The organism is Duffyella gerundensis, from assembly GCF_001517405.1.
Classification (GTDB): domain Bacteria; phylum Pseudomonadota; class Gammaproteobacteria; order Enterobacterales; family Enterobacteriaceae; genus Duffyella; species Duffyella gerundensis.
In genome coordinates this window covers 345,136-400,165 of record NZ_LN907828.1, presented here as the reverse complement: position 1 = coordinate 400,165, position 55,030 = coordinate 345,136, and the positions used below count along the sequence as shown (strand labels likewise).

At 55.0% G+C, this 55,030-nt stretch carries 57 protein-coding genes and 1 riboswitch (2 of these 58 running past the window's edge); of the genes, 25 read left to right on the top strand and 32 right to left on the bottom strand.

Features of this window, described 5'->3' with window-relative positions; translation table 11 throughout:
• Nucleotides 1-164, bottom strand: the 5' end (the start) of a protein-coding gene (locus tag EM595_RS19035) for an FAD-dependent oxidoreductase (RefSeq protein WP_067436581.1). The gene continues 769 nt to the left of window position 1, outside the view; only the first 164 of its 933 coding nucleotides appear in the window; its start codon is at nt 162-164; its stop codon lies beyond the left edge, outside the window.
• 137 nt (nt 165-301) lie between these two features.
• A riboswitch (TPP riboswitch) is annotated at nt 302-423 on the bottom strand.
• Nucleotides 424-534: 111 nt separating this feature from the next.
• Complete coding sequence (gene tsgA, locus EM595_RS19030) at nt 535-1,737, bottom strand: MFS transporter TsgA (RefSeq protein WP_067436578.1); 1,203 nt, start codon at nt 1,735-1,737, stop codon at nt 535-537.
• Between the two features lie 467 nt (nt 1,738-2,204).
• On the opposite strand from tsgA, the gene EM595_RS21210 reads away from it, so the two are divergent.
• From EM595_RS21210 to EM595_RS19020, 3 genes are all read left to right on the top strand, one after another.
• Nucleotides 2,205-2,396 (top strand): hypothetical protein, encoded by a 192-nt coding sequence (locus tag EM595_RS21210; protein WP_157883939.1) that lies wholly within the window; start codon nt 2,205-2,207, stop codon nt 2,394-2,396.
• Nucleotides 2,393-2,602 carry a YdgH/BhsA/McbA family protein gene (locus tag EM595_RS19025; protein ID WP_067436576.1) on the top strand — a complete coding sequence of 70 codons (210 nt, stop codon included), beginning with the start codon at nt 2,393-2,395 and terminating at the stop codon, nt 2,600-2,602. The genes EM595_RS21210 and EM595_RS19025 overlap by 4 nt, the downstream gene beginning before the upstream one ends.
• A 297-nt stretch (nt 2,603-2,899) precedes the next feature.
• The gene (locus tag EM595_RS19020; protein WP_067437029.1) at nt 2,900-3,514 is read left to right on the top strand and encodes a response regulator transcription factor; all 615 of its coding nucleotides are present in this window, start codon (nt 2,900-2,902) and stop codon (nt 3,512-3,514) included.
• A gap of 84 nt (nt 3,515-3,598) precedes the next feature.
• Here EM595_RS19020 and EM595_RS19015 read toward each other — a convergent pair whose 3' ends face one another.
• Nucleotides 3,599-4,324 carry a pirin family protein gene (locus EM595_RS19015; RefSeq protein WP_067436573.1) on the bottom strand — a complete coding sequence of 242 codons (726 nt, stop codon included), beginning with the start codon at nt 4,322-4,324 and terminating at the stop codon, nt 3,599-3,601.
• 122 nt (nt 4,325-4,446) lie between these two features.
• Here EM595_RS19015 and EM595_RS19010 point away from each other — a divergent pair, with 122 nt between their 5' ends.
• The 4 genes from EM595_RS19010 to EM595_RS18995 all read left to right on the top strand — a co-directional run bounded on the left by EM595_RS19010 (nt 4,447) and on the right by EM595_RS18995 (nt 6,658).
• Nucleotides 4,447-5,328 (top strand): LysR family transcriptional regulator, encoded by an 882-nt coding sequence (locus tag EM595_RS19010; RefSeq protein ID WP_067436570.1) that lies wholly within the window; start codon nt 4,447-4,449, stop codon nt 5,326-5,328.
• A 172-nt stretch (nt 5,329-5,500) separates the two neighbouring features.
• Nucleotides 5,501-5,722, top strand: coding sequence for a YgdI/YgdR family lipoprotein (locus EM595_RS19005; RefSeq protein WP_067436567.1), 222 nt, complete (start codon nt 5,501-5,503; stop codon nt 5,720-5,722).
• A gap of 20 nt (nt 5,723-5,742) precedes the next feature.
• Complete coding sequence (locus EM595_RS19000) at nt 5,743-5,967, top strand: YgdI/YgdR family lipoprotein (protein ID WP_067436565.1); 225 nt, start codon at nt 5,743-5,745, stop codon at nt 5,965-5,967.
• Nucleotides 5,968-6,262: 295 nt separating this feature from the next.
• Entirely contained in the window at nt 6,263-6,658 is a 396-nt protein-coding gene (locus EM595_RS18995) for a (R)-mandelonitrile lyase (protein ID WP_173645410.1), read from the top strand.
• A 155-nt stretch (nt 6,659-6,813) separates the two neighbouring features.
• On the opposite strand, the gene EM595_RS18990 is transcribed toward EM595_RS18995, so the two are convergent.
• The 5 genes from EM595_RS18990 to mqo all read right to left on the bottom strand — a co-directional run bounded on the left by EM595_RS18990 (nt 6,814) and on the right by mqo (nt 14,349).
• Complete coding sequence (locus EM595_RS18990) at nt 6,814-7,593, bottom strand: nucleotidyltransferase domain-containing protein (RefSeq protein ID WP_067436559.1); 780 nt, start codon at nt 7,591-7,593, stop codon at nt 6,814-6,816.
• Nucleotides 7,594-7,771: 178 nt separating this feature from the next.
• Nucleotides 7,772-8,740, bottom strand: a complete 969-nt coding sequence (locus EM595_RS18985; RefSeq protein WP_067436556.1) for a ParB family protein — start codon at nt 8,738-8,740, stop codon at nt 7,772-7,774.
• 7 nt (nt 8,741-8,747) lie between these two features.
• Entirely contained in the window at nt 8,748-9,947 is a 1,200-nt protein-coding gene (locus EM595_RS18980; protein WP_067436554.1) for an AAA family ATPase, read from the bottom strand.
• A 718-nt stretch (nt 9,948-10,665) separates the two neighbouring features.
• Complete coding sequence (locus tag EM595_RS18975) at nt 10,666-11,595, bottom strand: RepB family plasmid replication initiator protein (RefSeq protein ID WP_067436552.1); 930 nt, start codon at nt 11,593-11,595, stop codon at nt 10,666-10,668.
• A gap of 1,098 nt (nt 11,596-12,693) precedes the next feature.
• Nucleotides 12,694-14,349 carry a malate dehydrogenase (quinone) gene (gene mqo / locus EM595_RS18970; protein WP_067436549.1) on the bottom strand — a complete coding sequence of 552 codons (1,656 nt, stop codon included), beginning with the start codon at nt 14,347-14,349 and terminating at the stop codon, nt 12,694-12,696.
• A gap of 588 nt (nt 14,350-14,937) precedes the next feature.
• Here mqo and EM595_RS18965 point away from each other — a divergent pair.
• Together EM595_RS18965 and cspE are read left to right on the top strand one after the other, a co-directional pair.
• Nucleotides 14,938-15,159 carry a hypothetical protein gene (locus EM595_RS18965; RefSeq protein ID WP_067436546.1) on the top strand — a complete coding sequence of 74 codons (222 nt, stop codon included), beginning with the start codon at nt 14,938-14,940 and terminating at the stop codon, nt 15,157-15,159.
• A 376-nt stretch (nt 15,160-15,535) separates the two neighbouring features.
• Nucleotides 15,536-15,748, top strand: coding sequence for a transcription antiterminator/RNA stability regulator CspE (gene cspE, locus EM595_RS18960; RefSeq protein WP_067436543.1), 213 nt, complete (start codon nt 15,536-15,538; stop codon nt 15,746-15,748).
• 169 nt (nt 15,749-15,917) lie between these two features.
• Here the strand turns inward: cspE and EM595_RS18955 are convergent, their stop codons facing one another.
• Nucleotides 15,918-16,718: an arylamine N-acetyltransferase family protein gene (locus EM595_RS18955; RefSeq protein ID WP_067436540.1), complete on the bottom strand. Its 801-nt coding sequence runs from the start codon at nt 16,716-16,718 to the stop codon at nt 15,918-15,920.
• A gap of 101 nt (nt 16,719-16,819) precedes the next feature.
• Here EM595_RS18955 and EM595_RS18950 point away from each other — a divergent pair, with 101 nt between their 5' ends.
• A complete protein-coding gene (locus tag EM595_RS18950; protein ID WP_067436537.1) occupies nt 16,820-17,350 on the top strand; it encodes a GNAT family N-acetyltransferase in 531 nt (176 codons plus the stop codon).
• Here the strand turns inward: EM595_RS18950 and EM595_RS18945 are convergent.
• Entirely contained in the window at nt 17,347-17,805 is a 459-nt protein-coding gene (locus tag EM595_RS18945) for a GNAT family N-acetyltransferase (RefSeq protein ID WP_067436534.1), read from the bottom strand. The genes EM595_RS18950 and EM595_RS18945 overlap by 4 nt on opposite strands.
• Before the next feature lie 86 nt (nt 17,806-17,891).
• Between EM595_RS18945 and EM595_RS18940 the strand changes: the two genes are divergently transcribed.
• Entirely contained in the window at nt 17,892-18,245 is a 354-nt protein-coding gene (locus EM595_RS18940; protein WP_067436531.1) for a nuclear transport factor 2 family protein, read from the top strand.
• A gap of 11 nt (nt 18,246-18,256) precedes the next feature.
• The gene (locus EM595_RS21205; protein WP_157883938.1) at nt 18,257-18,415 is read left to right on the top strand and encodes a hypothetical protein; all 159 of its coding nucleotides are present in this window, start codon (nt 18,257-18,259) and stop codon (nt 18,413-18,415) included.
• A 281-nt stretch (nt 18,416-18,696) separates the two neighbouring features.
• Here EM595_RS21205 and EM595_RS18935 read toward each other — a convergent pair whose 3' ends face one another.
• Both EM595_RS18935 and EM595_RS18930 read right to left on the bottom strand, forming a co-directional pair.
• Nucleotides 18,697-19,062: a DUF4406 domain-containing protein gene (locus tag EM595_RS18935; protein ID WP_067436528.1), complete on the bottom strand. Its 366-nt coding sequence runs from the start codon at nt 19,060-19,062 to the stop codon at nt 18,697-18,699.
• On the bottom strand, nt 19,041-19,655 hold the full coding sequence (locus tag EM595_RS18930; protein ID WP_067436526.1) for an NUDIX domain-containing protein: 615 nt from the start codon (nt 19,653-19,655) through the stop codon (nt 19,041-19,043). Before EM595_RS18930 ends, EM595_RS18935 begins: the two co-directional genes overlap by 22 nt.
• Before the next feature lie 82 nt (nt 19,656-19,737).
• Between EM595_RS18930 and EM595_RS18925 the strand changes: the two genes are divergently transcribed.
• Nucleotides 19,738-20,493 (top strand): DeoR/GlpR family DNA-binding transcription regulator, encoded by a 756-nt coding sequence (locus EM595_RS18925; RefSeq protein WP_067436524.1) that lies wholly within the window; start codon nt 19,738-19,740, stop codon nt 20,491-20,493.
• Nucleotides 20,494-20,498: 5 nt separating this feature from the next.
• On the opposite strand, the gene EM595_RS18920 is transcribed toward EM595_RS18925, so the two are convergent.
• Nucleotides 20,499-21,362 (bottom strand): helix-turn-helix domain-containing protein, encoded by an 864-nt coding sequence (locus EM595_RS18920; RefSeq protein ID WP_067436521.1) that lies wholly within the window; start codon nt 21,360-21,362, stop codon nt 20,499-20,501.
• A gap of 353 nt (nt 21,363-21,715) precedes the next feature.
• On the opposite strand from EM595_RS18920, the gene EM595_RS18915 reads away from it, so the two are divergent.
• The 3 genes from EM595_RS18915 (at nt 21,716) to EM595_RS18905 (ending at nt 25,337) form a co-directional block, all read left to right on the top strand.
• Nucleotides 21,716-23,242 carry an FAD-binding domain-containing protein gene (locus tag EM595_RS18915; RefSeq protein WP_067436519.1) on the top strand — a complete coding sequence of 509 codons (1,527 nt, stop codon included), beginning with the start codon at nt 21,716-21,718 and terminating at the stop codon, nt 23,240-23,242.
• A 104-nt stretch (nt 23,243-23,346) separates the two neighbouring features.
• Nucleotides 23,347-24,894: a methyl-accepting chemotaxis protein gene (locus tag EM595_RS18910; protein ID WP_067436516.1), complete on the top strand. Its 1,548-nt coding sequence runs from the start codon at nt 23,347-23,349 to the stop codon at nt 24,892-24,894.
• Between the two features lie 134 nt (nt 24,895-25,028).
• Nucleotides 25,029-25,337, top strand: coding sequence for a hypothetical protein (locus tag EM595_RS18905; RefSeq protein ID WP_067436513.1), 309 nt, complete (start codon nt 25,029-25,031; stop codon nt 25,335-25,337).
• A gap of 5 nt (nt 25,338-25,342) precedes the next feature.
• Here EM595_RS18905 and EM595_RS18900 read toward each other — a convergent pair whose 3' ends face one another.
• The gene (locus tag EM595_RS18900; RefSeq protein WP_067436510.1) at nt 25,343-25,843 is read right to left on the bottom strand and encodes a MarR family winged helix-turn-helix transcriptional regulator; all 501 of its coding nucleotides are present in this window, start codon (nt 25,841-25,843) and stop codon (nt 25,343-25,345) included.
• 138 nt (nt 25,844-25,981) lie between these two features.
• On the opposite strand from EM595_RS18900, the gene EM595_RS18895 reads away from it, so the two are divergent.
• Nucleotides 25,982-27,139 carry an MFS transporter gene (locus EM595_RS18895; protein ID WP_067436507.1) on the top strand — a complete coding sequence of 386 codons (1,158 nt, stop codon included), beginning with the start codon at nt 25,982-25,984 and terminating at the stop codon, nt 27,137-27,139.
• A gap of 3 nt (nt 27,140-27,142) precedes the next feature.
• Here the strand turns inward: EM595_RS18895 and EM595_RS18890 are convergent, their stop codons facing one another.
• Genes EM595_RS18890 through EM595_RS18880 form a run of 3 tightly spaced genes read right to left on the bottom strand, consistent with a single transcriptional unit; the run spans nt 27,143 to nt 30,192 of the window.
• Nucleotides 27,143-27,958: a carbohydrate ABC transporter permease gene (locus EM595_RS18890; protein WP_067436504.1), complete on the bottom strand. Its 816-nt coding sequence runs from the start codon at nt 27,956-27,958 to the stop codon at nt 27,143-27,145.
• On the bottom strand, nt 27,958-28,830 hold the full coding sequence (locus EM595_RS18885) for a carbohydrate ABC transporter permease (protein WP_067436501.1): 873 nt from the start codon (nt 28,828-28,830) through the stop codon (nt 27,958-27,960). Before EM595_RS18885 ends, EM595_RS18890 begins: the two co-directional genes overlap by 1 nt.
• Nucleotides 28,831-28,878: 48 nt before the next feature.
• On the bottom strand, nt 28,879-30,192 hold the full coding sequence (locus tag EM595_RS18880) for an extracellular solute-binding protein (protein WP_157883950.1): 1,314 nt from the start codon (nt 30,190-30,192) through the stop codon (nt 28,879-28,881).
• Nucleotides 30,193-30,727: 535 nt separating this feature from the next.
• Between EM595_RS18880 and EM595_RS18875 the strand changes: the two genes are divergently transcribed.
• Both EM595_RS18875 and EM595_RS18870 read left to right on the top strand, forming a co-directional pair.
• Nucleotides 30,728-31,330: a GNAT family N-acetyltransferase gene (locus EM595_RS18875; protein ID WP_067436495.1), complete on the top strand. Its 603-nt coding sequence runs from the start codon at nt 30,728-30,730 to the stop codon at nt 31,328-31,330.
• Between the two features lie 11 nt (nt 31,331-31,341).
• Nucleotides 31,342-32,433 (top strand): ABC transporter ATP-binding protein, encoded by a 1,092-nt coding sequence (locus EM595_RS18870; RefSeq protein WP_067436492.1) that lies wholly within the window; start codon nt 31,342-31,344, stop codon nt 32,431-32,433.
• A gap of 35 nt (nt 32,434-32,468) precedes the next feature.
• Here the strand turns inward: EM595_RS18870 and EM595_RS18865 are convergent, their stop codons facing one another.
• Complete coding sequence (locus EM595_RS18865) at nt 32,469-33,587, bottom strand: ROK family transcriptional regulator (protein ID WP_067436489.1); 1,119 nt, start codon at nt 33,585-33,587, stop codon at nt 32,469-32,471.
• Between the two features lie 26 nt (nt 33,588-33,613).
• Nucleotides 33,614-34,495: a glucosamine kinase nucleotide-binding domain-containing protein gene (locus EM595_RS18860; protein ID WP_067436486.1), complete on the bottom strand. Its 882-nt coding sequence runs from the start codon at nt 34,493-34,495 to the stop codon at nt 33,614-33,616.
• A 267-nt stretch (nt 34,496-34,762) separates the two neighbouring features.
• On the opposite strand from EM595_RS18860, the gene EM595_RS18855 reads away from it, so the two are divergent.
• Entirely contained in the window at nt 34,763-35,911 is a 1,149-nt protein-coding gene (locus tag EM595_RS18855; protein WP_067436483.1) for a Gfo/Idh/MocA family protein, read from the top strand.
• A gap of 91 nt (nt 35,912-36,002) precedes the next feature.
• Here EM595_RS18855 and EM595_RS18850 read toward each other — a convergent pair whose 3' ends face one another.
• Complete coding sequence (locus EM595_RS18850; RefSeq protein ID WP_071852570.1) at nt 36,003-37,451, bottom strand: flagellin N-terminal helical domain-containing protein; 1,449 nt, start codon at nt 37,449-37,451, stop codon at nt 36,003-36,005.
• Nucleotides 37,452-37,661: 210 nt separating this feature from the next.
• Nucleotides 37,662-38,315 carry an SDR family oxidoreductase gene (locus EM595_RS18845; protein ID WP_067436475.1) on the bottom strand — a complete coding sequence of 218 codons (654 nt, stop codon included), beginning with the start codon at nt 38,313-38,315 and terminating at the stop codon, nt 37,662-37,664.
• 205 nt (nt 38,316-38,520) lie between these two features.
• Between EM595_RS18845 and EM595_RS18840 the strand changes: the two genes are divergently transcribed.
• The gene (locus tag EM595_RS18840) at nt 38,521-38,931 is read left to right on the top strand and encodes a GFA family protein (RefSeq protein WP_067437027.1); all 411 of its coding nucleotides are present in this window, start codon (nt 38,521-38,523) and stop codon (nt 38,929-38,931) included.
• Between the two features lie 62 nt (nt 38,932-38,993).
• Here EM595_RS18840 and nhaA read toward each other — a convergent pair whose 3' ends face one another.
• The 4 genes from nhaA to EM595_RS18820 form a co-directional block, all read right to left on the bottom strand.
• Entirely contained in the window at nt 38,994-40,181 is a 1,188-nt protein-coding gene (nhaA, locus tag EM595_RS18835) for a Na+/H+ antiporter NhaA (RefSeq protein WP_067436472.1), read from the bottom strand.
• Nucleotides 40,182-40,531: 350 nt separating this feature from the next.
• Nucleotides 40,532-41,107 carry a pyridoxamine 5'-phosphate oxidase family protein gene (locus tag EM595_RS18830; protein ID WP_067436469.1) on the bottom strand — a complete coding sequence of 192 codons (576 nt, stop codon included), beginning with the start codon at nt 41,105-41,107 and terminating at the stop codon, nt 40,532-40,534.
• Between the two features lie 122 nt (nt 41,108-41,229).
• Nucleotides 41,230-42,144 carry an ATP-grasp fold amidoligase family protein gene (locus tag EM595_RS18825; RefSeq protein ID WP_231938738.1) on the bottom strand — a complete coding sequence of 305 codons (915 nt, stop codon included), beginning with the start codon at nt 42,142-42,144 and terminating at the stop codon, nt 41,230-41,232.
• A 188-nt stretch (nt 42,145-42,332) separates the two neighbouring features.
• The gene (locus tag EM595_RS18820) at nt 42,333-43,118 is read right to left on the bottom strand and encodes a MipA/OmpV family protein (RefSeq protein ID WP_067436463.1); all 786 of its coding nucleotides are present in this window, start codon (nt 43,116-43,118) and stop codon (nt 42,333-42,335) included.
• 278 nt (nt 43,119-43,396) lie between these two features.
• Between EM595_RS18820 and EM595_RS18815 the strand changes: the two genes are divergently transcribed.
• The 3 genes from EM595_RS18815 to EM595_RS18805 are packed head-to-tail and all read left to right on the top strand — an operon-like array spanning nt 43,397 to nt 48,002.
• A complete protein-coding gene (locus EM595_RS18815; RefSeq protein WP_067436460.1) occupies nt 43,397-44,539 on the top strand; it encodes an efflux RND transporter periplasmic adaptor subunit in 1,143 nt (380 codons plus the stop codon).
• A complete protein-coding gene (locus EM595_RS18810) occupies nt 44,536-47,625 on the top strand; it encodes an efflux RND transporter permease subunit (RefSeq protein ID WP_067436457.1) in 3,090 nt (1,029 codons plus the stop codon). Before EM595_RS18815 ends, EM595_RS18810 begins: the two co-directional genes overlap by 4 nt.
• Before the next feature lie 2 nt (nt 47,626-47,627).
• Nucleotides 47,628-48,002 (top strand): helix-turn-helix domain-containing protein, encoded by a 375-nt coding sequence (locus tag EM595_RS18805; protein ID WP_067436455.1) that lies wholly within the window; start codon nt 47,628-47,630, stop codon nt 48,000-48,002.
• Between the two features lie 11 nt (nt 48,003-48,013).
• On the opposite strand, the gene EM595_RS18800 is transcribed toward EM595_RS18805, so the two are convergent.
• Nucleotides 48,014-48,907, bottom strand: a complete 894-nt coding sequence (locus EM595_RS18800) for an ABC transporter six-transmembrane domain-containing protein (protein ID WP_067436452.1) — start codon at nt 48,905-48,907, stop codon at nt 48,014-48,016.
• 96 nt (nt 48,908-49,003) lie between these two features.
• Between EM595_RS18800 and EM595_RS18795 the strand changes: the two genes are divergently transcribed.
• Nucleotides 49,004-49,576, top strand: a complete 573-nt coding sequence (locus tag EM595_RS18795; RefSeq protein ID WP_067436449.1) for a TetR/AcrR family transcriptional regulator — start codon at nt 49,004-49,006, stop codon at nt 49,574-49,576.
• Nucleotides 49,577-49,672: 96 nt separating this feature from the next.
• On the opposite strand, the gene fucP is transcribed toward EM595_RS18795, so the two are convergent.
• The 6 genes from fucP to EM595_RS18765 all read right to left on the bottom strand — a co-directional run.
• Nucleotides 49,673-50,911: an L-fucose:H+ symporter permease gene (gene fucP, locus EM595_RS18790; protein ID WP_067436446.1), complete on the bottom strand. Its 1,239-nt coding sequence runs from the start codon at nt 50,909-50,911 to the stop codon at nt 49,673-49,675.
• Between the two features lie 109 nt (nt 50,912-51,020).
• Complete coding sequence (locus EM595_RS18785) at nt 51,021-51,365, bottom strand: L-rhamnose mutarotase (RefSeq protein ID WP_067436443.1); 345 nt, start codon at nt 51,363-51,365, stop codon at nt 51,021-51,023.
• The gene (locus EM595_RS18780) at nt 51,362-52,138 is read right to left on the bottom strand and encodes an L-fucose dehydrogenase (RefSeq protein WP_067436440.1); all 777 of its coding nucleotides are present in this window, start codon (nt 52,136-52,138) and stop codon (nt 51,362-51,364) included. Before EM595_RS18780 ends, EM595_RS18785 begins: the two co-directional genes overlap by 4 nt.
• Nucleotides 52,116-52,976: an amidohydrolase family protein gene (locus EM595_RS18775; RefSeq protein ID WP_419190162.1), complete on the bottom strand. Its 861-nt coding sequence runs from the start codon at nt 52,974-52,976 to the stop codon at nt 52,116-52,118. Before EM595_RS18775 ends, EM595_RS18780 begins: the two co-directional genes overlap by 23 nt.
• Before the next feature lie 19 nt (nt 52,977-52,995).
• Nucleotides 52,996-54,273, bottom strand: coding sequence for an L-fuconate dehydratase (locus EM595_RS18770; protein ID WP_067436434.1), 1,278 nt, complete (start codon nt 54,271-54,273; stop codon nt 52,996-52,998).
• Nucleotides 54,274-54,300: 27 nt separating this feature from the next.
• Nucleotides 54,301-55,030: the 3' portion of a fumarylacetoacetate hydrolase family protein gene (locus EM595_RS18765; RefSeq protein WP_067436431.1), read on the bottom strand. The gene runs 113 nt beyond the window's last position; the window shows 730 of its 843 coding nt (coding positions 114-843); its start codon lies off the right edge, out of view — the gene reads right to left on this strand; the stop codon is at nt 54,301-54,303.

The following is a 55,030-nucleotide window of genomic DNA, read 5'->3' as shown; positions in this document are numbered from 1 at the left end:
GCGCTTTCGCCTTCACACCAGGGCGCCAGCATGCCGCCCGCCCAGTGCGATGCCGCAAGCCGTGTCTCATCGGTAATAATCTCAACCGATTCGCCCTGCTCTGCCAGCAATGTGGCCACGCACAGTCCGGCAACGCCGCTGCCCAGCACTGACCACCGGCTCATTGCGGCTTGTCCAACAAGAAAAATAGGGAAGTAAAAAACAGCGTCACTTTGGCCTCTCAGCGTAACTGAGACCCGTGATACAAGAAGGGGAAAATGCGCGGACGGATGAATACAGCCCTTGCGGCAAGCCGCTGAAAAGCATCAGCGGCCCGTCTTCCTACGCCAGTATCAACTGGGTCAGGTTCTAAGGGTCGCTACGCCGCGAATCGCTCGCTAGTAGCCTCTCAGTCTCTTTGGCGAGACTCCCCTGACGGCTCTATTTGTAGGTTACGCGGCGGGTTGACGTCAAGCCCTGTAGGAAAATTCTGCTGCAATAAAAAAAGCCCTCGCTCAGCGAGGGCTTCCAATGCGCAACGTGTTCAGGCAGAAATCAGTGCCCGATGCTGCTGCCCTGCACCGCAGGTGTTTTGCTTTTCAACAGCGTGGTCAGCGCGCTGATAACAAAAACATAGGCATACAGACCATTCAGGAACCACAACGTTTTTTCCACGCCGATGGAACCGACCATCGGACCGGTCACCACGAAGGTCAGCATGGTGCCTACCGTGCCGCAGGTCAGAATGAAGTTTACCAGGCTCGGTGAAGCGGAACGCACCTGCAAGGTACCTAGCGTGATCAGCGTGGTGTAGATACCACTGGAGATAAAGCCAGCGGCGATCAGCGCATAGTTGGCGACTTCAAAATTGTCCGAGGTGATGGAAAGATAGATCAGCAGGCTGCTCAGCGCAGTCTGCGGGATCAGCACCACAATCGGGCGCAGGTATTTCAGGATCACGCTAAAGCACCACATGCCGACCATATAGGCAGTCCAGAAATGTCCTACGGTGGCACCGGCATCGGCAATCGTCACATTAAAGCGCTCCATCACCGACTGCGGAATCCATGCCATCAGGCCAAGCTGGCCGAGAATATAGGCAAATGCCGCGGTGGAGATCAGGTAAACGCCCGGCCCCCATTTTTCGCCGCGGGTCACGCCGGTAGTCGCTGCTGCTGCCACCGCAGGTTTTTTCACCGCGGCTGCAAAATTAGCCACCAGCGACAGCAGAATAATGACCACGCCCATGGCGATAATGGCCGCATAAATCCACTGCCACGGCTGGTTGCGTACCAGAATATAGCCCGCCAGCATCGGAAACAACGTACCGGCCATGCTGAAGAACGAGTCGGTCAACAACAGTCGCGACGCACGCATACGCCCTTCGTACATATTGGCAATCAGCGAGGTGCCCACCGACATGGTGATGCCGCTGCTGACGCCCAGCAATAGCATGCCAAAAGAGAAACGCGTCAGATCGTGATCGGCAAACAGCAACCAGAGTGCCAGCAGCAGCAGCACGCCCATAAAAATGAACTGTTTCTTCGCGCCGGTCTTTTTGAGCAGGAAAATATTGGCCGTGGTGGCCAGCAGGATACCGCTGTTCAGCCAGGTGAATATCATTCCCATTTCAGCCGCAGGCAGGCCAAAGTATTTTGCCAGGTCACCGAGCACAACGCCCGTCACGATGACGGTTGCCCCGGTAAAGCCATAGCAGAGAAAGCATATAATCAGCACCGGGTTAATTCTTTTAAACATATGCCACCTGTAAGTATTGAGCATGTGATGAACCGCAAAGGTCGGCAATTGACCTGAGTTATTCGCCCTGGTAAGAGAATTTTGGGTTGATGAATATATATCAAAAACAACGTTGTCCCTAATAAGGATGCGTCAACAATGCAACTTCCTGAGCCAGATCGCTTTCTGCTTTTTGTTGCAGCGCGTTGCATTCATAACGTGATCAAAATCCCATTTCTACACGTACGCTGCTGTATAATCACGCGCCCTCAAAATCAAATTTCAGCCAAATACAACGCCGTTGCGCATGGCTAGTCGGGTTGAATATTCTTCCTCGTTTACCGCACTTTTCTCTGGCTACTGATTACTGGGCCAAACCTAACAGAGAGAAGAGATTCGCTATCCCGGCGCCAGGCTCCATTTGTTCACCGCTGCATGATTACTATCCCTCTGCTCAAAGCGAGACCACGTGAGACCCAGGATAGCCTTTGATTAACCCCCTTTCTGGCGGCAGTGCTACCGACAGCGCTTCATATTCTGCTACGGAAATAAACATCAATTTATTTGAAAGACTTGAGCAAGATAATGGCCTTTCAAGCGTCAGGCATCGCGCCTATGATAGTTTCCATCGAGGCACAACAGCCTCAAAATTAAAAAATAACCTTGGGAATTCATCATGAAAAACATCAAAAAAATTGCAGCAGTTATCGTACTTTCTTTCGCATCAGCCAGCACCTTTGCTGCTTCACTGAGTGTTACTGCCCCTACGCTTGACGATGCAGAAGCGAAAATTGCTGCGCAGGCACAGGAAATGGGCGCCAGCTACAAAGTGACCAGCGCCTATTTTCAGAATGGCGTTTACATGACTGCCACGCTGACTAAATAACATCCTCTTTAAAAAAACAGCGTAGCCTCAGGCACGCTGTTTTTTTATTACCTGCCTCCTCTGCTTCCCGTGTCTTCTGCTTTAGCGCTCCATGCTTCCTTTCTCCCGTCGCGGGCGATAATCTGAAATCCCGATCTCTCCTGCTTTGCAGTCGATACGACAGATGATAATGATTTGTATTGTGTTAATATCAAAACCCCGTTTTAAAATGATGTAAACAATGACGAACCTGCAGATCTTATGGTCGCCATTCCGCAGCGCAAACACGATCGCTGGCAGCAGTCACAGAGGCTGATTATGGAACGAATCGTATATGTTGTTGATGATGATAACGCGGTCAGAAAATCGATCGTCAGGTTGCTTCAGTCGGAAGGTTATAGCGCAATGGATTTTGCATCGGCCACGGCATTTATGTCGCATACGTTTTGCGACGCGCCAGGCTGCCTCATTCTCGATATGAATATGCCGGTTGCTGATGGTTTCGACGTCGTTGGCGCCCTCAAGCAAAGTGGCCGTGTACTGCCGATCATTTTTCTCACCGGTTACGGCACCATTCCCCTCTCCGTTCGGGCGATGAAAGCGGGCGCGCACGAATTTTTAACTAAGCCGGTCGCGTCTGATGTGCTTTTGCAAGCCGTTGAGGGTGCGCTTCAGCTTGCCACGCGCAATTCCAGTCATTGCCTGGAGAGCCACCAACTCCAGCAGCGTTTTCTTAGTTTGACCCGCCGCGAGCAGGAAGTGCTATGGCTGACTATTCGCGGATTACTGAACAAACAGATGGCGGCGGAATTGGGCGTCAGTGAGATTACCGTTAAAGTGCATCGTCGTCGGGTAATGGAAAAAATGCAGGTGCGTTCGCTGGCCGATCTGGTGCGCGCCGCAGAACGGTTACAGCCGACCGAAACCGCCTGAGACATAACACAAAAAAAAGAGGATGCCCTCGAGCATCCTCTTTTTGTTTAGCCAGCCACAATCGTTCACTGTAATCAGCCACGCTTAGCGGGTGGGATGATTAACTTCCACAGGCCGCAAATCGAAAAACAGCACTTCCGCATTATCGCCCTGACTAAATGTCAGCGCATGTTCTTCACGAACGCGCGCACCATCACCAGCGGCGAACGGCAAACCGTTAATCACCACGCTGCCACGGGCAACGTGAATATAACCATAGCGGCCTTCATCGATCTCAATCGTATCCTGCTCATCGCCATCAAACAGACCGGCATAAATTTTCACATCCTGACGGATATGCAGGGCGTGTTCAGCGCCGTCCGGCGAGATGATCAACCGCAGCTTGCCGCGTTTTTCAGCATCCGGGACTGAGATTTGCTGATATCCCGGTTCGCCATTTTTCTCAGCCGGCACCACCCAGATTTGCAGAAAATGCACGCCATCGGTGGTGGAATGATTATATTCACTGTGCGTCACGCCCGACCCGGCACTCATCAACTGAACGTCACCGGGGACAATCACTGAACCCGTGCCCATCGAATCCTTATGTGCCAGCTCGCCCTGCAACACGTAGGAGATAATTTCCATGTTGCTGTGTGGGTGCGCACCGAAACCGCGACCGGCGGCGACACGATCGTCATTGATCACCAGCAGATCGGAGAAGCCAACCTGAGCCGGATCGCGATAGCCAGCAAAAGAGAAAGTATGACGTGAATGCAACCAGCCGTGATCGCCGGTACCACGTTGTGCAGATAATCTTTGCTCGATCATGATGCTTTCCTTAATGGTGTGAGGAAGTGCGTTTACGCTTCCGATGCATAAAGATTACCCGTAAACTCATTCCCTCAACAATGCCCTGACGCGGCAATCAGTGTCACAATTTGGTGGACAATATGCAGATTGAAGATCTTCGCATTTTTCTCGCAGTAGTGAATGCTGGAAGCTTTACCGCTGCGGCGGAACAGCTGCTGTTATCCAAACAATATGTCAGTCGCCGTATGGCGGCGCTTGAGGCTTCACTCGGTGCGCGGTTGGTCAGCCGTAATACGCGCAAGCTGTCGATAACCGATTCAGGTCTGGTGTTTGCCCGCCATGCACAGCGTATTCTGGATGATATTCAGGAGGCTGAACAGGCGGTCACCGAACGCCGTCACGATTTGCATGGTGCGTTCAGGATCAGCATGCCGATGTCTTTTGGCATGAGCCACCTTTCGCCGTTGATTGCCCACTTTCTGCGTCAGCACCCCGCCGTGCAGTTTCAGGTTGAGCTGGCCGATCGTTATGTTGATGTCATTGGGGAAGGTTTTGACATGGCGATCCGCATCGGCACGCTGGCTGATTCCACCCTGATTTCACGCCGGCTTGGCGAACTCAAGCGTGTGATCTGTTGCAGTCCCGATTATCTGGTACGTGCAGGAGAACCAGAGACCGCGGATGCATTAATCCATCATGCGTGTCTGCGCTATGGCAGAGAAGGTCAGCAAGGCTGGGAACTGATTCAGGATGGCAAACGCAAACTCGTCGACGTGCGTGGACCGATGGTGAGTAATAACGGTGAGATGCTGCGCGATGCGGCTATCGCCGGTCTGGGAATGGTGTTGCTTCCGGAGTTTATCGTCGGACCCGCGCTCAAAAGTGGCGAACTGGTTGCCGTGCTTGAAAACAGTTATCCCGCCTCACTCAATCTGCATGCTGTCTATCCTCAGCATCGTCAGCGCAGCGAAATTAATCGGGTTTTCCTCGATTATCTGGTGGAGGCGTTACGCAGCGCATAAGCCTTTACAATGATGATAATCCAGCTGGCCGGTGCGAACTCACTGCCAGTACATTTTTTGGCAAAAGCAAAAACTGAAAAAGCGTCTATTATTAATAATAATCAGCATCATGATTAACGTACTGTCCCCCCTTACCGGATGGTAAAATTTTCAAATAAGGGATATCAAGGAAATGAAAAAAACAATTTTCGCCGTAGTGGTTGCCTCACTGTTTCTTGCTGGCTGCTCTTCTAACCAGTCTCTGCAAACGACCGACGGCAAAACCATTGTAACTGATGGCAAGCCTCAGGTTGATAGCGATACAGGTCTGGTTTCTTACAAGAATGCACAGACCGGCAAGATTGAACAAATTAACCGTGATCAGGTTAAGAACATGAGTGAACTGGATAACTAACAATCAATCAGGAGATGACCATGAAGAAGATTATTTTACTGCCAGCGGCAGCGTTAATTTGTGTGGCAGCTCTCTCTGGCTGTACGCGTACCAGCTATGCTATCCACACTAACGACGGCCGCACTATCATCAGTGATGGCAAGCCAAGCGAAGCTGAGACAGGCCTGCTGGGCTACGTTGATGCAAATGGCGTGAAGCAACAAATCAACAAAAGCGATGTAAAAGCGGTCTCAGAAGTTCCGTAATAACCGTGCATTGCCAGGCCCCTTCGGGGGCTTTTTTTTTGCCTGCTATTCATTCTCCCTTTTCGACAATTGTTTCCCCCGCGCGTATTTTCACAACAGAGAGTGCAATAGCTAAAGACTTATGAGCCAGGGTAATAACCTCTAGCGATGTTACCCCTCTAATCAAAGCCAGTTAATGCCGTTATGCTGTTTATCACTTACAGCGAATTAGCCAATGCCATTTGGCTATCCACCCTCATGTTAGCGGCTGACGAAACGCTGGCATTCAGGCGTTTTTTTTATAGCAGGAGTAATGATGAAAATTATTCGTAGTGGTTCCGTTCCATCAGCATCCGGCCCGGACAATTATTTCACTGGCCGCGTCCGTATCGATGCCCCCTTTCAAACTGACGCACCAGCCAGAACCGGCGGGGCGACCGTTACTTTCGAACCAGGCGCGCGTACCGCCTGGCATACGCATCCTCTCGGCCAAACGCTGATAATCATTCACGGACAGGGCTGGATTCAGTGCGAAGGGGAAGAGAAAAAGATTATGAACCAGGGCGATATTGTCTGGATACCGGAAGGTATTCGCCACTGGCATGGTGCCACTGATAAAAATGCTATGTCACACATTGCGATCGCGGAATCGCTGGATGGCTCACCGGTAACCTGGCTGGAACAGGTTAGTGATGAGGAGTATCGTGGTTAAGTAGTGAAAATCAGGCTGAAACAGTGGCGATTTCAGCCTGAAATACTTTATAAAAAAACATATAATTCATTATATTAGCGATGAAATTAGCGTGGCGAACCTGCGCAATTTCAGGTGCTCATTTCCCCTGTTATCATGGTCGACGAACTTGAAACTTAAGATGATGATTCACACTTTTTAGCTGTCTCATTCAGCCACGTGATAAACCACACCAGACGCGCAGTAAACACTTTCTTTTCATCACAAGGTAAATTGCTCTGCTTTAGAAAGTAATCCATCAACTCACGATGTTGCGGGTAAACAGCAACGAATTTATCCACATGATCCTGAAGCGAATAAGGCCAGTCACGATCGTCGCACTCTCGAAGAATGTTGGTGCTGCGAATCATTTTTTTAGCAGCAGATTTCTTAAGAGCGTATAACTCCACAGCGCATTTCGCAGCTTCTATACGTTTCAGGTAATCCACAAGCACGCTTTCGTAATCTCCGTTCACCGCTAACGCTATCTCCTTTGAAGGCGCAAAGTCGGCAAAACCAGCGCTGAGATCTGCCCCATAAAGCGGACGACAGTGATGCCTCAACCAGTATCCCCAGCTGAAAAAATTTTGTGGCGCCAGCACTTCATTGAGTGTTCCCATATCGACATCTATTTTGCGGACAACATCATGCTTTTGAGTGAGACGTGAAACCGTTGCTTTCAACTGCGCCTGTTCAACGGCACTCAGCGGCTGAAAGAGAATCACGCAGATATCCAGATCGGAATGTTCTGGGAGGGCACAGGTTTCTGCCACGCTGCCGTAAACGTAAACGCTGTGCAGATTACTGTTCAGGATTTGACGTAAGGTTTCTGGCACTGCGCTAAGCAGTGGAATAAATTCTGGTTGAAAAGGATCTGAGGAAGGCCGCCTTATAAAACAATCGGACGAGCAGGTCATAATGGCTCCTGGTTCACACGTGCTAAATGAAATGTTGGCGATTTCAGGCTGAAATTGTATCAGAATTGCCATTGCTTACATTAACTTAGCACTGAAATTGCACTGGCGAGCACAGAGAGGGCAAGAAGGGAGAAAATCTCCCCTCATAAGCGCTGACGGCATGAGGGGAGAGAGAAGACTAGTCGGCGAGATGCTTTTTCAGGGTGGCGGCAATAACGCGATCGAGCTCATCCTGCAGCTCTTTAGACTGACGATTGAACTCATAGCTAAAGCTGCGTCCGCGGCTCTTCTTACGTGCGTAACGATCTTTATCGGCAAATGACCACAGCGATGTTGTCACCGCTTTCTCTTTTACCGACCGCTTAAGCAGCGCAGCGCTCTCAGCACGCACATAACGTAAGATGGCATTTTTGATTTCATCATCGGCCAGGTTTTCGCTCGCCCGAACGTCATCGACTTTTCCTGCTAAACCATCAATCAGCGTATCCAGCGTCTGGCCAGACTCCTGTAGCTGTTCACAGGCAATCAGCAACGCCTTATAGTCAGGATGGGTCAATTCAGCATGGTTCGGAAACAGCGCTAACAATTCGCCGGGTACGCTGGCCGCCTGTAATGCGCGCGTCACTTTGGCGGGTGACAGTCCCTGGCTCTGTGCGATCTCTTTTTGGCTCAGACCACCCGCCTTGAGCGCCAGTAAACGCATGCCGATCTCACGCAGGCTGTGCTCACGGGCGGTTTGAATATCCTGCGCCAGCTTTCTCGCTTCTTCAGCCGAGATATCAGCATCTGTCACCAGGATATTCAGCCCGGTTTTGCAATGAAGTGCAGCGGCACGGCGACGTGAACCATCAAGAATTTCAACCTGCTCGCCGCGACGAATACCGATCGCCGGGAAGAACTGCTGCAAACGGATAGTGCGGATAATATCCTTCAGCGACTCTGGGGTTAATCCGGCCTGATCGCGGCCGTTAGTGTCAGTATCGACAAAGGTCTTTTCTTCAATCTCTTTAGCCGCCACGCGCTCGAAGCGAAAGTCTGCCCGCTTGCCGGTGTACAGCACGAAGGTCTGTACAGGATTACTGCTGTCTTCCGTTTCCACCGGCGTTTGACTAAACGTCCGGCCAATAGTAATTCTTTTCGCACTCATGATGACCTCAGTTCAGTCGGATAAATTCAATACGATCAAAAACCGCTTTAGCGAAATCTTCAGCAGCGGAGCGAGCATTTTTCAGTGCTTCACTGCTGCCAACATAGGTCGCGGGATTAGCGGATATAACCGTATCAAACGATTCTCCGCATCGCTCAAAACCATCCAGACGCGGCAGCGCAGCATCCAGCATATCTCCGCCAAAAATTTCTTTTGCCAGACTATGGCACAGCTTGTGGTCGGCCTTGTTAGAGAGCTTGGACATAAAGCCAATGTTGCCTTGCAGGCGACAGGCCGCGCCGGAGTCCTCGATGATCGAAATCAGTTCAGGCAGGCGCGTCAGGTATTTTAAGGTGGAATGAAAATCAACCTGAGCCGGGGGCACTGGCGTTAGCAGTAAATCAGACGCAGCGATGGCGTTTTTCAGAAAGGCATCCAGATGCGGGCCGCTATCAACAAAAATGAAATCGTAATCGTCTTTCAGTTTGGCAATGACGTTTTCATACAGAACGGTATGCACGTTTTGGCCCGGCAAATGTTCTGCACACAGCTCATCCCAGCGTGAAGCAATAAAGGCATCGTCAATTGAAGCTGGCAGGACATCGACACCAGGCACGATAGAAGGCGCAATAAACTCAGCTTTGAGTTCTTCACCGCTGACGTTTTGCAGCATCGCCTGTGCGGCAGTGGCTTCCACTAAACCTACCGAACGTTCGTGATTCAAAAACATGGTGGCTGAGGATTGCGGATCAAGATCGATAACCAGAATTCGCAAATCTTCGCAGAGCAGGTGAGGGTGGGCGCGCAGCGCATGGGCCAGAGAAACCGTAGAAACCGTTTTGGATACGCCGCCTTTCAGATTGCCGATGAACAGCGTATAGGCCCCGTCATGACGATCGCGATACTTCGGTACGCCACGATGATGATAGATATCGATAATATTTTGAATGGAGATAGCATATTTGGTTGAGCTGCCAGCGGCACGTTTATCAAATACGTAACCATTTTCTTCCATTTCATTAACGGCATAATCAACGCTGGCGCGCGTCAGCTTAGGCAGTTTAGCCAGCGCCGCTTTAGCGTAGACCTGGTAAAAGGTGTTTTCACGTAATTCTGCTTTTTGTGCCTGAATTTGATCCGTCAATGAATGCAACATTTTCTCAGAGCGCTGGGCAACTTTCAGCACCTGCTTTTCATCAATTCCCATACATGCCTCATATATGTAGCTTTTTCACCTTTATACATAATTCCTGCATGTATGACAACATTAGACTTAAAAGAAGCTACGTCAGAAATTATCCTGAATGCACATTACTGACCGACTACCAAAACATTCACTGTAATGAGCAGAGCAGTGAAAGAAGAGGGTACTCAAGGTGTCATACATTCACTGTAATGAGTAAATATCGCCGTAAGCATAACGTTCACTGTAAGGAGCGGATTTGCTTTCTCAGTAACGTTCACTGTGATCAGCAAAAGCCGGAAAAGCGTGGGCAGGGGAGGCGAGTAAAGTGTACGCCAGCGTAGTTAGCGCTGCCGAGCCGGTTAAAAACACTCATCACAGTGAATGTTACTCATTGCAGTGAACATGCGAACCATCAAAAAACCACCGTGCCTGAGGGTTTTGGAATGCTGCTCATTACAGTGAACGTTAGTGAAAGCGCACGTTTTACTGATTACAGTGAACGTTACTGATTACAGTGAATGATCAGCCGTCCAGAAGTGCTCATTACAGTGAATGTTTGGATTGAGGTCATGCTGCAAGCAGCGCTGCTCATTACAGTGAACGTTTAGCAGAAGAGATTAAGCACTCATTACAGTGAACGTTTGCTGATTACAGTGAATGTTACCGACATCAGCTCATGCTCATTATAGTGAATGCTTTAACTTAATGGTTTTGCAAATTATTGATAATAAAGGAAGGTTTACTCTTCAACTGGGAAGTCAGTAAACTCAGCGATATCTTCAATCGACTGAATGCCATCCAGCTTAGGCATGCGGTTATGGATAATGAAATAGACGGCACGGCCACGCTTCACTTCGGTGTAATCGAGGTAGCCAATCTCCTGCAACTGCTCCATTGCACGACGCACCACATGATTTTGCGTGGTGGTCTTGGAGGCCAGATTGAGGCGCATACGCAGACGAGCAAGGGAAACGGGTGCCGGATTGGCTGGAAGGCTCTCCAGATAGGTATAGAGCGCCTGTGCGGACTCTTTACGCTTCAGTCGGGAGATAGCCCGGAGCTGCAGCAAAACCTTGTGGTCGAAGTTGTAGAGCTCAAACAGTTTGGGATCGGCCTGAATACGCACGATGTCTTTTTCACGATCGTAATAGGCGGATTGCACAAGGTGCGTGTGATAGGCTTTGCCGTTGCCTTCAAAGGAGAGCGTATTGGTGGCGATGCGACGTAATGAAGCATCGAGCCTTTTACGCAGCGCCGCTGACGAACTGGAAGAGGGGATACCGCACATCTTCACGAAATCAACAAAAGGCAGCGTCACCGTATCGCCTTTGCAGGGATAGCGGGAGAACGACTGAATAATCCCGGCCCAGGTCTTAAAATCGTTATCCATATCCAGCCGGGCGCCGGTTATGGTGATCTTCTCATAACCTTCCGCTTTCACCAGCGTTAAGTTCTTGAGTTCTTTAGTGGCATCGGTAGAAGCCATCGCACCTGATTTGCCGCGGGCCGTGGACTTTAGCGTCGGCACAAACAGCCCAAGACGCATTAACGCGACAGGCTGAACGGTATTATTTTTATTGGGATGAAGCTGAATAACTTCACCATTATGTTTGGTCACTGACAGAAAAGGATCAATCAATCCTTTGTTTTCATTGATGTTATCTGCCATGGCTGCGGATCTTCTTTTTGTGGATGGAAAAAGCAATGTCCTGATTATAGTGAACATTAGCACTGTTTACAGTGAACATACCACTCTTTATAGTGAACACTGTGCTGATTACAGTGAACAGTTTACTCATTACAGTGAATGCGATCACCCTCTCAGCCCTTGGTATGTCTGGCCTGAGACGATCGGGGATCTCTTTGGATCTATTCAGGAACTATAAGGATCTTATATTAGGATCTATTCACTGTATAAGTGGATAAGTTTTACCCGTTTCCGCTCGACATTAACGTGAAAGCATCGCTATTAAGCAACCGCAAAATGGCGCTTCCTCACGCCTTCGTCATAAAACTGACTCAGGCGCTTGCGGCGAGCGCTACGGATACATACTGCGGCATAAGCTAATGTAGCAATCTGTTTAAAAAACCACCCAACATTGACAGTAATAAGCAGACCCTTCTACGAGCGATTGCAGAGATGCAACACAGGATCATAGTGGCGATCGCATTACGATCTTAGAAAAGGATCGAGCCAAATCCTACGACGCATTAATGAATGCCTCCGATCAAGATCGTCATGGGCCAGAAGAGGGTAAAGAGAGGCTCTGTAAGGAACACACTGAGCTGCAAAGCGCGTTTTGATGTTAGGAGTAACGTTTTGCTCAACATTGCTCAAAAGGCAGCAAGCGCGGGCTTTTAGCAATAAAACAGAATATGTGCAGATCATGGCTTTTCTGGAGGGTAAGGATGGATTTTTCAGCCATACACTTTGTTTCAGCGCAAACAGCAGCAGATTGTCATCAGTTTGCCACCAAAAGCGTAAAAAATAGTCAGCCAGCCAAAAACCAAGCGGTCAACGGCATGACTTTTAAACACTTAGCGTGCTCATTTTTCTCAGCCCTATTCGCTTAACCAGAGAAAATTCAGTTTTATACTTTTTCATACACAGCCTATCCCCATTTTCTGTGGATAACTTTCTGCTGTTTTCGCTGTGGATCCCTGCTGCAAGCAACTCAGCATAACAATGAGTAAATTCACTTATTTTTGCCGGGGGCCAAAAAAAAGCCCCCGCACAAGGCGAGGGCAGTTTGATACATCAGGCCTATTACAGCGCCATATCGTGCTGTGGGCTGTTAGTGGCTTCTTTTTTCTTAGGCTCAGCTGCCGGAACAGGCGCACCATCTTTCATATTAATGACCGGTGGTTTGGTGAGCTGCAGCGTAGCTGCCGTCTCGTCCCATACTTTCTGCGTCAGCGCAGTATTACCGTTCAGCGTTTCACCATAGCTCGGCACAATCGTACGGATTTTGCTCTGCCATTCAGGCGAGTTGAACTGTTCAGGGAACAGCTTCTTCATCACATTGATAGAGATGGGTGCCGCAGTAGATGCACCAGGCGATGCGCCTAACAGTGCAGCCAGCGTTTTCTGCTGATCGGTCACAATTTCAGTTCCCAGTTTCAGCACGCCACCTTTCTCAGCGTCTTTCTTGATGATCTGTACACGCTGCCCCGCCTGGATCAATTTCCAGTCTTCTTTACGTGCAGAAGGATAGTACTCTTTCAGCGCAGCAAAACGATCGTCATCACTTAACATCACCTGGCCGATCAGGTATTTCACCAGATCAAAGTTATCCAGACCCACATCGGTCATAGGAATGACGTTTTTAGTGGTGGTGGTGCCAAGCAGATCCATGAAAGAACCGTGCTTCAGGAACTTGGTAGAGAAAGTGGCGAAAGGTCCAAACAGCACCACGCGTTTTCCATCAAGGAAACGCGCATCAAGATGCGGTACAGACATCGGCGGTGCACCTACCGAAGCCTGACCATACACTTTCTCGCCGTGCATTTTGGCGATCTCTGGATTTTCGCTTACCAGGAAAGATCCGCCTACCGGAAAACCTGCATAGTTATCTGCTTCAGGAATGCCAGTTTTCTGCAGCAGTTTTAGTGCGCCGCCGCCAGCACCAATAAAGACGTATTTCGCATCAATATTGTGCTCTTTACCGCTTTTCACGTCGGTCACGGTGACATGCCATGAATTATCGGCATTGCGTTTAAATGCAGTGGCTTCCGTTGAGGTTTCCAGCGTGAAGTTATCTTTCTTCTTCAGGCTGCCAACCAGCTGGCGCGTGATTTCACCGTAGTTAACGTCAGTACCCACCGGCGTCCAGGTTGCTGCCACTTTCTGATTAGGATCGCGACCTTCAATGATCAGCGGCGCCCATTTTTTGATCTGATTCTGATCGGTAGAAAATTGCATACCCTGGAACAGGGTCGTGTGTTGCAGCGCTTCATAACGCTTGGTCAGGTAATCGACGTTGGTGTCGCCCCAGACAAAGCTCATGTGCGGTGTGGAGTTAATGAACGAGTGCGGATTATCCAGCACGCCGCGCTTAACCTGAGATGACCAGAACTGGCGAGAGATCATAAAGGCTTCGTTGATCTCCAGCGCTTTGCTGACGTCAATCGAACCATCGGCACGCTGTGGCGTGTAGTTCAGTTCCATGTTGGCTGAGTGACCTGTACCGGCGTTGTTCCAGCCGTTAGAAGATTCCAGTGCCACGCCGTCAAGTTTCTCAACCATTAACTGTTTCCAGTCGGGCTGAAGTTCCTGCAGTAAAGTACCTAAAGATGCACTCATAATACCGCCGCCGATCAGTAACACATCGGTTTTCTCCGTTGCGTTTTCAGCATGAGCGGTAGAACAGAGCATAGCCAGAAGGGAAATAACGGGAACAAATTTCTTAGGAGTTTGAGACATGTAAGCAGCTTTGATAAACAATTATTGAATAATGAAAATTTATTTTATCGCAATTGTTAACAATTTAAAATCATATTTACTCACATTTCAGTGACCTTGTGTTCACAGATGAAAAATAAGGGGTAAGTAACTGTTATTATTTTAGTTATTAAAAACCCTGTTATTTATAATGTTAACAAGGTTGATTCAATTTTAAGCTTGATAAGTCAAATTTATGACCACGATTTAGCATTGCTCTTGAAGGTAATTTATATCGTTTTGGCCGTAACAATCGCGGAGTGAATATACAAAGCAGCATCATCTGATTAAGAGTGAGACTATTTTGCGTTAAACAAGCCAATAGGGGTCAGAAGAGAAATGAAAATAAAATATTAAATTAATGTTAAATATTATGCGAATTATCGGCTTACCGCTTTTCAGGTCCAGCTGTCGCTGGGGTTAAAAAAACACCGTCATCTCACCGCTTGCTTATTCACCTGTTTCAACCAGGCTTCTTCTCTTACATCCACCACGTTTCATCTTCATTACAGCCCGATCGCCCAGCGTTACAGGCTGAACTGAGATCAAACACGTAAAGAAGGAGGCACTATGGTAGCGCAGAAGAAAGAGTCAGCATCGGGCAGCAATGTCCTGACGTTTCCCGCAAGACCCGCCATGAACGAGGTGGCAGAGCAGCCGACCAGGCAGCGAGAGCTGGAGATTGAAATCCTTGCACTGATGCAAACGCTGGAATCAGAAGCCGATCCCGTTGAGCAGAAGCGCATTCGCGCTCAGCTCTGGCAGGCGGTGAAAACCGGTAGAGCAGAGTAAGAGATGTTGGCCGAAAATTTTCAGGTTGTCTCTTTTCGGTCAACCCAATCCGCTCTGGTCTGAGCTGCCATCTGTTTCATGCAGTTCCCTCTATAGACCTGTCAGCATTGTCGTCGTGCACAGCAGAACAAAACCGTCCGTATTATTATTAAGTTGAAATAAACATTGCGTAGTAAGTCCGACCGTGGCTTAATAGCTCTATCGGTTTGGAACACAGACCTTATGAACGCAGTTTTAGTAAAGCAGTCCTCAGCTCAAGTGTTATCCTTTGATATCCTTCTTCGTGAGCCTCCTCCTAAGTGCCAAGTAAGTTTCTCTCTGCGATACAGGCCATCTTTCGCCGCTTTAAGTGGCTCATAAATAAAGGAAATATCACATGTCTGATACAATGACTGGTACAGTAAAATGGTTTGATGCTGGTAAAGGTTTTGGCTTTATCACTCCTCAGGACGGCAGCAAAGATGTATTCGTACATTTCTCTGCAATCCAGAGCGATGATTACAAAACTCTCGACGAAGGCCAGACCGTGACCTTCACCATCGAGAAGGGCGCTAAAGGCCCATCAGCTGCAAACGTTAAAGCTATCTAATATATCGACCGCTGTATCTGTGATAACGGCCTAGCCTGAGCAGATAAGCAACGATATAAGTGATAAAACCCGCCTCGTGCGGGTTTTTTGTTTTGTCGAACGGCTGTTTACCGCCGCATGTTGATCTTAACCTTCTGATTTTGCCCGCCGCTCGCTATCCGCCTGACCTTCACTGACCGACCCTGCGATAAATCACCTCCAGTTCAGCCTCAGAGATGGCCTGTTCATCGGTGAAAAGAGCTTTAACCTGTGAACAAAATTCGGCAAAGTTCTGCACGTGCATTTCTCTGCGCGTTTCGCCATGCGTGGTCTGGCGCCAATCAGACATATTTACCTGAACGCCATCTATGATTCTCGCCATCAGCAGATGATGACGAAAATGTGATTGTGGCCAGGTCGATACAAAATGGTTGGCAACCACAATATCCACTGCTTCGCACGCGCGCTGATGGAAGCGATACATCGGATGCGCCTTATCGTTCAGGTTAGCCGCCAGCAACCAGTCGCCACTATCGTCTTGTTTCAGCATAAAACCGTGCTGTTCTCCCGGTTCAAGCAACAGCGGCCGGGTAAGGCTGACGCCACCAAAACCGACATCAGTAAGATAGTGCCTGCCTTGCAGTTCCGCCAGCAACACCATATGCGTTTCAGGTGATGCCGCGTTCTCCGCTGCGCCCCACACCACTCTTGCCAGATGGGTGGAAACGTTAAAGCCCATCGCTTCGAGCAGCAGCCTGAACAGCGTATTGTGCTCAAAACAGTAGCCGCCACGCCGTTTAATCAGCAGCTTTTCAACAACATCCGCAGGCTCGATGCTGATCGGCTTGCCGAGTAAGACGTCGATATTCTCAAACGGCAGATGTTGAACATAGAACTGCTGCAACGCCTGCAATGCAGGAAGGTTGGCAGACATGTCTGGCGTAAAAGAAAAAGTGTCGCAAAAACGTTGAAGCGCGGATTGAGCATGCATGAGCGTTAACCTGTAGCCAAAACGCTATGATAAAACCCTTTTCAGTCAGCATTTTTCCATGCGTGCGCTAAGGTAATGAACGGAAAATTTCAGGGAATATCATGACACTCACGATTCGCAAGGCTGACCAGCAAGACAAAAGCGTATTACATCGGCTGGGTGCTGAGATTTATCGCGCTCACTTCGCCCATCTTTGGCAATCAGCCAGCGAGCTGGATGCCTTTTTGGCAGCGGATTATGGTCTTGCACAGCTGGAATCCAGCCTTTCTGACGATAATGTCAGCTGGTGGATAGCGGAAAATGCCCATCCGGTGGGCTTTGCAAAAGTCACCTGGTCCGCCGAAATACCGAACAGCGATCTCTCGGGTGTGATGTTGAATAAACTTTATCTGCATCCAGCTGAAACGGGAAGCGGCAGCGGTAAACAGATGTTTGACCAGGTTGTTACGCTGGCACGCGAGCAACAGCGGCCCGTGTTATGGCTGGAAGTCTTGCAGCAGAACCGGCGAGCACAGCAGTTTTATGCCGCCCGGGGCATGAAGACGATCCGTGAGGTGATGTTCAGCACCGCTTCACAGCAAAGCTGTCGTCTGCATTATGGCAATGGATCTGTGAGGAACAACGCTTGTTAGCGAGGATCGAGCCGCTTTGCCAGACAGATCGTCTCCTCACGGCCAACATAATCGCCATAATTATCGATGATGTTATAGCCCTGACGGCGGTAAAACGCCACGGCGCCGCTGTTAGTAAGGCGGGTCGCCAGCCAGATATCGCGATAGCCCAGCAGCAGGGCATTCTTTTCGAGGAAGCGCATCAGCGCTGCGCCGGTGCCGGGGATTTCTCCTGTGGAAAAGACCCTTTTTACTTCAGCGGTGGATGCCGAAAGCGGCCTGATCGCACCACAGCCAATGGCGACGCCGTGATGATTGCGAGCCAGCGCCCATAACGCGCGCGTCGCACTCAGCGTATCGGAAGAGAAATGGCCTTTGCCCTCATCGCCGGTAATGGCGGCTAACACCGCAGAGAGCTGTGCGATAAGCCGCTGCGATTCCGCCGATGTCGGATCGGATTTTTCTATCGTGATCATTACCGCACTCAGCTCTACGCAAAAAAGTCTCTGTGCACACTATAATCGCACTGACCCCATCAGCAAAATGCCTCCGAGATAACATCATGCTGTTAGAAACCCTGATTGCACTGGAACGCTCGCTGCATGCTGAAAAGCGCAAAGATGCTGGCTGGCTTGACGCGATTCTGCATGCTGATTTTCACGAAATTACCCGTTCTGGCACCGCGGTAAGCCGCGCCGAGACGCTAAGTGCGCTGATTAATGACCCGGTACATCAACCGATCGCTGGCACTGATTATCAGCTGGTGACAGTGGCGCCGAGTCACGCGCTGCTGCATTACCGCTCCGATAATCAGGACGGAACGCGCAGCACGTTACGCACTTCATACTGGGTCATGAATGACGCCTCACGCTGGCAGCTCTTTTTTCATCAGGGCACGCCCGCTGCGGAATGCTGAACCAGAAGGAAATGTTTATTGCGGTATACCGCTTCACCGTTATTTCCGGTAAAGAAGCGACCTTTGAAGCAGCATGGCTGAAGCGAACCCAGGGAATCACGCTGTGGCAAGGCGAGAGGGCGATCGACCTGAAGTCGCTCTGCGCATCATTGTCGCCTCTGACAAATTAATTCGCCGCACATACCATCAACGGCTGTGCTCAGCATCAGCTTAAGGGCCAGATGTCTGCAGCTGGCGAGCAGATGCGCAGCGCCTGCGGCGGAAAGCATTGCTGATAAGATTGCCCGGTCGCTTCAGGAGAAAGCGAGGCCTCGCGCTGTTGCAAGCGTGTCAGCCCTGCCTCCATATATTGCTGAAGCGCCGCGAGAAACAGGCTGCGCTTATCGGGATACAGCGTGTAGATGCTGGCGCTGACAAGGCTCGAAGCCTTCTTCAGTTCAGCCAGCGGCAGTTAGCTGACGATATCAATCTGTTCGATAACGGTATAAATCCTCAGGCCCCGTTGTTTTGCCACTTCGATATCCATATCGGCACCTTTCGATGCGCCCGCGATACGAAAAATCGCATCGCATCGGCTAATCAGGCGATGAGCAACCGGATAAAGCATCGACTCGGCAATCTCATCATCCAGGCGCTGAGAACCGGCGGCGTGAGCCAGCGGCAGCGCCAGCCATTCGCCAATCACCGGCACATGGCCCGCCTGATAAACCTGCAGGGCGGCCGCTTCCAGGCGGGCTAAATTTTGCTGGATTAATACAGGATCGCCCTGCGTGCCACTGCGATAAGGACCGGCAATCAGAATGAGCTGTGCGTGCATGATGAACCTCGCATGATGCCTTTCAGGGCAACGTATTGAATGAGCATGATGGTTTTTGCATCGGTGATTTCACCGTTCTCAATGGCGTTGAGCGCGTCAGCCCAGGCCATTTCCACCACTTCGATATCTTCTCCTTCGTCACGGATGCCGCCGCCGCTTCCGGCGCGAAGGCTGGCGTCATATTCCGCGATAAAGAAATGCAGCTTTTCCGTTACCGAGCCGGGACTCATAAACGCCTCAAACACTTTTTGTATCTGTTCGATGCGATAACCGGTCTCTTCCTCCGCTTCGGCTTTGATGCGCACTTCCGGCGCTTCGTTATCCAGCAGGCCGGCGGGCACCTCCAGCAGCAAGCCAGAATGGCCATTGACCCACAGGGGACAGCGAAACTGTCGGGTGAGAATCAGCGTTTGTCGGGCAAGGTTGTAGAGCAGGATGGCCGCACCGTTACCACGATCGTAGACTTCGCGGCTTTGACGCTGCCATTCACCGTCCCGGCGCGGATAATCGAAGGTATATTTCTTTAACGAATACCAGTCGTCGGATAACACTTCACTTTTTATCATGCGTACTTTTGCACGTTCAGATTGCATAAGGCCTCCTTAATCCGTAGAATTTGCATCATAGTGCGCATAAACGTGCAGACACAAGCAATATCGTGCAAAGGAAATGACTATGCTAACGTCGCAACGTAAGAAGCTCATCCTCGACAAGCTGGCCGCAGCGGGCCAGGTGCTATCACGACAGCTCAGCGAAGAGTTTGACGTTTCGGAAGATACCGTACGGCGGGATTTGCGCGAGCTGTCGGCGGAAGGATTACTGCAGCGGGTGCACGGCGGTGCCTTGCCTGCCTCAGCGGCCGTGGTGACCTTTTCGGAACGCAAAAACGTGCAGCTGGATGCCAAGCGCATCATCGCTAAAAAAGGGGCCGAACTGATCGCCGAAGGGCAGGTGGTGATCATTGATGGCGGCACCACTACCGCCGAGCTGATCACCTTTTTTCCCCGGAATCTGCGTTTTACCGTGGTCACGCACAGCCCCAGTGTGGCGCTTGGGCTGGCAGATTATCCGTTAATCGAGGTGATCATTATTGGCGGCCAGCTCTATAAACATTCGCTGGTGGCGGTAGGTGCCGCGGCGATGGAAAGCATCGCGCATATTCGTGCCGATATTTTCTTTATGGGCGTAACCGGCATTCATGTGGAAGCGGGATTAAGCACCGGCGACTATGCGGAGTCGTGTATCAAGCGAGCGTTGTCTGCCCGGGCAGCTGAAACCGTAGTGCTGGCGTCAGCGGAGAAGCTCAACAGCGCCTCAGCGTGGGTCATCGGCGACATCAGCATGGTGAATACGCTGGTGGTCGCAGCCGATACCTCTGAACAGGTGCTGAAACCCTTCGCCGCAGCAGGCCTGAGCGTCATTAAAGCCTGAAGTCATTAGTCGGCGGCTAGCGTCTGTTCGTGGGTAACCGGCAAGTGGTAATAGCCGCTGAAGGTTGCCGTATCAAGGCTCTCTCCCTGCTGCGCATCAAGGCTAAAAATGTCGGAGCCGTCGCGGCGCGCTTCGGCACGGCCGGGCAGAATATGCCGATAGATATCAGCCTGCATTGCTACCATTTCGTTAATATTACCGTCGAAGCGAAAACGCAGGAATCGGCCATCAACCGGCGTTTCCTGCCGTTGCGCTTCGCCGTCGGTGTCGCAGTAAAACGTCAGCACAAACCGGATGCTGTCGGTCATCCCGGCCGGTTCATAGCGCTCGGCGATGTAACGTGGCTTTTTCCCCAGCAGCTGACTCTCGGCACTTTGCAGAGCGCGCTGCAGATGCTGAGCATGAAATTCCGGGTTGCCCAGCGTTTCACTGGGGCAAATATAGCTGAAGGTAATGCCCTGCAGCGGAGGCAGCGTCAGGGAAACCACTTCCGGCTGCGGCAGGCTGTCACAGTTGTCGTTAAGGCTCGGCTGCAAGCCGCCGAAATGCCAGTCGCGGGAGACACGATACTGTCCCGGTGGCATGCTGAAATGGCGGCCAAAGGTGCGGGTATAGGTTTGCTGATTGCTAAATCCGAAACGTTCAGCTGCATCGATCACCGGCATATCGGTCATTTTCAACAGGATGGCCGATTCTGACAGGCGGCGCTGACGAATGTAGGTGGCGAGATTAATGCCGGTTTCCTGCAGGAAAAGCCGCTGCAAATACCATTTGCTGTAGCCCGCTTTGCTGGCCACCTCATCCAGCATAATTTTTTTATCCAGATTCTGCTCAATCCAGACGATAAGATCGCGCGTAAAGCTTTTCATTATTCATCCTGGGGTTATTCGCTGAAATAATAAAAACATTCTGAAATGCGCATTAAATTTATTGTATTAATGAAAGGGTTGTGGGCAATAAGCACGTTCACCTTTCCTGCGGCATTCCAGCAGAAAATATATAGCAAAAATAACAAACTACCAATCTTTGCCGATGAAAATGCATTATTTTCAACTTGCTGAATGTAAAGTGAAAACATAACCGCGTACGGGGTTAACGACGCCGCGGTTTGCCGCTTATTTATTAATTTCACAGCGATTTTCTTTCTGCACTAATATCAACTGAGGCAGCCGCAGTTATTATCGTAAATCGGATAATGACGCAGAGAAAAACAGGAGCCCTGATGAGTTTGCAGGTGGTGTGGTTCAAGCGCGATCTGCGCACGTACGATCATGAAGCGCTGTTTCGTGCCTGTCGCGGCGGGCCGGTGCTCTGCCTCTATGTCATTGAACCGGAATACTGGGCGCTGACCGACACCAGCAATCGACAGTGGCGCTTTGTGCGTGAATCCTTGGCGGATCTGTCGCAGCAGCTGGTCGATATGGGGGGCAGATTACAGGTCGTGTCCGGCGACGTCACCGATGCGCTGATTGGCCTGAAACAACGTCACGGCGTATTTACCCTGCACAGCCATGAAGAGACCGGCAATCTCTGGACTTATCAACGCGATCTGGCGGTAGCCGCCTGGTGCCGTCGCGAAGGCTGCATCTGGCAGGAATATGCGCAGAACGGCGTGTGCCGTCCGGTTTCACGTCGTCGCGAGCGTTTCAAGGCGCACTGGCAGCGCTGGGCGGCGCGCCCGCTGTTTCCGGTTTACGAACATGCCCATTTTGTAGATGACCATAGCGGGCTGGAGCCGACGCAGTGGCCAGAAAACGTCTGCGACGAAGACGATCGCTGCGACGGCCGGCAGCACGGCGGACGCCATGCGGGTCTGGCTATTCTGCACGACTTTCTGCATCGCCGCGGCGAAAGCTACAGCGGCTCGATCAGTTCGCCGATCACCGCTGAAGCAAGCTGCTCACGGCTTAGCCCGCACATCGCTTACGGCACGTTAAGCCTGCGGGAAATTGTGCAGGGGACTCAGCAGGCGCGCGAGCATGCGGCCTCGGCAAAATGGAGCCGGAGCCTTGCGGCTTTCGCAACGCGGCTCGAATGGCACTGCTACTTTATGCAAAAGCTGGAGGATCGCCCTGACATTGAGCACAACGCGGTGGTGCCGCAGATGGGCGCACTGAACCGACCCTATGATCGGGCACGTTTTGAAGCCTGGCAACAGGGCCGAACCGGCTGGCCGCTGGTCGATGCCTGCATGCGCTACCTGCACCATCACGGCTGGATAAACTTTCGCATGCGCGCCATGTTAGTTTCCGCCGCAGCCTGGTCGCTCTCCCTGCCGGGCAGGCCGGTGGCGGAATGGCTGGCACGGCAGTTTGTCGACTTTGAGCCGGGCATTCACTATCCGCAAATCCATATGCAGAGCGGCACCTCAGCGCATACCGTGCTGCGTATTTACAATCCGGTGACTCAGGCGCGCAATCTCGATCCCGATGCCCGGTTTGTGCGTGAATGGGTGCCGGAGTTACGTAACGTCAGCGATGCGTGGATTTTTGAACCCTGGCTGATGTCCGCCAACCTGCGCAAACAGGCGGGCTGGACCGATCAATATGGCTATCCGCTGCCGCTGGTGGACTTTGCGCAGGCTCACCGCCAAGCCAAAGCGGAGGTGGCGGCGCTGCGGCTGGCGCACGGTATTCAGCCAGACAGGCCGGTTCGCGAACGCGCCAGCACCAAAGCGCCAGTGAGGACCGGCGTGAAGAAACCGAAAAAGCGCGCGGCGAAAGCCTCCGGCCAGCTCGACCTGTTTTAGCCCTGCGCTTTTCCCCGCTGAACAGATAACCGCCTTGCCACCATAAACCTTTTTCCCGCCATGCCGATATTCTCAGGATAGCCGTCTCATTTGAGAGTAAAAACATGTCGCTGAAAAAGTCCTCGCTGTTGGTTCTGCTGTTTCTGTTTATTCTATTTTTTGCCAGCATGGTGACCAACGTCTGGCTGCTGACCCGCAGTAATCATTCACTGGATGCAGTGAATAAAGAGATTCGTGTGGTGCTGTCGATCATCGATCCCATTAACCACAGCCGCACCCTGCGCGTGCGCTTAATGGAATACATGACCGCGCAGCAAGCACCGGGCGCGCTGCCGTCCGCACAGGATCTCAGTAATATCAAGGTGATTCTCGGCAAGGCAGATGCGGCGTTTAACGCCTATCAGTCGGCACCGCGGCTGGCAGATGAAGCCCCGATGGCCGATCGCTATCGCGATACCTACCAGGCGTACCGCGAGCAGGGGATTCAGCCGCTGATTGATGCGGCCACGGCCAACGATGCGGCGCGCTTTAACGCGCAGCTGCCCACGGTGATCAAACTGGATCATCAGTATGAGCAGGTGCTGGATCAGGTACTGGCGCAACATGAAGCCTATGCCAAAGCATTAAATCAGGATGCGCAAAGCCACTTTCGTTTTGGTATCGGGCTGATCGTCGCCTTCGGCGTGGTGTTTTTACTGATGATTGGCGCGGTGCTGATCTTCCTGCGCCGCTTTGTGCTGGTGCCGCTGGACAGCGCCCGTGAGCACTGCGCGCAGATCGCGCAGGGCATGCTGGCAACGCCGGTGCCGGTCAATGCGTCGTCGCGCAGCGAGATTCAGGCGCTGATGCGCACGCTGGAAGAGATGCGCTGTTCGCTGACCAATATCATTTCTCAGGTGCGTAACGCCACGCATACCGTTGCCGGCGCCTCGCAGGAAATTGCCCTCGGCAACGTCGATCTCGCCTCACGCACCGAGCAGCAGGCGGCGGCGCTGACCGAAACGGCGGCCAGTATGGAGCAGTTGGGCGCAACGGTGAAACAGAACACGGAAAACGTCTTTGAGGCGAGCCGCCTGACCAGCGAAGCGGTGAAGAACGCGAAAACCGGCGAGCAGGTGTCGCAGGAAGTGATCGTCACCATGGGGCTGATCAACAGCAGCTCGAAGAAAATCGAAGACATTACCGGCGTGATTAACAGCATTGCGTTCCAGACTAATATTCTGGCGCTCAACGCCGCGGTGGAAGCGGCGCGTGCAGGCGAGCAGGGCCGCGGATTTGCTGTGGTAGCCGGTGAAGTGCGCAACCTGGCGCAGCGCAGCGCAGTGGCGGCGAAAGAGATTGAAAGTCTGATTGCAGAATCGGTGAATAACATTCGCGCCGGGTCCGATCAGGTTTCCCGGACCGAAGAGGCGATTGGCGCGATCATCGCCTCGGTCAGTCAGGTTGATGTGCTGATGTCGCATATTTCTACCGCGTCTGATGAGCAGAGCCGTGGCATCGGCCAAATCGAACAGGCGGTGACCGAGATGGACAGCGTCACTCAGCAAAACTCCGCGCTGGTTCAGCAGTCTGCCGCAGCGTCGGCGTCGCTGGAAGAGCAGGTGCAGCATCTGACCCATTCCGTTTCCACCTTCCGTCTGGCTACCGAATAGCCTGTCGCGCCTGGCCTGAGAGCATTGCCGTTTGTGGGCCAGGCGCGATATGTTGGCCGGGATGCAAGTTCTTGTGTTCTGTCGGTCGCGCTTACTCTAAGCTGATGGCGTGTATTCACTATCAGGCAGATGCTATGAACGACAAGAAAATGATTTCAATCGACCAGTTTACCGCTGATGAGCGCGTGGCTGTGGATGAAGCGTTCAACGCGCTGATGCAGAAGTTCGTGCAGCGCACCGGCAAACAACCGGATGCTAAAAAAGAGAAAGAGCTGACCACCGAAGCGCGACACACCGTGATGGCTATCAAGCTGGAAAAAGAGAAAGAGAAGGCGCTGGCGGCCAAAAAGCCCGTGCGTAAAAAGAAACCCGCTTCGCTTGCCGCCAGTGAAGTCAGCGACTTCAGCTGGACCGCCTCGGTTAACCGCTACAAAAAACGCTGATTCGTTCAGCCCGTCGCTTCACCCGGATGCGTCACCAGTAATGCCTTAAGCAGCTCGCTGAGCTGTTTTTGCTGCTCGCTATCCAGCCCCTGCAACAGCGCATTTTGCGTCTCGGTATGCACGTGCACCGCCTGCTCAATCGTCTCCACGCCGCGTCGGGTTAACCCCACCAGCATACTTCGGCCATCCTGAGGATCGGCCAGTCGTTCAATCATGCCTTCATTAGCCAGACGATTCAGCCGGTTGGTCATGGCACCGGACGTCACCAGCAGCGAGGTATAGAGCTGTGTCGGGGAGAGTCGATAAGGCTTTCCTGCGCGCCGCAGCGTCGCCAGCACGTCAAATTCACCTTCATGAAAGCCAAAGGGTTCCAGCGCGACGGCACGCGCTTTGGCCAGATGTTTCATCAGCCGCAGCATGCGGCCAAAAATCGCCATGGATGAGGCATCCAGTTCCGGCATGGCCGATCGCCACTGATCGACAACGAAATCGATATGATCCTGCATGTTATTCCCTGTTTATTCTGTGGGTTTGTGTCCGCAGGTGCGCTGCGGCTTTTCATTATAACCTTTATATCTTAACGTTAAGATAGATGGCGCAGTGGTGACGGCTGCGCTGAACCTATCCCTGTTAAGGAACCGATGATGAAAGCTCTGTTGCCCGCTGGCGTAATGTTCGCATTAATTACCTTCCTTGTCGGGCTGAATCTGCGCCCGGTGTTGGCGGCGGTAGGCCCGCTTTTTCCTTTGCTGCAGAGCACCGCCGGGCTGTCGGCCACCCAGTTCAGCCTGCTCACCACGTTACCGGTGGCGATGATGGGGCTGGCAGCGCTGGCTGGACCAACGCTGCTCAGGCACACCGGCGCGTGGCGCGGCATCGCTATCGGGCTGTTTATTCTGGCGCTGGCAGCAGCGCTAAGGGTCTTCAGCCTCAATGCCCTCTGGCTGATCGCCACTGCGCTGCTGGCGGGCGCCGGTATTGGCATGATACAGGCGCTGATCCCGACCATGATTAAACGAGATTACGCCCGCTCAGCGGGCACGTTGATGTCGCTGTTTTCCACCGGCATTATGGCGGGCGCGGCGCTGGCCGCGGCCAGTGCTGCCCCGGCTGCGGAGACAGTGGGCATTCATTTCACTCTCGCAGCGGCGGCGCTGCCAGCGATCATCGCATTGGGCATCTGGCTGACGGGCATTGCACAACAGACCGTCGCGCCGACTGCCGCAGCCGTTGTCCTACGCACCACCCAACGCGCCTGGCTGCTGCTGATCTTTTTCGGTATCGGCACGGCAGCCTATACGCTGGTACTGGCCTGGCTTCCGGCGCTCTATATTGCCGCAGGCTGGAGCGCACGCAGCAGCGGATATCTGCTGGCGGGATTGACACTGACCGAAGTGGCCGCTGGATTTATGGTTTCGCTGTTGGTGCACCGCTTCAGCGATCGGCGACCGCTGTTAATGCTGGTGCTGCTGTTACTGCTGGCTGGGTTGATCTGCCTGATTGGCTGGCCGGGCGAGATGCCGGTGATCTCCACGCTGCTGTTGGGGCTGGGAATTGGCGCGCTGTTTCCGCTTTCACTGACCGTTACCCTGGATCATGCCGCGACGGCAGCGGAAGCGGGCAAGCTGCTCGCCAGGGTGCAGGGCGGCGGCTATCTGATTGCCGCCACCATGCCGGTTATCGCGGGTGTGGTGCGCGATCGTGCTGACTCGCTTAACGTCGCCTGGCTAATCATGAGCGCGGGCGTGATCGTACTGCTGATCATTGCCACGCGTTTCAGGCCGTTGAACGCGAGGCAATAAGGCTTACTTCACCGCGCCCTCGGTAACGCCGCTGATAAATTTGCGCTGGAACACCAGGAAGATAGCCAACAGCGGTAAAATCACGATCATCGCACCCGCCATCAGCACCGGAATATCGATGGTGTTTTTATTCTGGAAAAACATCATGCCGATCGGCAGGGTGCGCAGTTCATCTTTATTAACCAGAATCAGCGGGATCAGGAACTCATTCCACGTCCAGATAAACAGCAGCAGCGCCAGCGTCGACAGCGTCGGCCAGATGGCGGGCACCAGAATGCCCCACAAAATCTTCGCCCGCGATGCGCCGTCCATCACCGAGGCTTCAATCAGCTCTTTGGGGATCTGCTGAAACGCGGTGGCAATCATCAAGGTGGTAAAAGGCAGTGACAGCGCGATCTGCGGCAGAATCAGCGCCAGATAGGTATTCGTCAGCCCCATCCAGCGCAGCTCGTGATAGAGCGGAATGATAAAGGCTTCGCTGGGCAAAACCATACCGAGTGCCAGCAGCGCGGCCAGCAGCTTTTTGCCCGGAATCTTCAGCATGCCGAAGCCAAACCCGGCGAGAATGCCGAGCACAATGCTGCATATCACTACCGGAAACACCACGATCACCGAGTTCATAAAGTAGGTGTTGAAGTGCCCCTGATGCCACGCGGTGACGTAGTTACTGAAGTTCAGCGAGGAGGGCAGGGTAAATACGCCCTGAAACAGCTCCATCTGCGTTTTGAACGAGGTCATCAGCGCCATCAAAAAGGGCAGGATGGTCATCAGGGCGATCAGCCAAATCATCGCCCGCGGAAAAAGTGGCGTGCCTCGCATCAGTTACGCTCCCGAATGGCAAAGTGAATCAGGCCATTTATCACTAACACAATGATCATGCTGAATACCGCCACGGCGGAAGCGTAACCAAAGTTGTGCAGATCAAAGCCCTGCTTATACATAAAGATGTTGGTCACCATGGTGCTGGTACCCGGTCCGCCCTGGGTCATCACATAGACCAGGTCAAACGCTTTGAGGCTGGCAATCACCGTCATCAGCAGCGCAATGCGGATCTCCGGGCGCAGTGAAGGCAGAGTAATGCGCAAAAACTTCTGTCGACGCGACGAGCCATCCAGCTCGGCCGCTTCCAGCAGCGACGGGTCCATGCGCTGTAACCCGGCCATAAACAGCACCAGACAGAAACCGAAGAAATACCAGGTGGCGACAAAGCCCACCGCCGGCAGCGCCCAGGTAAAATCGCCCAGCCAGGAGAGCGCCAGATGCGGTAAACCGATCGCGCGCAGCAGCTGATCGATCGGCCCAAACGCCGGATTGTAGAGCCAGCGCCAGACCACGCCCAGCACCGCCATCGGCATAATATAAGGCAGGAAAAACAGCACCCGCAGGGTGCTGCGTTCCGTTTGATTGCGCGTTTCATACAGAAAGCTGCACAGCGTCAGGCCGACCAGAATCGGGAACAGCGTATAGAACAGCATCAACATGACGTTGTTGCCGAGCGCTATCCAGAACACCGGATCGCTGAACATGCGCATAAAATTCGCTACGCCGTTGTAGACCGGCAGAGAGGTGCCGTCCCAGTCGGTAAAACTGATGCCCAGCGACGCCAGCAGCGGGAAAAGCAGAAACAGGGCGTAAATCGCCATCGCGGGCAGAACGTAAAGAAAGTTGCGCCAGCTGCTCAGATTCAACATGGGGTTCACCTGCAAAATCACCCGCCACCTCAGCGTGACGGGTCAACATTAATGTTTCAGGGTTTTCAGGTAACGCTGATAGTTATCGTCCAGATTAGTAGCCAACTGCTGGGGCGTCAGCCGGTCGGCCATCAGCAACTGAACGCCCTGATTGAGTTCCGCCAGCATGGTTGGCGTCGCCCAGTCGGTGTAATGCCCAAGGCCGTCATACTGATTGAGCGCCAGCCACACCTGATAAGCTTCACCCAGCAGCGGATTATCCGCCGGAATTGTCACGTTTTTGCTGGCGGTGGCCGGCAGGAAGCCGACCTGCAGCCAGCGGTTGGCCATGCTGTCGGAGACCATATAGTTAATGAATTTTGCGCCAGCATCGCGCTGTTCCTGGGTTTTTGCCGTGCTGGTGACGGAAAAGGCCAAGTCGGTGCCGCCGACGCCCAGCGGATGCGCGACGCCGTCCGCCGCAGGCATGGCAGCAAAGTGGATATCTTTATTCTGCTTAAACTGGCTGAGATACCAGGTGCCGCTGATCAGAAAGGCCGCCTGACCATTCTGGAACAGCGTGGCGGCATCGTCTTTGCCAATGCCCTGATAGCCGGGGAACAGATACCCTTTTTTGTTCCACGCCTGCATCATGCCCGCCGCCTTGATCAGCTTCTCATCTTTGAAGCTGCCGCCGATGTCATAAATCAGGTCATCAAGCTTCTTGCGATCGCCGCTGTCGATCTGCGCCTGCCAGACGCTGCCCAGCACCTGCTGACCCATGCTGCCATCGAGCAGGCCCATCATCAGCGGCGCCACGCCCTGATCCTTGAGCTTCGCCATGGCGCTTTCCAGCTCTGACAAGGTTTTCGGCACGGCGATGCCCGCCTTATCCAGCAGCGCTTTGTTGTAATAAAGCCCGACCATTTCGCCGAGGCTGGCGACGCCATACAGTTTGCCGCTGCCGAAATCGAGCTTATCTGACCAGCGGTTACGCTTCAGGATCGAATCGGGAAAGCGGGTGGTCCAGCCGTACTGTTGCGCATAGCTGTCCAGCGGCTGCAACAGCTTGTCTTTCACCAGCGATCCCATATCGCCGCCGCCCTGATTAACCTGAGCAATCTGCGGACCGTCGCCGCCAGAGAGCGCCAGCTTGAGCGGAATACGCGTATCGTCGAACGAGTGAACCGAACGCTGAATGGTGATGCCAGGATTCTGGCTGGAAAATTCCTTGATGCCGTCATCGACGGCTTCGGTCTGGCCAGGATAGTTGTAAATATCCCATTCTGACAGGGTCACCGCGCTGGCGGAGGTGGCGCAGGCGCCAGCCAACAAGGCGGCGCTAACCAGCTGAGTGAGACGGCGAGCCGTGGTGCGGGTCATTGCAGACGTGCTGAGTACGTTGATCATAGTGCCCTGATTCTCCCAACGAGAAGGCGCATCCTTTCCTCATTACAACCCCGCATCCCGCCGGTTGCCCTGTTCTGTGCTGCATCATCAATACTTACTTTATGTGAAAAAGAAAGTCAAACAGGGCGACGGGCATTTTCTGGCTTTGCGATCCTGCTCAAAAAGCGTGCCGTCTGATTTTGCTCTGCCGGGAAAAAGCAGCTTAACTGGATGAATTTGCAGCGCTAATGGGAACGCAATCCCTCCGTTTAATAGCGGTTAAGCCGCAGTAAACGTGGCTTAACCATATGAAAAAGTTATTATCGCGCGGGGTACGGTGGTACGGCATGCACGGGCCACGGCAGCAGACGCCGTGCGGGGCGGTGTTGATCAGCGGCGGAAGCCATGGGTAATAGCAACTTGCTATGGCAGGTCACACTTTGCGCTATCGATTAATTATTCTTTCTTGAAAACTAAGTCAGCTTTCACTACCGTGAGGATGTTCATATTCTGCTCAAGAGAACCCGCCATGATCCTGGATGATGCAGTAATTCGCCAGGCGCAGCCGCAGGATGAGGCCGCGCTGTATCAAATTTGTCTGCAAACCGCCAATGCCGGTAGCGATGCCACGGCGCTCTATTCCGATGCGCACTATCCCGGTCAACGCTTTGTCATTCCCTACCTGCGTTTTGCGCCAGCGTTCGCTTTTGTGCTGGAAAGCCAGGGCGAGGTTGTCGGTTATGTGGTGGCAACGCCTGATACCGAAACCTTTGAAACGCAGCTCGAACAACAGTGGTGGCCCCAGTGGCAGGCCGCCTGGCGCGACCGCACGGCCGAAGCGCCGCTGGACGATAAAATCCTCGCTTATGTTCACCAGCCGGAAAGGGCAGCGACCAGCCTGACCTCACGCTGGCCAGCGCACCTGCATATCAACCTGCTGCCGGTAGCGCAAAAAGGCGGCTGGGGCAGGCGGTTGATTGAAACGGAACTTGCCGCGCTGCGCCAGGCGGGCGTTTCCGGGGTTTATCTTGGCGTCAGCCTGCAAAACGAGCAGGTTTGCGCATTTTATCAACGGCTTGGCTTCGAGCACGTCGTCCGCAGCAACGCCATTTATATGGCCCAGCAACTCTGATGAGGTAAGTCATGACCAGCCTGCGACTCCAAAAGGTTAAGAAGTCCTATGAACACATTCAGGTGATTGATGGCATCGATCTGGAGATCAACAGCGGTGAGTTTGTGGTATTTGTCGGGCCATCGGGCTGCGGGAAATCGACGCTGCTGCGCATGATTGCCGGTCTGGAGGAGATCAGCGGCGGCAAGCTGCTGATTGATGAGCAGGACATGACGCACAAGCCCGCCACCGAACGCGGCATCGCCATGGTGTTCCAGTCTTACGCGCTCTATCCCAATATGACGGTGCGCGCCAATCTTGCCTATCCGCTGGAAGTGGCAAAACGGCCCAGGGCAGAAGTGACGGCGGCCATTCAGGCGACCGCAGATAAGCTGCATCTCACCGAACTGCTTGATCGCCTGCCGCGCGCGCTTTCCGGCGGTCAGCGTCAGCGCGTGGCCATCGGGCGCGCCATTATCCGCCATCCACGTATCTTTCTGTTCGATGAACCGCTGTCGAATCTCGATGCCGAGCTGCGTTTGCAGATGCGCATTGAGATTGCCCGTCTGCACGCCTCGCTGGGTAACACCATGATTTATGTCACGCACGATCAGCTGGAGGCGATGACGCTGGCGGACCGCATCGTGGTGCTACGTCAGGGACGCATTGAACAGGTGGGCGCGCCGCTCGATCTCTACCGCGATCCCGATAACCTGTTCGTGGCCGGTTTTATCGGTTCGCCGCGCATTAACTTTTTACAGGCAGAGATCGCTGCGGTGCGGCCAGGCGAAGTTCAGCTGCGGCTGCCGGAACTCAACATTGCCGATGTGGTGCTGCCGATTGCGGCGCCGTGCCAGGAAGGGCAACAGGTTCAGCTAGGCATTCGTCCAGAGCATTTCCTGCCCGCCACGCAGGCGAATTCGTTGCTGCAATTCAGCGCCACCCTGTCATTTATGGAAAAGCTGGGCCATACCAACTATCTCTATCTGGATATTGGCCGCGAGGCGTTACTGACCATTGAGTGCCGTGAGGAGAGCGCTGCTGAGCTGGGCGATCGGGTGAGCTGGGCGATCGATCCCGCCAGTTGCCTGCTGTTTGATCAGCAGGGTCAGCGGTTGCGTTAAACGCAGAACAGAAGCGGGGCGGTGGTGAGTCGGCGTCAGGCGTCGGGATCGCCATCCGCTTCGGCTGACAGCACATCCAGCAGTTGATTGACCGCAAAACCGGCCGCGCCCAGCGCCCACATGCGGTTGGAGTCGGTGAGGAACTGCAGCGGCGTTACGTGCGGAGAGAGCCTGAGGCGGTACTGCTGAAAACTTTGGGTAATGGCATCGAGCAAAATACGCGACGCCATTTGCGGTTCCATCGCCAGATAAACCACGTCGGGATCAAAGGCCACCGACAGGTTCGCCAGCGAGATGCCAAGGTGTTCCCCGGCGTCGTTGAGGATGGTTAGCGTGTCGCTGTCGGGCTGATTGTCCAGCGCTTGTAAGCTAGTGGCATGCCCGCCGCGTGCGGCATTGACCCGATCGAGAATTGCCTGCGACGCCGCCACATCTTCCAGCAGCCGTTTAGAGCCGTCGCCTAATAAGCCGTGACCAATTTCGCCCGCCTTGCCGAACCGCCCGCGATAGAGCTGACGCTCCAGCACGATACCGGCGCCGATGCCCTTGCCGTAGGTGGCGATAATCGCAGAGTGGGCGGTGCCGAGCTGACCAAACACCAACGCCGCCATCGCCATGGCGTTGGCGTCGTTTTCAATAAACACCGGCAGGGAAAAGCGCGCTTCGAGCAGGCGGGCAATCGGCACGTTTTCCCACTCCAGCACACGTGAGCGAATACAGGACCCGTTGGCCGCATCGACCAGCCCGGAGATCGCCAGGCCAATGGCGCCGACGCGTTTGTCCTCAACCGTGCGCAGAAATTTTGCCAGCGCATCGCCGAGCTGGCGCGGCGTCATTGCGCCGGATGGCATCTGCTGTTCGCCCAGCAGCTTGCCGGTTAAGTCAGTCATGACGATCAGGTTGCGTTCGGCGTTGAGCTGAATGCCAATCACGCTGGCGTAATCGGGATTGAGACCGAGCAGGGTTTTAGGTCGCCCCATTGACACACGGCGCAGCCCCAGTTCGTGAATGACGCCCTGCGCCAGCAGCCGATTGGCTGCCTGAGAAACAGTGGACATGCTGAGCCCGCTTCTCACCTTGAGGTCGGACTGGCTGACCGGTGAGTTCTCAACGATCAGTCGTAAGATGCGTGCGGTCATGTTCGGCGCCGTCATAATTCTCTTCCGCGACTGAAAAAAGGTTAACCGGCGGTGACGCCAGCGTACTGACGCGCCAGCAGCAGGGCACCGCTGAGGGCATCGCCCTGAGGCGGCACGATTTCAGCCCGTCGCGCTTCGGGGAGCCAGGAGAGGATCGGTGCGGCGATGCCGCCCATCAGCGCAATATTGCCGTGGCTGAGCTGCCTGAGTTTGTCGGTGAGCAAGGTGATGTCGTGGGCGGTATCGCCGATCAGCGTGACGCCAGCAGCATCGTTATCGGTGGCCGCAGCAAACACCCAGGGCGCAAAACGCGCCCAGTCAGCGGGCGTGGCCTGGCGCGTCCACAACAGCAACGTTTCCGGGCAGTGGTTGAATTCGGCCATTAGCTGGCGGGTCAGCGGCGTAAGGGGAACGATATCTTCATGCGCCAGCAGCGCATAGCGCAGCGCACGTCGACCCAGCTCAGCGCCGGAGCCATGATCGGAAAGGGCAAAGCCCCAACCGCCCAACAGCGTAAAGGTTTCGCCGTTCCACGCGGCGCCTTGGCTGCCGGTGCCGACGATCAGCACCGCACCGGGTGCGCCCTGATGCGCGCCCATGCAGGCAATTTCCACATCGGTGCAGCAATGAAAACCGGTCTCTGGCGAACGCCATGCCGCCAGCGCACGCGCCACTGAAGCGACGTTAGCACCGGCGAGACCGGCAACGGTGGTGGTCTGTTCGCGCGCCTGTGCGCCTAATCCGGCAAGGCTAAAAGCCTGATCGATGAGATCCGTGAGCACGGCGGTGGCGCCGGAGAAATCGCTGAATACGTTGGCTGAGCCGCGTTGACATTCCGCCAGCAACTCGCCGTGAAAAGTGGTCAGGCGCGCACGACAGTGGGTTCCACCGCCATCAATTCCCAGCAGATAGTGTTGATGCACGCAATTCCTCCAGCGAATCCCTGTGACCAGGCAGTGACAGATGTGCGAAAGATAGGACATAAAAACTTAAATCGCAATAACAAATAAATAGCGGGCCATTTTAAATAATAAAAAGGCTTATTTATTATCATGTTGAATATTTAACCATCATTACAGGCCATGGTGCTTATTGACATTACTTTTTCTGCCGTACTAAGTTGGTGTATAGATTATCACCGATGGTCTGTGCCGACCGTCTATGTACGTATCTACTCCAGAGGTTCAAACATGAAAGTGGGCATCATCGGGCTGGGTTTTCGCCTTTCCAACGTGGTAAACGAGTTACGCAACGCCGATCCGGACTTTTCTATCACCGGTTATTACGATCCTGCACCGGCGGGGCTGCCGAATCTGCAACGCTTTGGTATTCCGGCGGGGCAGGCGTTCGACAGCGTCGAGGCACTGCTGAATGCAGGCGGCTACGATCTGCTGCTGGTGGGTTCGCCCAATTTTATGCACCTTGAACACATTGGTCAGGGGCTGGCGGCGGGCTATACCGTGTTTACCGAAAAGCCGGTGGTGATCAACGAAGCACAGACGCTGGCGATGGCAGATCTGGTCAAACAGTATGGCGAGCAGCGCATTCTGGTTGGGCTGGTATTGCGCTATTCGCCGCTTTATCACGATCTGCTGGCGGCGCGTGATGCCGGTCAGCTCGGTGAAATTACCTCGATTGAAGCCACCGAGCATATCAAGCCTTATCACGGCGCGTTTTTCCAGCGCGACTGGCGGCGTCTGGAGAAATATGCCGGTCCTTACATTCTGGAAAAATGCTGTCACGACATCGATCTCTATCAGGGGTTATTGCAGGAGCGCCCGCTGCGCGTGGCCAGCTTCGGCGGCCGCAAATCGTTTACGCCCGCGCATGCACCGCAGGGCGATATCACCGCCAGCGCTGAGGTTTATCATCTCAAGCCCAGCGGCTGGTCGAGCACCGACGCGGTATTCGACAGTGATGCCGACATTGTCGATTACCAGACCGCACTGATCGAATATCAAAACGGCGCCACGCTGTCGTTTCACGCCAACCTTAACGTGCCCGATGAATTCCGCCGGTTTTGCGTGATTGGCACCGACGGCATGGCGGAAGGGGATTTCGTGCGCAACTATTTTCGCGTCCACAATGCGCGCACCAGCGAACGCGAAGTGGATACCACCTACAGCGGCAGCGCCTATGATGGCCACTACGGCGCCGATGCACTGATGGCGGAAGAGATCGTTAAACACATGACGCAGGGTGTGCCGCTGAAAGTCTCGGTGATTGACGCGCTGGAGGCGGGTTTGACGGCGATTAAAATTGATGAGGCGCGTAAGACAAAATCGGTCATCGATCTCACTGCCAGCTGGCAGGCGTTCGATCGCCATTTAGGGCGCTGATAGCCGACAAAATATCGCTCATTCCCCTTTTCCTGAGCGGACCGAAAAGATTACCGGCCACGACAGGCCGGTTTTTTTATGCCGGTTATCCTTAGCCGCGCAGCAGTGCCAGCACCCGTTCCGGCGACTGATTCGCCAGTTTAGCCACCGCGGTTTGCCCCTGCTGCAGAATTTGCGTGCGCGCCAGCTCACTGGCTTCCTGCGCGTAATCCGCGTCCTGAATACGGCTGCGAGCCGACTGCATGTCCGTACCGTGCTGGTTTAACACCGCCTTGTTCGATTCATAGCGGTTAATTTTCGCGCCGTAGGTGCCGCGATATTGGCTGACCTTCTCCAGCGCCTTGTCCAGCGCGTTCATGCTGATGGCGATATCGCCTTCAGAAAGCAGCGTGGTGTTATTCAGGCCCAGCGTTTTGGTATCGCTGGGCGTGGCCGGAATGCTGTCCGATTGCACCGGCTGACCAAAGTTGGCGCTGGTGATCACCTCCATCGGACGGCTCTGCTTCGGTGGAGTGGCGGGCACCACCGTGGGTTCCGGCAGCAGCCCCCAGGTCAGGGTGCTGTTAAACGACCCGTTGCCGACCACCACCACAATCAAATCTTCCTGCACGTTGTCGAGGGTGAGGCGTTCCAGCGAATTGCTGGCAATTCTGCCGTTGTTAAAGTCGCCGTTGGTGCTGTCTTCATAACGATCGCCATCACCGCTATAGGTAATGTTCATGCCGTTATAGCTCAACGCGCTGCCAGCGCTGGCCCACGCCGGGCCGCCATCAATCAGATCCGTGTCGTTATAGCTCGCGCCGGCAGCGAAGCCGTTAGCAGGCACCAGCAGTTTTGCGGTTGCCGTGGCGTTATCCGTGATGCCTTTGCTCACCCATGTGAAATCGGGATCGCTGCCGTTGATCGGCGTACCGGCCAGATGCCTGCCGTCACGGGTGAAAAGCTGCACATCATCATCCTGTGCCAGCGAATCAAGGCTGATCACGATATTGGTCGCCCCCGCAGGAATGTAAGCCAGCGGCACCACGCCTGAGGTGAATGAGTAACTCTTACCGGCTTCAGGAAAGCGGGTGTTAATCGGCTGGACGTTGCCCAGCAGCGCCGGCGGCAGATCGGGCTTGCTGGTGGCCAGCGGATACTGTCCAAAAATTTCGGTCTGGTTGGCGATCTCGTTGATACCGGCAAGAATTTGCTGATATTCGCCGTTTATGCTGATGCGGTCGGCGGTTGAGAGCGTGCCGGTGGCCGCCTGGATCGACAGGCTTTTTGCCCGGATAAGCAGGTTGCTCACTGAGCCGAGGCTGCTTTCGGCGGTTTGCGCATAGCTGATGGCATCATTAAGGCCGCGCGCAACCGCGCTGTCGGCGTTGATATTCGCGGTCATGCGGTTGGCAATCGCCTGTCCCGCTGCATCATCCTTTGCACTGTTAATTCGCATCCCTGACGACAACCGTTCAATGGTCTTGCTGAGCACTGAGGTAGTGTTCAAACTGTTTTTGTTCAACACTGCCGCAGCGTCATTATGATTAATCGTCAACATAGTCGCTAAATGCAATTATAAGGGTGATGTTATTTATCGGCCCTGAAAGAGGCGGCTTTAGCGGTTAACTGCACAATCTCGTTGCCGAATTTGCAAGTGGATGATGGTGGAGGATTTTCAACAAAAAAGGGTGTGAGGCATTGCATAACAAGGCGTGGCGGGCAGGCGGGGATTTGGCTTATGCCGTGCCCTAAGACACGGCATCATGCGTTAGCGCGGCAACGATTGCAACGCAGCGGCCACCGGCACATCGCCTTCGGTAAGCTCAATAATGGTGTGATGCACCTCAGGCCGATCGATCAGCGCCGCCAGCGTCGCCGCAACATCAGCGCGCGGAATATTGCCATAAGGAATCGCCAAACCGGCGTGAATCAGTCCTCGGGCTGGTTCATCGGTCAGCGTGCCAGGCCGTACAATGGTCCAGTCCAGCGCACTGGCCGCCAAATACACATCCGCCTGGCGTTTAACGCGCATATAGTTTTCAAAGCCTTCAGATGGCGTTTTGCCGCGTCCCGCATCGGGGAAGGCAGAAACCAACAGGAATCGGCGAACCTGCGCCGCTTCGGCGGCGTCGACCGCCAGTGCCAGGCCTGCGCCATCGATCGCATTGGTCAGCTCAATGCCCGCGCCACCGGCACCGGCGGTAAAAATCACCGCGTCATGGCCAGTTAACAGCGCGGCCAGCGCATCGCGGCTCAACGCCTGTATATCGCCCGCTACCGGCGTGGCGCCTGCCTGTTGCAGCGTGTCGGCCTGTTCAGGCTTGCGATGCAGAGCGGAGACCTGATGTCCGTTGTCGGCAAGCTGTCGCGTCAGATGAATGCCCACTTTCCCGGCTGCGCCAATAATGAATACCTTAGCCATGTTCTCTCCGTTGTCATGATGAATGCATAATCTGCTGCGGTCAGCCAGCTAATGTAGCGCATGAACGGGCCGCCCGTTTTACCGGCCCTGCGGTTTTGTTCCGATCGACAAGCACTTTACGTTAGCGGCCTCGCATAACTCGCCGGTGAGCGCTGCTATGCTTTTCGTGAAAATGTTATTAATCCTGTTGGCTGTGGAGATCGCTATGTCAGAAAAATTGTCTGCCCAGTGCCATTGCGGCGCGGTGGTATTTAAGGTGGCGCTGATCGACGGATTTAATACTATCCGCCGCTGCAACTGTTCCTATTGCCGTATGCGTGGCGCAGTGGTGGTGTCAGCGGCCTTGTCGGGCATTGAGGTGATCAAGGGCCAGGACAAACTGAGTGAATATCGCTTCAATACCGGCGTCGCCGCCCATTATTTCTGCTCGGTGTGCGGCATTTATACTTTTCATCAGCGTCGTTCGAACCCCGATCAGTACGGCGTCAACGTCGCCTGCATTGCGGGCGTGTCGCCATTTGATTTTACGTCAGTAGAAGTAACGGACGGCGTGAATCACCCGAAAGATGGCAACAGCAGCGGTATTGTGGGGCATCTTACCTACACGCCGGTTTGATCGGTCGCGCAGCACAAGCGAAAAAAAGCACCGGCTAAACCGGTGCTTTTTGTGGAACGCAATTAATTTCCAGAGCGGGCAGGGGAACCGGAGAAACGCAGAATCAGCATGCCGACCAGCGCGGCGACCACCGAACCGGCAAGTACGCCTATTTTGACCTCATCGACCAGTTCCGGGCTACCGGCAAAGGCGAGGTTGCCGATAAACAGGCTCATGGTAAAGCCAATCCCGCACAGCACCGATACGCCGTAGACCTGCATCCATGAGCTGTTTTCCGGGCGCTTCGCCAGACCCAGGACAATCGCCAGCGCAGCAAGGCCAAACACGCCAATCTGCTTACCGAAAAATAATCCCAGCGCCACACCTACCGGCACCGGCGCGGCCAAATCGTCAAACGTCATGCCGGTCAGCGCCACGCCAGCGTTGGCAAAGCCAAACAGCGGCAGGATCAGGAAGGTAATCCACGGCGCGATGCCATGTTCCAGCCGCTCCAGCGGCGCAACGGAATCAGCAGTGTTGCCCTGCAGCGGAATAAACAGCGCCAGCAGAATGCCCGCAACCGTGGCGTGCACGCCCGATTTCAACATGAAGAACCACAGCAGGCCGCCCACCAGCAGATAAGGCAACAACCGGGTTACGCCTGCGCGGTTCAGCCCCAGCAGCAGCGCCAGCATCGCGGTTACGCCCGCCAGCATCCACAGCGAGATATCGCTGGTATAGAACAGGGCAATAATCGCTACTGCACCCATATCGTCGAGAATCGCCAGCGCGGAAAGAAAAATCTTTAGCGAAGCGGGCACGCGGCTGCCTAACAGCGCCAGCACGCCGAGCGCAAAAGCGATATCGGTGGCCGCCGGAATCGCCCACCCTTGCAAGGTGGCGCTGTTATCGGCGTTGAACCAGACATAGATCAGCGCCGGCACCGCCATGCCGCCAATGGCCGCAAAGCCGGGCAGGGCGCGTTGACTCCAGCTCGACAGGGCACCGACAATCAGCTCACGCTTGATCTCCAACCCGACCAGCAGGAAAAATATCGCCATCAGGCCGTCATTGATCCAGTGCTCAACCGATAAACCACCGATATAGGCGTGCAGAAAGCCTTCATAACTTTCACGCAGCGCAGTGTTGGCAATGATGATTGCTGCCGCCGACGCCAGAATCAGCACGATGCCGCCTGCGCTTGGGGAGCTGATAAAGGCGGAAATCATGCCGCCTGTACCATTTCGGATTTGAGAGTTGTTTTCTGGCATGTTATCTCCTGGAAAACCGACAACAGTCTGTGAAGATGAATGATCCGCTGGTTAAAACATAACGGCTTGATCTCGCACAAACTACGCTGATTAATACAATGAATTGGATAGCGTTTATTCTAACATGTTGCTAATTGTAAATCGGGAGGCGGGCGTAAAGTCAGGTAAAGCTCAACGCAGGGGCGTTTTTGCTGCTTGCGGAGTACAAGATTGGGTTTAGAGGCAATATTCCAGCATAATTCAGTACGCTTATGCTGTGCGTAGGCCACAGGCCGAATTTCAGCTATGAAGTAATCAGGCTGGCAGCATCAGGCTCATGCGATTTTGGCGGGTTGATCTCTGCTCTGTGATTACGGATTTACCCAGCGTGCGGCGTCCAGTTCGCCAGTGATGCTGTAAGGCAGCAGGGCACGCTGATTGTTGCCGCGCTGCAGTTGATACCAGTCGAGCAGAGTAACCTGCACGATAATTACGCCGAAACGCGCTTTACCCGCGCTGTTATCAGCAGACTCTGCCGGTTGATCGGTGCTGATATCACGCGCATCGCCCGGCGGTCCGCCGGTATAGGTGGATTGCGTGTGTGCAGGCAGCGAATGCCAGACGCGGCTGGCCAGCTCGCTGTCGGCATCATAGCGCTGCGCGTTGCCCTGCAGGCGCAGCTGTAGCCGCGATTGATGGCCGTATCCCAATACCGTGACGCGCGGGTTTACAGCAAGTTCCTGCCATTTTGCGCTGCGAATATCGGTATGAAACTCCAGCTGCCGCGTCGCCTGTGTGGCCCGGCGCAGCACCAGCGTTCGGGCCTGCGCCTGACCATCGGCGTCAACCGAACTGAGGCTCAAATAGCGAAACGGATTGTCAGGCTGGCTCACGGCCTCTGCCAGCGTCTGCCAGGCCGAGAGGTCAATATCCTGGATGGGGGTCATTGCATTGCTTCCTGTAGCCGTTGCTGAAGGCACCTGGCCGATGTTGTCACACCCGCCACTGTCGTTACGGTTTACCGACCGAGCAAAAATTATAGTCCGCTCAACCACCTTCAGCTGACAAATTAGCAGCGCCGATTTTTTACCGGCAGGTTCATCTCCCACATTTCGCCCAGAATAAAATCCCAAGACACCGGCGCGATTTTCATAAGCCCGTTGCAGGGCGCAAAGGTCATCTCGCTAAACCAGAGGTCGTTATTAACGTCGAGGAACAGGTCGATGCGGCAATAGTCGATGTTCTCCGCTAACCGCTCAGCGATGTTCAGCATGGTTCTTATCTGCGTCGGCCTGGCGATAGCGTCTGGCGTGTTGCTGTAGCCCATCGTCAGCGGTAGCAGCTGCCAGTTCTCATCGTAAACATTCACATACTCTTTGCCGTTGGCATCGGTAAAGTCCGCTTCGATAATTTTTGCCCGCGATGAAAAGCAGTGAATACGATAAAGCTCGGGCGCAAGCACGGTTGCTGAGCGGCTCAAGGTCTCAATAAATGTTTCACAGATAATCAACGGCGAAATATCGCGATAGTGCGTTTCCCGGCTGGCGTAATACATGTTTTTGGCCAGCGAGAATTTCATTTTAGCCCTGGCCTGCTGCCAGTCGAACGTCGTTTTATCTTCGCAGACGATCGCGCTGCCGCAGTCGTGATTGCATTTCAGTACAAACTTATCGGGCAGGTTAGCCAGATTAATCTCTTCGGGTTGCTGATAGATGCCGAAAACCGGCACCAGATAGGCGGCGCCTATTTTCTTACTGACATATTCCCGTACCGCCCACTTGTCGGCCAGGCGGGTATATAACGGGTTTTTATCGTAGATCATGCGGTAATTGATTTTATCGTTCAGCGAGCAGGGCGAAATAATATTCAGGCTGCGTTTGAATTTGGCCTGGAATTTATTCAGCCGATAGCGTCGGTCGCTGATAAACCATGAGCGGGCAATTTTAAACCGGTACTCAAGGGCTTTAAGACTGTTTTTGAGCATATGCATGGTTGCCTCTGGTCTTATCATTCGTCAGAGAACGCTCGCTACCGCAGGCAGGGCAATAAATCGGCGGCGTCAGCAATCATGAACTGATACGCCGCCAGCCAGCAGCAGAGATGGATTGCGACAACCGCCAGTAAGATAAGGTGATGTTTTTTCATCAGCGATCTTCCTGTGGTCTCGCGGCCTTAAAAGCTATAGGTCAGCGCCAGCATGCTGGTCAGACCGCCACGACGGGAAACGATTGGGCTGTCTTTAGCGTGATCCCCCAGCCAGGTATAATCGGCGGTCACGCTGGTGCCCCAGCCTGAAGGAAACTGATGGCTCCAGGTCAGGCTGGTGTCGGTACTGTAAAAGCCGCCCGGTGCGTCATAGCGTGCGTAGCCGCTGCGCTGACTCTGCTCAGCGCTGACGCCATAAAAGGTGTTCATGTAACGCGCATCGCCAAACAGGCCGGCCATCTGAAGCGCCACGGTATCGGTTGCGGTTTGCCACGGAATCAGGGTAACGGAAGGGCGATACTGCACACCCTGACCGTCGGTGAGCGGCAGCGTGGCTTTGCCTTCCAGCACCAGCCACGGCGTCACCGACCAGCCAACCGCAATCGCGGTATTGGCCACCGATTTAATCTTGCCCATGCCTTTTAATTTGTTGGAACCGTCTCGCCACTGTGAATCTTTCTCGTCACGTCCGAGGCCGTAACCCAGCGTGTGCTCAAGATAGAGCCCATTGTCCGCCTGCAGGTCGTAGCCGATACCTTTTTGCGAATCGACAAAAAACGCGCCGTCGCGTGCCTGAAACACCGGCGCCATTGACCAGTGCTGCTTATCGGCACCGCTGTAGCGCGGCGAGTTAACACCGGCAATGCCGACCGTCACGTTATTCGCCGGTGGCGCGTCGTCAGCACAGGCGGCGCCGGTGGCCGACAGCAGACCCAGTGCCAGAACGTGGCGTGTGAGTGAGTATGTTTTCATTATTTCCCCTGATAAATGTGCAATGCGTTGCCTGAAATTAGCGGCGAGTATGCAGAGGCGATGTCAATAAACGACCAGGGAATGATGGAGAAACGGTCAAGGTGAGAGGATTTTCTGTAAAAAAAATCATTGGCGGACATAACACGCATTTTTGGCACCGGCAGGCGTGGCGCGGAGTGAGAATAAATTTGCCTGACTTGACCGTTCCTTGATGAAACATACAGGGAATCTGGACACAACCTGGATTGAATGGCCGCACTCAACTCAGGAACATGGCCATGACAGAGAATCTTAATCATTACGGCAGGCAGGCATTTGACCATCTCAGCCAGCACGGCCGACTCAAACCCGCCTGCTTTGCTATTTTACTGGTGCTGATGGCGTTGGTACTGGCGGGCTGCCACAACGACGAAAACAAGAAGGCGGCACCGCCGCGGCCGGTGCGCGTCATGCAGGCGCCAGTGCTCGCCGCCGGCACGCTGCTTACCCGCACCGGTGAGGTTCGTGCCCATGAAGAACTGCCGCTGGCGTTTCGGCTGGATGGCCGGTTGCTGAGTCGGCAAGTGGACGTTGGCGATCGGGTAAAGGCAGGCGAGCTGTTGGCGTCGCTGGAACGTGATACCGGACAGAATCAGCTCAGCAGCGCGCTGGCCGATCTCAACAGCGCCCGTGCCGCCGAGCACGTTGCCGCGCTGACGCTGAACCGTATGCAGCAACTGATGCCAGCGGGTGCCATTTCGCGCAGCCAGCTCGACAGCGCACGCGGTGACTGGCAGGCGGCGGTAGCGCGTCGGCAGAGCAGTGAATCCGCCTGGCGAAACGCCCGCGATAACCTGAGCTGGACGCAGCTGCAGGCGCCGCAGGATGGCGTGATTACCGCCGTCAGCGCCTCACCCGGTCAGGTGCTGGGGGCCGGATCGACCGTCGTCACGCTGGCGGCCAGCGACAGCCGCGATGCGGTGTTTGACGTCGCCGATCCGCATCTCATCGCGCAAAATGCTGCCACGCCGTTTACCGTTTCCTTATTAAGCGATCCTGAGGTGCACGCCACCGCCCGTCTGCGCGATATCAGCCCGCAGGCCGATCCGCAAACCCGTACCTGGCACGTCCGCCTGACGCTGATCGATCCACCCGCGGCACTGGCGCTGGGCGCTAACGTACAGATCGCTCAGGCGCAAAGCGGGCCCGGCGTGATGACGCTACCAGCCGCTGCGCTGACGCGCATCGAGGGTAAACCGGCGGTGTTTATCGTCGATCGTCAGAGTCTGCGTTTGCAGATCCGGCCCGTTACCCTCGCCAGCTACAGCGCCACCGATGTGGCGATCGCCTCCGGTATTCAGCCTGGCGACACCATTGTTATCGCCGGGGTCAGCAAGCTGCGTGATCAGGAGCGCGTGACGCTCGCGGAGGGCGAAGAATGAGCCAGCCACTGAAATCGTCATTTAACCTGTCGGCATGGGCGCTGGCGCATCAGCAGCTGGTGGTGTTTTTTATGCTGCTGATCATGGCCGCCGGGGTGTTGAGCTATGAGCAGCTGCCGCGCAACGAAGATCCGCCGTTTACCATCAAAACCGCCGTGGTCAGCGCCAGCTGGCCGGGCGCCGATGTGCATGACACCACCCAGCTGGTGACCGATACGCTGGAGAAAAAACTGCAGGAAGTGCCCTATCTCGATTATGTCGAAAGTCAGACGCACGCCGGCAAAGTGGTCATTTTTGTCTATCTGCGCGATGACACGCCGCCCGCGCAGGTGCAGGGCATCTGGTATCAGGTGCGGAAAAAAATGCAGGATATCGCCCCGTCGCTGCCGGAAGGCGTACAGGGACCGCAGGTTGACGACGAGTTTGACGACACCTACGGCACGATTTATGGCTTCACCGCCGAAGGCTTTACGCCGCGCGAGCTGCGCGATCGGGTAGAAGCCGTGCGGCGCGATCTGATGACGGTGCCCGACATCGGCAAAATCACGCTGACAGGCGTGCAGGAAGAGCAAATTGTCATCGCCTTTTTGCCGAGTCGGCTGGCGGGCATGGGGCTCGATCTGGAGCAGGTAAAAGCGGCCATCAAGGCGCAAAACGCGGTGGTGCCTGCGGGCACGCTGCGCACCAACAGTGAGAACCTGTCGCTGCGCGTTAGCGGCGCGCTCACCACCGTTGACAGCCTGCGCGCGGTGACGCTGCACATTGGCGATCGCTTTATTCCACTCAGCGAACTGGCGACCATCAGCCGTGAAACCGCCGAGCCGCCGGCCGCCACCTTTCGCGTTAACGGACAGCCCGCCATTGGCCTTGCGGTATCGATGGCGCCCACCGGCAATATGCTGAACTTTGGTGAGGCGATCACCGCCCGCCTGCAAACGATTCAGAACCGTCTGCCGCACGGCATCGAGATGACGCGTGTCGCCGATCAATCCGCGGTAGTGAAGGAGGCGGTCAGCGGTTTTACCCGCGTGCTGGGCGAAGCGGTGATCATCGTGCTGGCGGTGTCTTTTGTGTCGCTGGGCATGCGCGCTGGCCTGGTGGTGGCTGCGGCGATCCCGCTGGTGCTGGCGATGACCTTCGCCTGCATGATGCTGGCGGGGATTGGTTTACAACGTATTTCGCTGGGCGCTTTGATTATCGCGCTGGGGCTGCTGGTAGACGATGCGATGATTACCGTGGAGGCGATGGTGGCGCGGCTGGAGGCGGGCGATACCCGCTGGCGTGCGGCCACGCGGGCGTTTGAAACCACGGCATTTCCAATGCTGACCGGCACGCTGGTGATGATCGCCGGTTTTATTCCAGTGGGATTTGCCCAGTCGAGCGCCGGGGAATACTGCTATTCACTGTTTGCCGTGGTGCTGATTTCGCTGCTCTGCTCGTGGGTAGTGGCGATACTGTTTTCGCCACTGACCGGCACCTGGCTGCTGTCCGCCAAAATTACCGCCAGTCACAGCGGCCCTGGCAGACTAGCGCGTGGCTATCAACGGCTGCTGCGGCTGGCGCTGGCGCACCGGTTGCTGACCATTATTACGGCGCTGATCCTGCTGGCGCTGGCGATGTTCAGCACCCGCTTTTTGCAGGGGGAATTTTTCCCCTCGTCGGATCGCCCGGAACTGCTGGTCAGCCTGACGTTACCGGCTAACGCCTCGCAGGCGGCAACGGCGCAGCAAACTCAGCGTTTTGAGGCGTTGCTGAAAGGCAATCACGACGTTGATCGCTTCTCCAGCTATATCGGCTCCGGCGCCATTCGCTTTTATTTGCCGATGGATGTGCTGCTGGATAACGAAAACACCGCGCAGATCGTGGTGGTGGCAAAAGATCTGGCCGCGCGCGATCGCCTGCGGCAACAGCTTTCGCAGGCGCTTGATGCCCACTTCAGCGATATCACCACGCGTGTGTCACCGCTGGAACTGGGGCCGCCGGTGGGCTGGCCGGTAAGGTATCGCGTCAGCGGGCCTGATTATAAAACCGTTGAGCAGCTGGCACGGCGGGTAGCGGACACCCTCGGCAGCAATCCGCTGACCCGCGAGGTCAATCTCACCGCCGGTGAACCTGAGCGCGTCATCGTGCTGAAGGTGAATCAGACGGCAGCGCGGGCGGCGGGCGTCTCCTCGCAAAGCCTGGCGGATGCGTTAAATACCGTTTGGTCAGGCAGTCTGGTCACCACGCTGCGCGACAACAACCGGCTGGTGGATGTGATGCTGCGCGCCAACGATAGCGAAAGGCAGAACCTGAATACGCTCTCCGCGATGATGCTCACCACCGCCAGTGGCAGCAAAATTCCCCTCAGCCAGGTGGCAACACCAGAGTGGACGCTGGACGATCCGGTGATCTGGCGCCATCAGCGGCTGCCATTTATTACTGTGCAAACCGATCTGGCGCCTGGCCTGAAGGCAGAAGCGGTGTCAGAGGGGCTGGCACCGGCGATTGACGCGCTGCGCGCGCAGCTGCCGCCAGGATACCAGATCACCGAAGGCGGTGCGGTGGCGGAATCTGACAAGGGCAACGGTTCGGTATTTGCCGTGTTGCCGGTGACCCTGCTGATCATGCTGGTGCTGCTGATGATCCAGCTACGACGCTTCTCGCGCATGCTGCTGGCGCTACTGATGGCCCCGTTTGGGCTGATCGGCATCGTGCTGGCGATGCTGCCGACCGCCACACCGATGGGTTTTGTCGCGCTGCTCGGCGTCATTGCACTGGCGGGCATGATCATTCGTAACGCGGTGATTCTGATCAGTGAAGTGGACAGCAATACCGCGGCGGGTATGGCGCGGGAAGAGGCGATTACGCTGGCTACGCAGCATCGTGCCCGGCCTATTGTGCTGACCGCCTGCGCCGCTATCCTCGGCATGATCCCGATTTCTCATCAGGTATTTTGGGGACCGATGGCCTTTGTGATTATTGGCGGACTGCTGGTGGCCACGCTGGTGACCTTAACGGTGCTGCCTGCGGCGTTAAGCCTGGTGATGCAGGCGGCAGAACGCTGGGAAAAACGCCGTGCTGCCGCAGCCAAAGAAGGAGAATAAAGATGAATCGACAAACGCAAATTGTTAAGGCGCTGCAGACGTGGATCGAGGCCAACCTGCATCACACGCTGAGCGTGAACGATGTGGCGGAAAAATCGGGCTATTCGATCTGGCACATTCAGCGGCTGTTTCGCCAGGTGACGCACAAAGGCGTGGGCGAATATATCCGCGAGCGCAGGCTGATCAACGCAGCCACCGCGCTGCTGACCAGCAACGCCAGCGTGCTCAGCGTGGCGTTACAGTACGGTTATGAAAGCCAGCACGCGTTTACCCGCAGCTTTCGTAACTACTTCAGCCAGCCACCGGGCAGCTGGCGGAGAAGCGGCTGCTGCACCGCCACGCCGCTGTTCAGCGTTATCGATCCCTCTAGCGGCTGATGGCGTTGATATCAAACCAGGCCGGTGTTCACCCGTTTGCCGATATCTTTCAGCTGCGAATATTTTTCCAGTAGCTGCGGCGCGTCATCGAGGCTCATGGCAAACATCCACATGTAAGTCATGACGGAATAGATATGGCCCGCCTCCTGGCCGCCGCGCGCGCTCATCACAAAGATGGTGCTGGCGAACAGCAGCGCGGTCACGGTGCCGATGGAGAGATAGCCGATCGCCTCACGGTCGGAAAGGCGGATGCGCAGCCCGGCCAGCACGCGATAGTGCCGCGTCAGCGAGGAAGAGGGCGCGGCGCTGACAAAGGCCACTTCGCGCTCCAGCCGGTTGTTCAGTCGGGTGTACAGCGCTTCGTTTTTACGGGTAAAGCCCGGCAAAAAGCAGGCGAAAAACAGCAGGATTGCCAGACAGGCAAGGCCGGTCTGCAGCTCAATCACCAGCAGCATGATCGCCGCGCCGCTGATCGATGCCAGCGACGTAATGAGCACCGGTAAATGCTTTTCAAAGAAATCAACGAATTCACGCGACAGCGCCACGCGCGCGGCCACGGTCGATGCGCTCTGCTTGTCCAGGCGTTGGGCCACGATCACCGGCACCGCCAGCTCGGCGTAGATTCTGGCAAAGGTGCGCGTATCGACGCTGCGTCGGGCCGCGCCCAGCGCCCACATGGTGAACACCATTGCGGCATAAAACACCGCATGCAGGGCGTTGCCGGCAATAATCGCATTGATGGCAAAGCCAGCCAGCAGCGGATAGAGCAGGTAAACGACGTTTTCGGCGACCACCAGCAGCAGCGTGAGGATCAGTTTTTTGCCGTGACGACGGCCAAGTAATTTTAGGGTCAGTGCGGCGCTGCGGGATGGGATAAGCGGAGCTGTTTTTTCAGGGGTTTGCATGGTGCCCGATTCTGTTAACATGATGTTTGAGCGATTGCTCAAGGTTCGAAAAGAGTCTATTTGAGCAGGTGCTCAAAGTCAACGTGGATCCTGATGATGAAAGAGAGCGGCGACGCACTAAAAATACGTATTCTGGACGGCGCTGCAGCGCTGTTCATCGAAAAGGGCATTGATAACGTGACGACGCGTGAGCTGACTGAACATCTCGGCCTGTCACGCAGCCACATTTATCACTATTTCAGCGACTGGCAGACGCTGTGTGTCGCTGCACTGGCGCGCTATACCGAAAGCGAACTCGAGACCTTTAGCGCCGGCATTGCCGAAATGGCACCTGCCGATCAGCTTGAGGCGATGATCGCCAATTATCTGCCGGATGCGCCCGACGCTGTCTGGCTGCTTTACAGTTCGCTCTGGCAGCGAGCGGTGCATCACAAGGCGTATGCCGCACTGGCGGAATCGGTGATCGACAAATGGGTCGCGCTGACCCGCGAGATTTTTGCTGCCGGGACCGCGCGGGGTGACTTCAGGGTTGAAGATAGCGCGCGGGTGGCGCGGCAGTTCAGCGCCATGCTCTACGGCTACGCCGATACCCTTATTATCAATCCTTCAGCGGAGAAATATCGCGAGGCGGTCAGTGATATCCGGGCCTTTATTCGGCTGGTGGTGTAATGAAGCGCTGCTCCGATGCAGCCTCTGCCAAAGGCAATAAAAAAGGCAAACAGGCGACAGGCCTGTTCGCCCTGATGAGTGCGGAAGATTGCCGACTCACTGCACGGCATTGGCCCTCTGCTTCATGGCATAAAACAGCACCACCACAAAACAGATCATCGGCAGCGCGTAAGAGATAGCGGTGTTGTAATGATCGGCAATTGCACCCATCAAATAGGGCATGATTGCGCCGCCCACAATCGCCATGATCATCACCGAGCTGGCACGTTTAGTCTGCTTGCCCATGTTCTTCACGCCCATGGCAAAAATGGTCGGGAACATGATCGACATGAAAAAGAAGATCGCTACCAGTGCAATCACCGAAACGTTATCAATCCCGGCCACCACCACGCCACACAGCACAATATTGATCAGCGCATAGGCCACCAGCAGCGTCGCCGGGCGCACAAAGCCCATCAGCCAGGTGCTGAAGAAACGGCCCACCATAAAGCTGATCATGCCCACGGAAAGCAGGTACGACGCATTCTGGTTCGACAGCGTGTGCCAGTGCTCGGTGGTGTAGTTAATAAAGAAGGCGCCGACGCCAACCTGCGCCGCCACGTAAAAAAACTGGGCGATTACGCCACCGGTAAAGTGACCATGCTGCCATAAACCTTTCTCGATGCCGCGCTCTGCGTCGGTGCTTTGCTCACGGATATCCGGCAGGCGAGTACGGCTAAACAGAAAGGCGATCAGCAGCACTAACACTGCAATCGCGACATAGGTGGTTTTCACCGATGACAGGCCGTCAGCCGCGGTGCTTTGCGTGGCGGAGAAAAACAGCGAGCCGCCAATCACCGGACCAATAAACTGGCCTAAGCCGTTAAACGACTGCGAGAGATTCAGACGACGCTCAGCGCCCGCCGGATCGCCCAGCACGGTAGCAAACGGGTTCGCGGCGGTTTCGAGACAGCCCAGACCGAGCGCAATCACAAACAGCGCGAACAAAAACAGAGCAAAACTGCCCGCTGACGCGGCGGGAACGAACAGCAGCGCGCCCAGCGCATACAGGCATAAACCGACCAGAATGCCAGCTTTATAGCCGAAGCGATCCATAAAGAAACCGGCGGGCAACGCAACGATAAAATAGGCACCAAAGTAGGCCGCCTGCAGCAGCCCTGACTGCGCTTTGTTGACGTGTAACACATCCTGAAAATGCTTATTCAACACATCCAGCAGCCCGTAGGATAAGCCCCACAGGAAAAACAGCGTGGTGACCAAAATAAACGCCAGTCGGAAACTGGACGTCGTATTGCGTTCCGCATGAGCGGAAGCAGCAGCTTTGTTGGCAAACATAGTGTATTCCTCAGTATCTGGTCGTGCCTGTAGGGTAGGGTCAGCTCGAGGGCTGGTTTTTTATGTCAGATAACGTGAAAAACGGTCGGCCGCGCTCACGCGAGGCGTGCTACTTCTGCTCGGTCAGGGAAAAAATGCGCGTCATGGCGACCCATTTTTCATCGGGTGGCGTCCACGGCGTGGGGCGCTGATAGCGCCACATCAGCGCTTCCCATTCGCACACTTTTGGGTCTGCAAGACTGCGGCGTGCAAACTCTTCGCTGTCAAAATCCTCTGTGGTTTCCATCACCATCATTAGGCGGGTGCCCAGCCGATAAATTTCCATCTCTGCGATGCCGTAACGACGCAGATGCCCGGTAATCTCTGGCCAGATCTCACGGTGATAACGCTCATAGTCGGCGATAAGCTGTGGGTCATCGACCAGATCCAGTGCACGGCAATAGCGCCGCGTCATGTCAGCGCCCGATCGAGATGCAGATAGCCGCCGTCAACGCTCAGCCACTGACCGGTGGTGTGCGAGGCGCGCGACGAGAGCAGGAACACTACGGTATTGGCGATCTCCTGCGGCGTGGTCATGCGCTGCCCGAGCGGAATATGGGCGGTGATTTTTTGCAGTTTTTCCTCGGGGCGATCGAAGCTTTTGATCCAGCGTTCATACAACGGTGTCATCACTTCTGCCGGAATTACCGCGTTCACGCGGATGCCATCGCTCAGCAGCGCCGCCGCCCATTCGCGGGTCAGCGCCAGCACGCCACCTTTCGCCGAGGCATACCCGCTGGTATTGCCCTGGCCGGTTAAGGCGGTTTTTGAACTGATATTGACGATGGCGCCGCGGCTGGCACGCAGGGCGTCAAGGCTCAGGTGCGCCATCAAATAGTAGTGAATCAGGTTCTGCTCCAGCGATCGCACAAAGGCGTCCCGACCCGCCTCCAGCCCGACGTTGTCATTGGCTCCGGCATTGTTCACCAGGCCGTCGATAGCGCCATAACGGGCCAGGGTGCTCTCTACGGCGGTTTTACAGCTGCTCTCATCGCGCAGTTCGGTCAGCACAAAGCTGGCCTGCGGCGACAGCTGTTGCAGCTTATTCATCAGCTCGTTGGCCGGTTCCGTGTTGCTGATGATTACTGGGATGGCGCCTTCTTCCGCCAGCGTCAGCGAAATGGCCTCGCCGATACCGGAACCGCCGCCGGTGACTAACACCACTTTATTTTGCAGATGCAGGTTCATTGCTCGTTTCCTGTAGTCGGTAGAGGGTGCTGGCATTGCCGCCATAAATAGCCGCCTGCTCATCGGCGCTGAGCGCGGCCGTGGCCCGTTGACAGAGATCCCAGGGATTGCCGTCATCTTCTGCCAGCAAACAGACCGGCCAGTCAGAGCCAAACAGCAGTCGTTCGCTACCGAAAATCTCCAGCGCGGCGTCAAACCAGGGCAGCAGATCGGTGGCTGACATGCCCGCCGGGCGCGGCTCGGTCAACAACCCGGAGATCTTGCAGCTGACATGCGTTAACGCTTTCAGCGGCGCAACCTGTTGCTTCCAGTGAGCAACACCGCGATGCAGATCGGGCTTGCCGAAGTGATCGAGCACCAGAAAATGGCGGTCATGGCGCTGCGCAAACCGCACGGCGTCACTGAGATGGCGGTGCGTCACCAGCATTTCATACACGTATTCCTGCTGCTGGAGATGCCGCATGCCCGCGTTGATCGCCGCATCGGCCATCCACGCGCTGGGGGAGGGCTCGTCCTGCACCAGATGGCGAAAACCGCGCAGCAGCGGATGGGCTATCTTCTCGAGATCGTGCTGCAAATCGGCAGAAGAGAGATCGACCCAGCCGGTTACCGCGCGCACGATATCGGTGCTCTCGGCCACCTCCAGCAGCCAGTGCGTCTCTGCCAGTGAACAACGCGCCTGGACCAGGATACTGTGCTGAATACCCTGACGCTGCAGCACCGGCCGCAGCATTTCCGGCAGAAAATCCTGTTTCAACACCGCCATGTCATCATTGATCCAGCGATAATCGGCCGCGGTGTAGCGCCAGAAATGCTGGTGGCTGTCGATTCGCATTATCGGCATTCTCCTCAGCGGCTCAGGCGTGATGCCGGTATTGGTCGATCGATGCCTGATGCATCTCAATGGAGAACCCCGGTGCCTGCGGCGGCATGTAAGCAGCGCCACGAATATCGCAGGGATTAACGAAATGTTCGTGCAGATGATCGACATATTCGATGACGCGGCCATCGTGGGTCGCGGCGATGCAGAGATAATCGATCATCGACAGATGCTGCACGTATTCGCACAGCCCAACGCCACCGGCGTGCGGGCAGACCGGCAGGTTGTACTTCGCCGCCATCAGCATTACCGCCAGCACTTCGTTAATGCCGCCCATGCGGCAGGCATCGATCTGCACCACGTCGATCGCTTCGCGCATGATGAACTGCTTGAACATGATGCGGTTCTGGCACATTTCGCCGGTGGCCACCTTCACCGGGGCCACGCCCTGACGAATTTTTCGATGGCCTTCGATATCATCCGGGCTAGTGGGCTCTTCAATAAACCAGGGGTTGGCAAAGGCGAGGGCATTGACCCACGGAATGGCTTCATTGGTTTCCCACACCTGATTGGCATCGATCATCAGCTTGCGATCCGGCCCGATGACCTCGCGGGCGATGCGCACGCGACGAATATCATCTTCCAGATCCCGGCCCACTTTCAGCTTCAAATAATCGAAACCAGCGTCGACCGCTTCCTGACATAACCGGCGCAGTTTGTCATCGGGATAGCCCAGCCAGCCCGCGGAGGTGGTGTAGCACGGATAGCCTTCTGCCAGCAGTTTCTCGGTGCGCTGCGCTTTGTTGTCAGCGCGCTGCTGCAACAGCGCCAGCGCTTCCTGCGGCGTGATGCAATCGGTGATGTAGCGAAAGTCGATGCAGCGCACCAGCTCTTCTGGCGTCATCTCCGCCACCAGCTGCCACAGCGGTTTACCTACGGCTTTACTCCACAAATCCCACACGGCGTTCACCACCGCGCCGGTGGCCAGATGGATGGCACCTTTGTCCGGGCCAATCCAGCGCAGCTGGCTATCACTCGTAAAATCGCGCCAAAATTTTCCCATATTGGCGGTGATGCCCGCCAGATCGCGCCCCACAATCAGATGCTCCAGCGCACCGATGGCGGCACAGCAGATTTCATTGCCCCGCCCGATGGTGAACGTCAGGCCGTGGCCGCTCAGCGCCGGATCGTCAGTTTCCAGAATCACATAGGCAGCGGAATAGTCGGGATCGGGGTTCATCGCATCCGAGCCATCCATGGTCAGTGAGGTCGGGAAGCGCACATCTTCAACACGTAAAGCCGTAATGGTTGTCATCGCAAATTTCCTTTAGCGCGTGCTGCGTTATGCCTGCACCGTCTGCTGACGCTGCTCGCCCAAACCTTCAATTCCCAGGCGCATCACCTGACCCGCTTTGAGATAAACCGGCGGTTTTTGCCCTAATCCAACGCCCGGCGGTGTGCCGGTGGAGATGATGTCGCCGGGTTGCAGGCTCATAAAACGGCTGAGGTAGCTGATGATTTCCGGTACGCGAAAAATCATGGTGCGGGTATTGCCGTTCTGATAACGCTTGCCGTCCACTTCCAGCCACAGATCCAGCTGATGCGGATCGGGGATCTCGTCTGCGGTGACCAGCCACGGGCCGGTCGGGCCAAAGGTGTCGCAGCCTTTGCCTTTATCCCAGGTGCCGCCGCGTTCAATCTGGAACTCGCGTTCAGAGACATCGTTGATCACGCAATAGCCCGCCACGTGCGACATCGCATCGGCTTCGCTGATGTAACGGCCGCCGGTGCCGATCACCACGCCAAGTTCTACTTCCCAGTCGGTCTTCACCGAGTCGCGCGGGATTTCGACATCATCGTTTGGCCCGACGATGGCGCTGGTCCATTTACTGAAGATGATCGGTTCTTTCGGGATCTCCGCGCCGGTCTCTTCAGCGTGATCGGCATAATTCAGGCCGATGCAGATAAATTTTCCCACGTTGCCGACGCAGGCACCAAGGCGCGATGCATCGCTGACCAGCGGCAGACTTTCAGGGTCAAGCTTGCGCAGGGCATCCAGCGCAGCAGGCTGC

What these genes read in the sequence shown, in the direction of transcription:
- tsgA (WP_067436578.1), bottom strand. Translation starts at nt 1,737, where the DNA reads ATGTTTAAAAGAATTAACCCGGTGCTGATTATATGCTTTCTCTGCTAT.
- EM595_RS19025 (WP_067436576.1), top strand. Translation starts at nt 2,393, where the DNA reads ATGAAAAACATCAAAAAAATTGCAGCAGTTATCGTACTTTCTTTCGCA.
- EM595_RS19020 (WP_067437029.1), top strand. Translation starts at nt 2,900, where the DNA reads ATGGAACGAATCGTATATGTTGTTGATGATGATAACGCGGTCAGAAAA.
- EM595_RS19015 (WP_067436573.1), bottom strand. Translation starts at nt 4,324, where the DNA reads ATGATCGAGCAAAGATTATCTGCACAACGTGGTACCGGCGATCACGGC.
- EM595_RS19010 (WP_067436570.1), top strand. Translation starts at nt 4,447, where the DNA reads ATGCAGATTGAAGATCTTCGCATTTTTCTCGCAGTAGTGAATGCTGGA.
- EM595_RS19005 (WP_067436567.1), top strand. Translation starts at nt 5,501, where the DNA reads ATGAAAAAAACAATTTTCGCCGTAGTGGTTGCCTCACTGTTTCTTGCT.
- EM595_RS19000 (WP_067436565.1), top strand. Translation starts at nt 5,743, where the DNA reads ATGAAGAAGATTATTTTACTGCCAGCGGCAGCGTTAATTTGTGTGGCA.
- EM595_RS18995 (WP_173645410.1), top strand. Translation starts at nt 6,263, where the DNA reads ATGAAAATTATTCGTAGTGGTTCCGTTCCATCAGCATCCGGCCCGGAC.
- EM595_RS18990 (WP_067436559.1), bottom strand. Translation starts at nt 7,593, where the DNA reads ATGACCTGCTCGTCCGATTGTTTTATAAGGCGGCCTTCCTCAGATCCT.
- EM595_RS18985 (WP_067436556.1), bottom strand. Translation starts at nt 8,740, where the DNA reads ATGAGTGCGAAAAGAATTACTATTGGCCGGACGTTTAGTCAAACGCCG.
- EM595_RS18980 (WP_067436554.1), bottom strand. Translation starts at nt 9,947, where the DNA reads ATGGGAATTGATGAAAAGCAGGTGCTGAAAGTTGCCCAGCGCTCTGAG.
- EM595_RS18975 (WP_067436552.1), bottom strand. Translation starts at nt 11,595, where the DNA reads ATGGCAGATAACATCAATGAAAACAAAGGATTGATTGATCCTTTTCTG.
- mqo (WP_067436549.1), bottom strand. Translation starts at nt 14,349, where the DNA reads ATGTCTCAAACTCCTAAGAAATTTGTTCCCGTTATTTCCCTTCTGGCT.
- EM595_RS18965 (WP_067436546.1), top strand. Translation starts at nt 14,938, where the DNA reads ATGGTAGCGCAGAAGAAAGAGTCAGCATCGGGCAGCAATGTCCTGACG.
- cspE (WP_067436543.1), top strand. Translation starts at nt 15,536, where the DNA reads ATGTCTGATACAATGACTGGTACAGTAAAATGGTTTGATGCTGGTAAA.
- EM595_RS18955 (WP_067436540.1), bottom strand. Translation starts at nt 16,718, where the DNA reads ATGCATGCTCAATCCGCGCTTCAACGTTTTTGCGACACTTTTTCTTTT.
- EM595_RS18950 (WP_067436537.1), top strand. Translation starts at nt 16,820, where the DNA reads ATGACACTCACGATTCGCAAGGCTGACCAGCAAGACAAAAGCGTATTA.
- EM595_RS18945 (WP_067436534.1), bottom strand. Translation starts at nt 17,805, where the DNA reads ATGATCACGATAGAAAAATCCGATCCGACATCGGCGGAATCGCAGCGG.
- EM595_RS18940 (WP_067436531.1), top strand. Translation starts at nt 17,892, where the DNA reads ATGCTGTTAGAAACCCTGATTGCACTGGAACGCTCGCTGCATGCTGAA.
- EM595_RS21205 (WP_157883938.1), top strand. Translation starts at nt 18,257, where the DNA reads ATGTTTATTGCGGTATACCGCTTCACCGTTATTTCCGGTAAAGAAGCG.
- EM595_RS18935 (WP_067436528.1), bottom strand. Translation starts at nt 19,062, where the DNA reads ATGCACGCACAGCTCATTCTGATTGCCGGTCCTTATCGCAGTGGCACG.
- EM595_RS18930 (WP_067436526.1), bottom strand. Translation starts at nt 19,655, where the DNA reads ATGCAATCTGAACGTGCAAAAGTACGCATGATAAAAAGTGAAGTGTTA.
- EM595_RS18925 (WP_067436524.1), top strand. Translation starts at nt 19,738, where the DNA reads ATGCTAACGTCGCAACGTAAGAAGCTCATCCTCGACAAGCTGGCCGCA.
- EM595_RS18920 (WP_067436521.1), bottom strand. Translation starts at nt 21,362, where the DNA reads ATGAAAAGCTTTACGCGCGATCTTATCGTCTGGATTGAGCAGAATCTG.
- EM595_RS18915 (WP_067436519.1), top strand. Translation starts at nt 21,716, where the DNA reads ATGAGTTTGCAGGTGGTGTGGTTCAAGCGCGATCTGCGCACGTACGAT.
- EM595_RS18910 (WP_067436516.1), top strand. Translation starts at nt 23,347, where the DNA reads ATGTCGCTGAAAAAGTCCTCGCTGTTGGTTCTGCTGTTTCTGTTTATT.
- EM595_RS18905 (WP_067436513.1), top strand. Translation starts at nt 25,029, where the DNA reads ATGAACGACAAGAAAATGATTTCAATCGACCAGTTTACCGCTGATGAG.
- EM595_RS18900 (WP_067436510.1), bottom strand. Translation starts at nt 25,843, where the DNA reads ATGCAGGATCATATCGATTTCGTTGTCGATCAGTGGCGATCGGCCATG.
- EM595_RS18895 (WP_067436507.1), top strand. Translation starts at nt 25,982, where the DNA reads ATGAAAGCTCTGTTGCCCGCTGGCGTAATGTTCGCATTAATTACCTTC.
- EM595_RS18890 (WP_067436504.1), bottom strand. Translation starts at nt 27,958, where the DNA reads ATGCGAGGCACGCCACTTTTTCCGCGGGCGATGATTTGGCTGATCGCC.
- EM595_RS18885 (WP_067436501.1), bottom strand. Translation starts at nt 28,830, where the DNA reads ATGTTGAATCTGAGCAGCTGGCGCAACTTTCTTTACGTTCTGCCCGCG.
- EM595_RS18880 (WP_157883950.1), bottom strand. Translation starts at nt 30,192, where the DNA reads ATGACCCGCACCACGGCTCGCCGTCTCACTCAGCTGGTTAGCGCCGCC.
- EM595_RS18875 (WP_067436495.1), top strand. Translation starts at nt 30,728, where the DNA reads ATGATCCTGGATGATGCAGTAATTCGCCAGGCGCAGCCGCAGGATGAG.
- EM595_RS18870 (WP_067436492.1), top strand. Translation starts at nt 31,342, where the DNA reads ATGACCAGCCTGCGACTCCAAAAGGTTAAGAAGTCCTATGAACACATT.
- EM595_RS18865 (WP_067436489.1), bottom strand. Translation starts at nt 33,587, where the DNA reads ATGACGGCGCCGAACATGACCGCACGCATCTTACGACTGATCGTTGAG.
- EM595_RS18855 (WP_067436483.1), top strand. Translation starts at nt 34,763, where the DNA reads ATGAAAGTGGGCATCATCGGGCTGGGTTTTCGCCTTTCCAACGTGGTA.
- EM595_RS18850 (WP_071852570.1), bottom strand. Translation starts at nt 37,451, where the DNA reads ATGTTGACGATTAATCATAATGACGCTGCGGCAGTGTTGAACAAAAAC.
- EM595_RS18845 (WP_067436475.1), bottom strand. Translation starts at nt 38,315, where the DNA reads ATGGCTAAGGTATTCATTATTGGCGCAGCCGGGAAAGTGGGCATTCAT.
- EM595_RS18840 (WP_067437027.1), top strand. Translation starts at nt 38,521, where the DNA reads ATGTCAGAAAAATTGTCTGCCCAGTGCCATTGCGGCGCGGTGGTATTT.
- nhaA (WP_067436472.1), bottom strand. Translation starts at nt 40,181, where the DNA reads ATGCCAGAAAACAACTCTCAAATCCGAAATGGTACAGGCGGCATGATT.
- EM595_RS18830 (WP_067436469.1), bottom strand. Translation starts at nt 41,107, where the DNA reads ATGACCCCCATCCAGGATATTGACCTCTCGGCCTGGCAGACGCTGGCA.
- EM595_RS18825 (WP_231938738.1), bottom strand. Translation starts at nt 42,144, where the DNA reads ATGCTCAAAAACAGTCTTAAAGCCCTTGAGTACCGGTTTAAAATTGCC.
- EM595_RS18820 (WP_067436463.1), bottom strand. Translation starts at nt 43,118, where the DNA reads ATGAAAACATACTCACTCACACGCCACGTTCTGGCACTGGGTCTGCTG.
- EM595_RS18815 (WP_067436460.1), top strand. Translation starts at nt 43,397, where the DNA reads ATGACAGAGAATCTTAATCATTACGGCAGGCAGGCATTTGACCATCTC.
- EM595_RS18810 (WP_067436457.1), top strand. Translation starts at nt 44,536, where the DNA reads ATGAGCCAGCCACTGAAATCGTCATTTAACCTGTCGGCATGGGCGCTG.
- EM595_RS18805 (WP_067436455.1), top strand. Translation starts at nt 47,628, where the DNA reads ATGAATCGACAAACGCAAATTGTTAAGGCGCTGCAGACGTGGATCGAG.
- EM595_RS18800 (WP_067436452.1), bottom strand. Translation starts at nt 48,907, where the DNA reads ATGCAAACCCCTGAAAAAACAGCTCCGCTTATCCCATCCCGCAGCGCC.
- EM595_RS18795 (WP_067436449.1), top strand. Translation starts at nt 49,004, where the DNA reads ATGAAAGAGAGCGGCGACGCACTAAAAATACGTATTCTGGACGGCGCT.
- fucP (WP_067436446.1), bottom strand. Translation starts at nt 50,911, where the DNA reads ATGTTTGCCAACAAAGCTGCTGCTTCCGCTCATGCGGAACGCAATACG.
- EM595_RS18785 (WP_067436443.1), bottom strand. Translation starts at nt 51,365, where the DNA reads ATGACGCGGCGCTATTGCCGTGCACTGGATCTGGTCGATGACCCACAG.
- EM595_RS18780 (WP_067436440.1), bottom strand. Translation starts at nt 52,138, where the DNA reads ATGAACCTGCATCTGCAAAATAAAGTGGTGTTAGTCACCGGCGGCGGT.
- EM595_RS18770 (WP_067436434.1), bottom strand. Translation starts at nt 54,273, where the DNA reads ATGACAACCATTACGGCTTTACGTGTTGAAGATGTGCGCTTCCCGACC.